The 57,671-nt window shown below is 39.9% G+C and carries 35 protein-coding genes (1 of these 35 running past the window's edge); 16 read left to right on the forward strand and 19 right to left on the reverse strand.

All coding sequences use genetic code 11. The features are described from left to right. Window positions 1-129: 129 nt before the first annotated feature. From ACPZ3T_RS24505 to ACPZ3T_RS24515, 3 genes are all read left to right on the forward strand, one after another. A complete protein-coding gene (locus ACPZ3T_RS24505; RefSeq protein WP_490272044.1) occupies window positions 130-1,548 on the forward strand; it encodes an IS4 family transposase in 1,419 nt (472 codons plus the stop codon). A 245-nt stretch (window positions 1,549-1,793) separates the two neighbouring features. Beyond that, window positions 1,794-1,958 (forward strand): hypothetical protein, encoded by a 165-nt coding sequence (locus tag ACPZ3T_RS24510; protein WP_490272045.1) that lies wholly within the window; start codon window positions 1,794-1,796, stop codon window positions 1,956-1,958. Window positions 1,959-2,193: 235 nt separating this feature from the next. Next, window positions 2,194-4,692: a GUN4 domain-containing protein gene (locus tag ACPZ3T_RS24515; protein WP_490272046.1), complete on the forward strand. Its 2,499-nt coding sequence runs from the start codon at window positions 2,194-2,196 to the stop codon at window positions 4,690-4,692. A gap of 158 nt (window positions 4,693-4,850) precedes the next feature. On the opposite strand, the gene ACPZ3T_RS24520 is transcribed toward ACPZ3T_RS24515, so the two are convergent. The 4 genes from ACPZ3T_RS24520 to ACPZ3T_RS24535 form a co-directional block, all read right to left on the reverse strand. Continuing rightward, entirely contained in the window at window positions 4,851-5,549 is a 699-nt protein-coding gene (locus ACPZ3T_RS24520; RefSeq protein ID WP_490272047.1) for a Uma2 family endonuclease, read from the reverse strand. Between the two features lie 266 nt (window positions 5,550-5,815). Then, entirely contained in the window at window positions 5,816-8,395 is a 2,580-nt protein-coding gene (mutS, locus tag ACPZ3T_RS24525) for a DNA mismatch repair protein MutS (protein ID WP_490277359.1), read from the reverse strand. Between the two features lie 796 nt (window positions 8,396-9,191). Beyond that, a complete protein-coding gene (gene speB / locus ACPZ3T_RS24530) occupies window positions 9,192-10,229 on the reverse strand; it encodes an agmatinase SpeB (protein WP_490272048.1) in 1,038 nt (345 codons plus the stop codon). Window positions 10,230-10,253: 24 nt separating this feature from the next. Then, window positions 10,254-10,397: a hypothetical protein gene (locus tag ACPZ3T_RS24535; RefSeq protein WP_490272049.1), complete on the reverse strand. Its 144-nt coding sequence runs from the start codon at window positions 10,395-10,397 to the stop codon at window positions 10,254-10,256. 288 nt (window positions 10,398-10,685) lie between these two features. Between ACPZ3T_RS24535 and ACPZ3T_RS24540 the strand changes: the two genes are divergently transcribed. From ACPZ3T_RS24540 to ACPZ3T_RS24550, 3 genes are all read left to right on the forward strand, one after another. Beyond that, window positions 10,686-11,348: an alternative oxidase gene (locus ACPZ3T_RS24540; RefSeq protein ID WP_490272050.1), complete on the forward strand. Its 663-nt coding sequence runs from the start codon at window positions 10,686-10,688 to the stop codon at window positions 11,346-11,348. Between the two features lie 576 nt (window positions 11,349-11,924). Continuing rightward, window positions 11,925-13,073, forward strand: coding sequence for a glycoside hydrolase family 10-like protein (locus ACPZ3T_RS24545; RefSeq protein ID WP_490272051.1), 1,149 nt, complete (start codon window positions 11,925-11,927; stop codon window positions 13,071-13,073). A gap of 7 nt (window positions 13,074-13,080) precedes the next feature. Continuing rightward, the gene (locus ACPZ3T_RS24550) at window positions 13,081-13,254 is read left to right on the forward strand and encodes a hypothetical protein (RefSeq protein ID WP_490272052.1); all 174 of its coding nucleotides are present in this window, start codon (window positions 13,081-13,083) and stop codon (window positions 13,252-13,254) included. On the opposite strand, the gene ACPZ3T_RS24555 is transcribed toward ACPZ3T_RS24550, so the two are convergent. The 5 genes from ACPZ3T_RS24555 to ACPZ3T_RS24575 form a co-directional block, all read right to left on the reverse strand. Then, window positions 13,251-13,934: an HAD family hydrolase gene (locus ACPZ3T_RS24555; RefSeq protein WP_490277360.1), complete on the reverse strand. Its 684-nt coding sequence runs from the start codon at window positions 13,932-13,934 to the stop codon at window positions 13,251-13,253. The genes ACPZ3T_RS24550 and ACPZ3T_RS24555 overlap by 4 nt on opposite strands. A 263-nt stretch (window positions 13,935-14,197) precedes the next feature. Next, on the reverse strand, window positions 14,198-16,804 hold the full coding sequence (locus ACPZ3T_RS24560; protein WP_490272053.1) for a CHAT domain-containing protein: 2,607 nt from the start codon (window positions 16,802-16,804) through the stop codon (window positions 14,198-14,200). A 32-nt stretch (window positions 16,805-16,836) separates the two neighbouring features. Then, entirely contained in the window at window positions 16,837-18,219 is a 1,383-nt protein-coding gene (locus tag ACPZ3T_RS24565; protein WP_490272054.1) for a sensor histidine kinase, read from the reverse strand. After that, window positions 18,216-20,987, reverse strand: a complete 2,772-nt coding sequence (locus tag ACPZ3T_RS24570) for a CHASE2 domain-containing protein (RefSeq protein WP_490272055.1) — start codon at window positions 20,985-20,987, stop codon at window positions 18,216-18,218. The genes ACPZ3T_RS24565 and ACPZ3T_RS24570 overlap by 4 nt, the downstream gene beginning before the upstream one ends. A gap of 131 nt (window positions 20,988-21,118) precedes the next feature. Next, window positions 21,119-21,838, reverse strand: coding sequence for a DUF928 domain-containing protein (locus ACPZ3T_RS24575; RefSeq protein ID WP_490272056.1), 720 nt, complete (start codon window positions 21,836-21,838; stop codon window positions 21,119-21,121). Between the two features lie 528 nt (window positions 21,839-22,366). Between ACPZ3T_RS24575 and ACPZ3T_RS24580 the strand changes: the two genes are divergently transcribed. After that, window positions 22,367-23,884: an NF038122 family metalloprotease gene (locus ACPZ3T_RS24580; RefSeq protein ID WP_490272057.1), complete on the forward strand. Its 1,518-nt coding sequence runs from the start codon at window positions 22,367-22,369 to the stop codon at window positions 23,882-23,884. 190 nt (window positions 23,885-24,074) lie between these two features. On the opposite strand, the gene ACPZ3T_RS24585 is transcribed toward ACPZ3T_RS24580, so the two are convergent. After that, window positions 24,075-24,524 carry an Hsp20/alpha crystallin family protein gene (locus ACPZ3T_RS24585; protein ID WP_490272058.1) on the reverse strand — a complete coding sequence of 150 codons (450 nt, stop codon included), beginning with the start codon at window positions 24,522-24,524 and terminating at the stop codon, window positions 24,075-24,077. Between the two features lie 569 nt (window positions 24,525-25,093). On the opposite strand from ACPZ3T_RS24585, the gene ACPZ3T_RS24590 reads away from it, so the two are divergent. Together ACPZ3T_RS24590 and ACPZ3T_RS24595 are read left to right on the forward strand one after the other, a co-directional pair. Continuing rightward, window positions 25,094-25,414, forward strand: a complete 321-nt coding sequence (locus ACPZ3T_RS24590) for a DMT family transporter (protein WP_490272059.1) — start codon at window positions 25,094-25,096, stop codon at window positions 25,412-25,414. Window positions 25,415-26,213: 799 nt separating this feature from the next. Further along, window positions 26,214-31,391 carry an nSTAND1 domain-containing NTPase gene (locus tag ACPZ3T_RS24595; protein WP_490272060.1) on the forward strand — a complete coding sequence of 1,726 codons (5,178 nt, stop codon included), beginning with the start codon at window positions 26,214-26,216 and terminating at the stop codon, window positions 31,389-31,391. Here the strand turns inward: ACPZ3T_RS24595 and ACPZ3T_RS24600 are convergent. Both ACPZ3T_RS24600 and ACPZ3T_RS24605 read right to left on the reverse strand, forming a co-directional pair. After that, window positions 31,357-31,557, reverse strand: coding sequence for a hypothetical protein (locus tag ACPZ3T_RS24600; protein WP_490272061.1), 201 nt, complete (start codon window positions 31,555-31,557; stop codon window positions 31,357-31,359). The genes ACPZ3T_RS24595 and ACPZ3T_RS24600 overlap by 35 nt on opposite strands. After that, entirely contained in the window at window positions 31,550-35,212 is a 3,663-nt protein-coding gene (locus ACPZ3T_RS24605) for an ExeM/NucH family extracellular endonuclease (protein WP_490272062.1), read from the reverse strand. The genes ACPZ3T_RS24600 and ACPZ3T_RS24605 overlap by 8 nt, the downstream gene beginning before the upstream one ends. A 384-nt stretch (window positions 35,213-35,596) precedes the next feature. Here ACPZ3T_RS24605 and ACPZ3T_RS24610 point away from each other — a divergent pair, with 384 nt between their 5' ends. The 4 genes from ACPZ3T_RS24610 to ACPZ3T_RS24625 all read left to right on the forward strand — a co-directional run bounded on the left by ACPZ3T_RS24610 (window position 35,597) and on the right by ACPZ3T_RS24625 (window position 44,069). Beyond that, window positions 35,597-41,035 carry an nSTAND1 domain-containing NTPase gene (locus ACPZ3T_RS24610; protein WP_490272063.1) on the forward strand — a complete coding sequence of 1,813 codons (5,439 nt, stop codon included), beginning with the start codon at window positions 35,597-35,599 and terminating at the stop codon, window positions 41,033-41,035. 213 nt (window positions 41,036-41,248) lie between these two features. Continuing rightward, window positions 41,249-42,004 carry a hypothetical protein gene (locus ACPZ3T_RS24615; RefSeq protein WP_490272064.1) on the forward strand — a complete coding sequence of 252 codons (756 nt, stop codon included), beginning with the start codon at window positions 41,249-41,251 and terminating at the stop codon, window positions 42,002-42,004. Between the two features lie 374 nt (window positions 42,005-42,378). Then, window positions 42,379-43,689: an efflux RND transporter periplasmic adaptor subunit gene (locus tag ACPZ3T_RS24620; protein WP_490272065.1), complete on the forward strand. Its 1,311-nt coding sequence runs from the start codon at window positions 42,379-42,381 to the stop codon at window positions 43,687-43,689. Window positions 43,690-43,895: 206 nt separating this feature from the next. Next, a complete protein-coding gene (locus ACPZ3T_RS24625; protein WP_490272066.1) occupies window positions 43,896-44,069 on the forward strand; it encodes an alpha/beta hydrolase in 174 nt (57 codons plus the stop codon). Here the strand turns inward: ACPZ3T_RS24625 and adhE are convergent. The 6 genes from adhE to ACPZ3T_RS24655 all read right to left on the reverse strand — a co-directional run bounded on the left by adhE (window position 44,024) and on the right by ACPZ3T_RS24655 (window position 53,040). Continuing rightward, window positions 44,024-46,699, reverse strand: coding sequence for a bifunctional acetaldehyde-CoA/alcohol dehydrogenase (gene adhE / locus ACPZ3T_RS24630; protein ID WP_490272067.1), 2,676 nt, complete (start codon window positions 46,697-46,699; stop codon window positions 44,024-44,026). The two genes, ACPZ3T_RS24625 and adhE, sit on opposite strands and share 46 nt — an antisense overlap. A 228-nt stretch (window positions 46,700-46,927) precedes the next feature. Further along, on the reverse strand, window positions 46,928-47,731 hold the full coding sequence (pflA, locus tag ACPZ3T_RS24635; RefSeq protein WP_490272068.1) for a pyruvate formate-lyase-activating protein: 804 nt from the start codon (window positions 47,729-47,731) through the stop codon (window positions 46,928-46,930). Between the two features lie 223 nt (window positions 47,732-47,954). Continuing rightward, window positions 47,955-48,287: a glycine radical domain-containing protein gene (locus tag ACPZ3T_RS24640; RefSeq protein ID WP_490277361.1), complete on the reverse strand. Its 333-nt coding sequence runs from the start codon at window positions 48,285-48,287 to the stop codon at window positions 47,955-47,957. A gap of 42 nt (window positions 48,288-48,329) precedes the next feature. Further along, the gene (gene pflB / locus ACPZ3T_RS24645; protein ID WP_490272069.1) at window positions 48,330-50,252 is read right to left on the reverse strand and encodes a formate C-acetyltransferase; all 1,923 of its coding nucleotides are present in this window, start codon (window positions 50,250-50,252) and stop codon (window positions 48,330-48,332) included. 86 nt (window positions 50,253-50,338) lie between these two features. After that, a complete protein-coding gene (locus tag ACPZ3T_RS24650) occupies window positions 50,339-51,820 on the reverse strand; it encodes a bifunctional metallophosphatase/5'-nucleotidase (protein WP_490272070.1) in 1,482 nt (493 codons plus the stop codon). Window positions 51,821-52,089: 269 nt separating this feature from the next. Continuing rightward, window positions 52,090-53,040 (reverse strand): RpoD/SigA family RNA polymerase sigma factor, encoded by a 951-nt coding sequence (locus tag ACPZ3T_RS24655; protein WP_490272071.1) that lies wholly within the window; start codon window positions 53,038-53,040, stop codon window positions 52,090-52,092. Window positions 53,041-53,311: 271 nt separating this feature from the next. On the opposite strand from ACPZ3T_RS24655, the gene ACPZ3T_RS24660 reads away from it, so the two are divergent. The 3 genes from ACPZ3T_RS24660 (at window position 53,312) to ACPZ3T_RS24670 (ending at window position 56,556) form a co-directional block, all read left to right on the forward strand. Further along, window positions 53,312-53,884 (forward strand): RidA family protein, encoded by a 573-nt coding sequence (locus tag ACPZ3T_RS24660; RefSeq protein WP_490272072.1) that lies wholly within the window; start codon window positions 53,312-53,314, stop codon window positions 53,882-53,884. A gap of 153 nt (window positions 53,885-54,037) precedes the next feature. Continuing rightward, window positions 54,038-54,505: a GNAT family N-acetyltransferase gene (locus ACPZ3T_RS24665; RefSeq protein WP_490272073.1), complete on the forward strand. Its 468-nt coding sequence runs from the start codon at window positions 54,038-54,040 to the stop codon at window positions 54,503-54,505. 191 nt (window positions 54,506-54,696) lie between these two features. Next, a complete protein-coding gene (locus ACPZ3T_RS24670) occupies window positions 54,697-56,556 on the forward strand; it encodes a response regulator (protein ID WP_490272074.1) in 1,860 nt (619 codons plus the stop codon). Between the two features lie 486 nt (window positions 56,557-57,042). On the opposite strand, the gene ACPZ3T_RS24675 is transcribed toward ACPZ3T_RS24670, so the two are convergent. Beyond that, window positions 57,043-57,671, reverse strand: the 3' portion of a protein-coding gene (locus ACPZ3T_RS24675) for a 2OG-Fe(II) oxygenase (protein ID WP_490272075.1). 193 nt of this gene lie beyond the right edge of the window; 629 of the gene's 822 nt are visible here — the last part of the coding sequence; its start codon lies off the right edge, out of view; the stop codon is at window positions 57,043-57,045.

Genomic DNA, 57,671 nt, shown 5'->3' on the forward strand with positions numbered 1-57,671 from the left:
TCTCCCCAACCCCTTCCCTACAAGGCTATCCATTACCCGGATCTTTCTTAACAAAAAGTAAAAATACTTAAAAGAAGGCGAAAGGCTTGATAGGTATAGTTTTGAGAGAGGAGAGACAGGGTGTAAAAAATGGAAAAATGGGCAGCAAGGGAATTGAGGTACTTAGATTTGGGAGATAAACGGCGAAACAAGCGTCTGATAAAGATGGTAGAAGATTTAGCCGCACAACCAACATCGAGTGTACCTCAAGCATGTGGAAGCATAGCAGCGACAACAGCAGCATATGATTTATGGAATTCGGCGTATATACAACCAGCAGATATAAGTAATGGACACGTCAAAAGTGCTATCGAAAGGGCAAAAGAGCAAGAGATAGTATTAGCAATACAAGATACAACAAACCTGGATGTAACAAGTCATCCAGCAACAGAAGGAATCGGATATCTAGACCATAGAAAAAGTTTAGGATTAAAAGTGCATTCAACATTATTATCAAGCAAAAAAGGAGTGCCACTGGGAGTAATAGACCAACAAGTGTGGTCAAGAAATATTGAAGATTTAGGAATAGCAAAAACCCGGAGAAAAAGACAAACAGAAGAAAAAGAAAGCCAACGATGGTTAGAAGGGGTAGAGAGAACGAATAAATTGTTACCAGCAGGCATAAAAATCATAACAGTAGCAGATTCGGAAGCAGATATATTTGATTTATTTAACAAAGAAAGACCAGAAAATAGTCACTTACTAATTCGAGGAACTCACAATAGAAAAGTCAACCATACAGCGAATTATCTGCATGAAGCGATACGGTCAAGTCCAAAACAGGGAGAAGTAGAAGTCACGGTAAAAAGGAATCCACAAAGACCAGAACGGATAGCAAAATTAACAATTAGATACGAAACTATTGAAATAGAAGTACCAAAAAATAAGCTCGGGCGTTCTCAACTAAAACCAGTAAAACTACAGGTAATCTTAGCAGAAGAAAAGAATCCACCACCGGATGTAAAATCAATAAGTTGGTTATTGTTAACGACATGGGAAATTCATAGCCTTGAAGATGCCGTAAAATGTGTTGAATGGTATACATATCGTTGGTTAATCGAGCGTTATCACTATACGTTGAAAAGCGGTTGTCGCATCGAGGAATTACAACTGGAGACAGGAAAACGGCTATCTATGGCATTAGCTACATATTCGATTGTGGCATGGCGATTATTATGGTTAACTTACCAAGCCAGGCACAATCCAGAACAAAGTTGTCAAACGGTTTTCACTACAGTTGAATGGCAACGCCAGTCGCCTCAAGTCGGGAAACCCGCCCACGGCGCTGGCTCATCTTTATGTGTGAGTGTGAACAAGAACCCAATTCCACCAGCCGAGCCACCAACATTAACACAAGCTGTACGGATGATTGCTCGACTTGGTGGTTTTCTGGGTCGTAAAGGTGATGGGGAACCCGGTGTCAAGACTATTTGGCGAGGGTTACGACGATTGCACGATATTGCTGCCACTTGGAAACTAGCCCATCAAATCTCAACGCATACTTTCTGAATTTTGTCTAATCTTTATGGCAACCCCATCTCCTGTAATTCCCTCTATAACTGCTTTTCAGCCTTTATTAAGAAAGATGTGACTAATGGATAGCCTACTAGGGAAGGGGGGAAAATTAAAGCCTCTCTCCTTGTAGGGGAGAGGTTTGGAGAGGGGTTTTCCAGATCCTGTGAAAAGTCAGAAAAACCAATACCGTTCAGTTAAGGCTAAAAATAAAACTAGTGTAGGTTGGGTGAGGAACGTAGGTGCAGCCTTCTAGAAGCGAAACCCAACATCTACAGGCTTTTGTTTGGTTTCGCTATCGCTCTACCCTGCGGGAAACAACCTACGCAATTCGCAATTACATAGACTTGATAACTGTCTTTTTTTGCGGGGATATGGTAGATTTTACTACATTTAAACAAGTATAGGATTCCTACTTGATTTCTGAACAGATACGTAGATACGTAGGGGAGGCACATTGCAGTGTGGATTTTCCTCCTGCAATGTTGCCCTTGTGTTAGCAGCGATAGTACAGCAAATAGTACCAAGGCCTTTGGTGCGTTACGGCTTACGTCTAACACACCCTACATACACTACATATACTTAAATTTTTTCAGAAATCAAATCGGATTCCTATATGTAGTTGAGTTTACTTAAATATTTATGGCGGATATTTCAGAAGAGTCAATTCTTAATGCTAGCGTCAGTGATCAAGCCGCAGCAGAAGATAACCTTGGTTTTAAACCTTATGTAGAAGCCATTGCTGAGTTCTTAATTAACCCTGTAACTGAACCTCCATTAACTATCTCTATAGAGGGGGAATGGGGTAGTGGTAAATCTTCTTTTATGAAGCAATTACAGAAAACTATTGAGGAATTTCAGCACAAAAAACTTGAAAAAGAGTTACAAATAAATTCAGGAAGATGGCAGACACAAGCAGAAACTGTAATTAGAGAAATTAAGGAAGGTTTAAATAATTATATACCAAGTCGCCTTGATTTTTTAAAAGCAATTACTGAATTTATTGCATTAGCTTTTAAAGTAATTTTTTCTCTATTAATTAATATATATAAATGGATAAGTTTAAATTTTCATAAGCTACTACAACCAAAACCTAGAATTATCTGGTTCAATGCTTGGAAACACGATAAAGCAGAAGCTTTATGGGCAGCTTTTGCGCTAGAATTTCTCCGTCAAGTTTCTATATCTCGGCTTGGTTATAATATATTAGATTTTTTAAAAGTTAATATCAACTTGTTCAGGCTGCGCTTTGACTGGCAAAATGGGTTTGAGTTTCTTTCTTTAGCACTTTTAGGTCTTGGCACTATCGTTATATTGGCAGTTGTCGCCGTATACAAGGGAGATGAGTTATTTCAGCCAGGTGGCGAAATTCAGAAAATCTTTGTTCAAGTATTTCAAAAACCATTAAATATTCCTATTAAGCAAATATTTCAACCAACAGTAAATATTCCTCGGTTGGTTTTTAGAGGTGTAGTTACTCTGTTTTCAGTGAGAGGCTTTGTTTCCTTATTACTGAAACTTCTTAATGTTGGTGATCCTAAAAATGAACTGGCTAAATATCTAAAAACACCTAACTATGAAAACCAAGTTGCTTTTATTGAGAAGTTTCACGAAGATTTTAAAAAAATTGTGCAAGCCTACGCTGGGAAAAATAAAGTATATGTTTTTATTGATGATCTAGACCGTTGTGAAGTTCCTAAGTCTGCGGAACTGATGCAGGCTATCAATATGATGATAGCAAATGATCCACAGTTAATTTTTATTCTGGGTATGGATCGAGAAAAAGTAGCGGCGGGGATTGCGGTTAAGTATAAAGATTTAATTCCCTATTTATCAGTTGATGCTGATCATGAAAATATTAACATTTCATGTAGAAAAGGGATGGAATATGGTTATGCTTTTTTGGAAAAGTTTATTCAGATTCCTTTTCAAGTTCCACAACCTGCTCAATCTGAATTTCAGCGTTTTTTAGAAAATATTGCTCGACCAAAAACTAAGACAAAAAGTTTTTGGTATTATTCTTGGTTGAATATTGCTAATTTTAGGCAATACATTGTTCAGTTGATAAATAGACAACCAGAAAACAGAGCCGAACAAGAAACACCAAGACAAAATACCCAAACCACATCAACACGAAAACAAAAAGTATTAACTCGTCGAGAACAATTAAAACTTGCAGTCACGGAAGATTCTCAAAATGTGCGCGATATCATCTTAATGGTTGCACCAGTTCTAGATTATAATCCCCGGCGTTTAAAGCAGTTTATTAATTTGTTTAGGCTAAAAACTTATATAGCTGGTAATACAGGTGGCTTTGATGAATTAAGTTATGAAGGAGAAACTATAAAACCGTTAACATTAGAGCAGCTAGGTAAGTTTACAGCTATTAGTTTAAAGTTTCCTAGATTGATTGTTGATTTAAATATTGACCGTCAGCTACTTAAAAATCTGCAAAATGGTGCGCTCAAAAATCCTGTTGCCTTTAGTCAATATAATAAAAATACACAATATTGGGGTGAACATCAAAAACTAGTTGAACTGCTGCGTTCTCCTGGGGTGTTTCAGCTACCAAATTCGGAGAGTATGGTTATAGAAGATAAATATAGTTTGGCAGAGGTTGATGTAGATAAACTGCTACAAGTTGCCCCTGGAACACAAGATGACCTCAGTTCAGAAAGAGGTATAGACTATACTAAACTGCGGAACTACTTAAGAAACGGACAATGGCAAGAAGCGGACAATGAAACTTATCTGGTAATGCTTCAGGCGGTAGGACGTAATGAAGGCGATTGGTTAAGGAGTGAAGAATTATTAAGTTTTCCTTGTACTGACCTCCATACAATTGACAACCTGTGGGTAAGATATAGCAATGGTCATTTTGGCTTCAGTGTTCAAAAAGAAATTTACTTCAGCGTAGGCGGAAATCCAGACGGTAAGTATTACGAAGAAGCCTGGGAGAAATTTGGCGATCGCGTAGGATGGAGAGTCAAAGAAGGCTGGATATACTATCAAGATGTAGCTTTTGACATATCTTCCCCACGAGGACATCTCCCCGTGGGAGGAAGAGACGTAACCGCGTTTCCCCTTGCAGGGGGACACATCTTCCCTGGAAAATCTCTTCTCTCACATCCAGACTTGTAAACTCTCACATCTAAGGCTTTCCAATAATTCTAAAGATTTATAACAAGCCCCATAAGCACGGTAGAATCAGCATTTTATTTTTCCGATACCTGGCACTGCGGGGTTATAACAGTTCATGAGGTCAAGACATAAAAAATATAGGCGATCGCACTTTACAATCATGTGAGAGAATCAGGATCTACGCCGAGCGATCTTAATCTTTCTCGTAATAGTTGAGCTTGTTGCTGTGCTTGTTGCGCTTGTTGTTGAGCAAGTTGTGCTTGTTCTTCTGGAGTTAAAAGCCTTTGCCCTTCTTGGTTATACCAATACATCCACTCGCGGGGAATACCGAGATAAGTTCCCTGTTCTATACCAATTCCTAAACCTATTTCTGGTAGCCAAACCGGATTTCCATCATGTAATTCATAAACATTGTTGACTAATTTATATACTTCCAATCGTGGCTTGCGGCGACGCAATGGATTGTAAACTACATAATATAAAATCCCTAGTTTTGCATACTCTGCTTTTTTCGTGGAGTATTCACCGCGATATGTTTGGGATACTACCTCCAGCACTAATACTGGTAGTTTCTTTTCTTCCCAAAGCACATAACTGGGACGGAGGTTTTGATCATAAAATCGTTCTACACCCAAACTCAAAAACCCATCCGGTACTATTGCTGGTAAATCTGGGTCATAATAAATACCCATATCTACACCAAAAAACCAATCCATGCGCTCTGGCCATGCCATTGCCAAAAGGGCTTTGAGTAAACCAGGAATCAAATCTTGTAATTCATTATCCACTGGGGTATCGTCTGAGTCTGGTAGTTCTTCTGATGATGGTAAGCAAGCTAATGGATTGTAATTTAGCATGATTGATTTCCCGTTCCTCAGTTTTGAGTACATCACGCCGTGTGTAACTTCTTTTCAAACCTAACCCCCAACCCCTTCCCTACATAGCTTGCTTCTCCGAAGGAGTGGGAAGGGGAGCAAGAATCAAAGTAGAGACGTTGCATGCAACGTCTCTACAGTTGCAGGGGAGAGGTTTGGAGAGGGGTTTATAAGAATAAGTCGCACATCGCGTTACATCTTTATTTTATTTACATGAGAGAATCAGGAGCTACACCAATAGGGAAGTTTCAAACATCCTCTAAATTCTTCAGTCCGATCGCAATTTTACTGTGTTTCTCAATTTGCCCCATGACTTGTTTTGCCCTTTGAATAACTACCGACGGTAAACCTGCTAGTCTTCCGGCTTCGATGCCGTAGGATTTATCCGCGCCTCCTGGTTGGACTTGATGTAAAAATATGATTTGGTCGGGTAATTCTTTGACTGTCACTTGATAATTAGCCACGTTCGGTAACATTCCCGCTAATTCATTTAATTCATGATAGTGAGTTGCAAAAATTGTCCGCGCTTTGATTTCTGTAGCTAAATATTCCGCTACCGCCCAAGCAATAGAAAGACCGTCAAAGGTAGCTGTACCCCGCCCAATTTCATCTAATAATACTAGGGATTTCGCTGTGGCGTGGTTGAGAATATTAGCTGTTTCGTTCATCTCTACCATAAAGGTAGATTGACCTGTAGCTAGATCATCAACTGCACCTACACGGGTGAAAATGCGATCGCATACTCCCAATGTTGCTGATGTAGCTGGTACAAAACTGCCAATTTGCGCCATTAATTGAATTAGTCCCACTTGACGTAGATAGCAACTTTTACCACTGGCGTTCGGCCCTGTCAAAATAATCAGGTCAGGGAGTGGGGTATGATTTTCTGTACTACTTCCTAACGCTGTGGAGTTGGGGACGAAAAAGCCGGCAGGTAAGGACTGTTCTACTACTGGATGACGGCCGGCGATAATTTGGATTTCTCGGCTGGGTATAATTTCGGGACGACAATAACCTTGCTGTACTGCCAACTCTGCTAAACCACACAATACATCAGCAGCCGCTACGGCGCGGGAAAGGTTGCGAATGACTTCGGCTTGTTGTGCTACTTCTTCCCGGAGAACAACGAATACCTCATACTCCAACTGATTTAAATCTTCCCTAGCTGTCAAAATTCTGGCTTCCCGTTCTTTGAGTTCTGGGGTGATATATCTTTCTTCGTTAGTGAGGGTTTGCTTACGGATGTAATTATTGGGTACTTGGTCAGCCTTCGCACGGGAAATACTAATGTAGTAACCAAAGGTTTTATTAAATCCTACCTTGAGTGTGGGGATACCTATTTTGGCTCTTTCCTCTACTTCTAAATTAGCAATCCATTGTTGGTCTGCTTCTACTGTTGCTTTTCTTTCATCTAACTGCGGATTTACCCCAGGACGAATTAAGCCTCCTTCAGTCAAATGTATGGGTGGTGATTCTACAATATGGGCGTGAATCTTTTGGGCTAATTCTGCCAAAATTGGCGGCACTTTTTGCAATGCTTTCAGGAAGGGTGAACTTGCTTCAGCTACTAAGTTGGCTAATTCTGGTAAACGGGAGAGAGAATCAGCCAAAGCTACTAAATCTCTAGCGTTGGCACTGCCGGAACTTGTCCTACCTGTGAGTCGTTCTAAGTCGTAAATCTGCCGTAATAATTGCCGTAAATCCTGACGCAGAGGGGTATTTTCGGTTAGTTCTTGAATGGTATCTTGCCGGGCGCGAATGCCTTTAATATCTAGTAAGGGTTGTAGTAACCATCGCCGCAAAGACCGGCTACCCATTGCGGTGCTAGTTCTATCTAAAGCCCAAAGTAGCGAACCGTGAAATGTGCCATCGCGGACGGTTTGAGTAATTTCTAAATTGCGGCGGGTTTGGTGGTCAACAATTAAATAATCGGTGATGGTGTAGGTTCTGAGTCTTTGTAGGGAAATGCGGTTTTCTTTTTGGGTATCTTCCACATATTCTAATAACCCACCAGCCGCCCGCACTGCCAGGGGTAGGTGGTCACAACCCAAACCTTCGAGCGATCGCACTTTGAATGTCTGCAATAATTTACTTCTAGCTTCACCTTGAGAAAAGGGGACTTGCGATCGCAAACTGTAACAAAATGATGGTGGTAAACATTCTGGTAAATGGGGCGAACTTTCCCCCGGACGCAGCAATGTACCCAAATCTGGTGCGTTTGTTGGGACTAACACCTCTGAAGGCTGTAAGCGCATCAATTCTTGGGTGAGATGCTCTAAATTACTATCTTGGGTAGTGACAAATTCCCCCGTAGAGATATCGGCATAGGCTAAACCCCAATGATTCCCCGCAATTACCACAGCCGCTAAGTAATTATTGCGACTTGATTTTAACATCCCTTCTTCTAATAGCGTCCCAGGGGTGAGGATGCGTGTTACCTCCCGCCGCACCAAACCCACCGCCTCAGACGAGTCTTCCACTTGGTCGCAAATGACTACAGCATAGCCTTTTTCTACCAGTTGGGTTGTGTAGCGTTCCCAAGCGTGGTGAGGTACACCAGTCATAGCCACACGCCCAATTTCACCGCCGTGCTTACTAGTTAAAACTAATTCCAATTCTCGCGCCACCGTCACCGCATCTTGGAAAAAAGTTTCAAAAAAATCTCCCACCCGATACAGCAACAGCGCATGAGGATACTTATCTTTTACCTCAACATAGTGCTGATACATCTTACTTAGCTTACTGCGGTCTACCTTGCCCGTATCGGTATGAGGCGTAGTAGCAGCAGGGGAGTCTGTCGGCTGGATGTGAGAGTCAGAAACGGTCATAGGATAGATGCTAGGATTTACCGAAAATTTGGGTTTGAGGTTCCCCGTCCACTTCGGCAAGCACTTCGACAAGCACTTCGACAGGCTCAGTGTGGCACTCAGTGTACCACTCAGTGCATCGCTTCCAGGACGGCTTTCATGATATAATATTTTTAGCGGTAAAGCGCACACATAAAAAACGAAGTAGGTCAAGCGGACAACTCCTGATCCGGAACCCTGGTAGTAAAAATCCTAAATCTTGTATAAATGTGGGAGTAAAGCAAAAATTGAAGAAATCGTTTCAAACGCGGTCGGGCAGTCCGTGTATGCTTGTGGACGTATCCAAACGGGGAAATTTGAATATTTTATATTCAGGTTTCTAGGGAGGACGGATGAAGCAAGAATCCTCATGCCTTTAGGCTGAGGAGTGTCAAGCACGCCAAAGCCACAAGATCGGATAATAACGTGATGTGGAAATTTAGCAGCGATCGCTCAAGGTTTTTTCATAAAGCACCAGCCCCTACTTTTCTTGAGTAATGAGTAATGAGTAATAAGTAATGAGTAATAGACCTCTTGCATAAATATTCTTTTGTCTCGCGCAAAGGCGCAAAGGCGCAAAGAAAAGCTCGCAAATAGTGACTTTTGCAAGAAGTCTAATGAGTAAATACCCATGACTTATTACTTGTTACTTCAAGAACGCGAAAAATAACTTTTCCCATTGCCAATTTTACTCAGCCAGGAGATGAAAGGTTTGTGCTTGGTATGTTCCCATGCCCAATGCCCAATGCCCAATGCCCCATGCCCTTGTGGCTGTTATTCATTTCTGCGATAAATCCATAAAATTAGCGAGTTTGTAAACAATTCGCGCTCCCACATTACCATCCCATTCCCCATCACCAACTTCGCACACATCAAAACCAATAATTTTTCTGCCACTGTTCACCAATTCTCGGAATAAACAAAAACTTTGCTGTAATTCCAAACCTCCAGGTACAGGAGTACCAGTATTTGGGCAAAGTTTGGGATCTAAACCATCTACATCAAAGCTAATGTGAACATATTGTGGCAAGTGGCTAATAATTTCTTGGCATAATTCTACCCAGGTTGTTCCTGAATATAACTTCTGTTGAATAGCCTGATCATAATATGCCATAATTCGATGATTTGATTGGTTAATAATTTCTACTTCATCATGACAAATATCACGCAAACCCACCTGGACTAATTTAGAAATCTGTGGGATTTTTAGCGCATTAAACATAATGGAAGCATGGGAAAATTCAAATCCTTCATAGGCATCCCGTAAATCTGCGTGTGCGTCAATGTGCAGAATCCCAAAATTAGGATATTTGTCTGCTAATGCTTGGAAATAACCCAAGGGTGAACTATGATCACCACCAATTACAGCAACACGCTTACCCTGATTTATTGCTGCTTGAGACTGTGTAAATAGCCAGTGGTTGACTTGTTGAGAAGCCTGATTAATTTCTGTTAAAACTGGTGTTAAATCTGGTGTATCTGTTAATGCTTTACCTGCTGCTAATCGTTCAATAATTTGTCCTGCTAAGTTACGATAGTAATTATTTTTATCTAAAATATGTTGGGGTATTTCTACTAGAAAAATGCCTTGTTTCCAGCCATCGGGGTTGTCGAAGTCGAATAAATCGAGTTGAATTGAAGCATCAAGAATACGCTGTGGGGCGTTGGCTGTACCTGCACCATAGGAAACAGTAACTTCCCAAGGTACGGCAAAAACAATTAAGTTAGCAGACTCATAATCACAAGGTAAACCCAAAAGATTACCGTTAATTTCCCCTACGCCGCTAGGATTATAGTCCTGAAGTTGATTACTCATAGTAGTAGATGACAGGTGATGATGTTACAGGTTACAGTCTATCGCCTTATCTCCCTTATCTCCCTTATCTCCCTTATCTCCCTTGTCTCCCTTGTCTCCCTTGTCTCCCTTGTCTCCCTTGTCTCTCCGTTCGCGTAGCGTCCCGCAGGGAAGTTCTAACCTCCGCACCCTACGGGAAGCAAGCTACAGACTTCTCTCCTTGTCTCCCTTGTCTTCCTTGTCTCCCTCCCCAAAGTTCTGTAATTTTGAATTTTGTAGGCGTAAGCCTTCCCGAAGGGTATTTTGAATTTTGAATTAATTAGCCCCCAACCCCCAGTCATGTCAACATTTCCCAATACTAAGTATCATTCCTCACAAGTTCCTCAAATTTTCTGGTTATAACTACTTTCACGGTGAAAGCGATAAATCACAGATTTTAGGCTGATTCACCTGATTGATGCTTGATGGAGAATAACTATGATTCGTTTGCTTGTGGGTATTTTAGTTTTTGTTATTAATACAATTTACCGCGATCGCCCTTACCCCCGCTTTTATGTTTTAGAAACCGTAGCACGAGTACCTTATTTTTCTTATCTATCGGTGCTACATCTCTACGAAACTCTAGGTTTATGGCGTAAGGCAGACTGGCTCAAGGTTCACTTTGCTGAATCTTGGAATGAATTACACCACCTGCTAATTATGGAACATTTGGGGGGTGCTAGTTTTTGGGGCGATCGCTTTTTAGCTAGAACAACTGCTTTAATTTATTACTGGATTATTACGGCGTTGTATATTATCGCCCCCGGTGCTGCATACAATTTCATGGAATTGGTCGAAAAGCACGCCTACAATAGCTATGATAAGTTTCTCACTTCTCACGAAACTGAATTGAAAGCCCAACCTGCACCAGAGGTAGCTACACTCTACTATCGTGATGGTGACTTATATATGTTTGACGAGTTCCAAACCGCCCACACTCCCGCCGAACGTCGCCCACAAATTGATAATCTCTATGATGTGTTTGTAGCTATTCGAGATGATGAGATGGAACACGTTAAAACCATGATTGCTTGTCAATTACCCAATGCGGCACTCTCTACCATCAGTCCCCACAGTCTTGAACCTCAAATAGCAGAATGATGGCTTGACACCGTACCACGAAACCCACACATATCTAAAATTCAATACAGCCAAAACACGGAAACATGAAGATTTGTTTCTGTGTTTTGTCGTTTTTGCTCTGCAATAATTTTTTGTGTCTTTATAGCCGAAAATAAATCATATCAAGGGTATGTAAAGCGATCGCTGATAATTTGCTCTCAATTTTTCTCTTTTTTATCAAAAGTTTTTGATATTACATTTACTTTCAGTATTATTGACGTTGTTAATTATGTGATAATCCCGCTCAAAGTCAGGAAATCATGGGTATTAGCTCTAAAAGTCCATCAGGCACTAATTAAGACTGATTGCGTCAACTATACTGACTGTGTTAAGTATACATCAGTTGATCTGATGCGGAAATTCGATACGCCGTACTGAAAAATAATTACTACTCAACTTATCTTTTAGCAACCATCAAAGTATTTCAACTGTATGGCTAGTAAACTCCTTCACCACACCAAATCATTGTGCGTCTGGGTAGCTGACGTATCATTTCAATTGCTCAAATCTATTTCCTTGAGGCAAGGTTGGCCGCACCACAGACTGCTCAAGAGGATGTCTCCGATTCTAGTTTTACTATCATTTGTGACAGTGTTGTTGGTGAGTAACTTCACCCCTGTCATTGCCCAACTTCCACGACAAGAAATTCGTGGAGTCTGGATGACCAACAATGACTTTAACATCCTCAAAGATCGGCGCAAAGTCCAAGAGTCGATGAAAAAACTACGGGAGATGAACTTTAATACGGTTTACCCTGTGGTGTGGAACTCTGGCTACGTCATGTATCCCAGTGCTGTCGCCCAACGAGCCAATATTCAACCCTTTGTGTTTCGAGGCTCAGATGGCCACGATATCTTAGCAGACGTAGTTAATCAAGCCCATCGTCGGGGTTTGTTAGCAACTGCCTGGTTTGAGTTTGGATTTATGGCACCCCCAACTTCAGAATTGGCCTTAAACCATCCACAGTGGCTAACACAAAAACGCAATGGCAGCAAAACCTCTATGAGTGCGGCTGGAGAAGTTGTATGGCTGAATCCTTTCCACCCTGAAGTACAAAAGTTTATTAGTGATCTCGTCTTAGAAGTCGTCAGCAACTACGATATTGATGGCATTCAGTTTGATGATCACATGAGTTTGCCCCATGAATTTGGCTATGATCGATATACAGTTTCTCTCTACACCAAAGAAACTAAAAATCCTCCCCCAGCCAACCCCCAGGATAGAGCATGGGTGAAGTGGCGAGCTGATAAAATTACAGCCTTCATGACTCAACTACACCAAGCTGTCAAAGCCAGAAAAGCCAATGCTATTTTTTCTGTTGCTCCTAATTACTATGATTTCGCTTATAAGTTTCAACTGCAAGATTGGCTAACTTGGTTACGACAAAATCTTGTGGATGAGTTAATTGTGCAAATGTACCGTCCCAACCTGCAAAGTTTTATTGCTAATATATCCCGTCCCGAAATTCAAGAAGCACGACAAAAGATTCCCACTGCGATTGGAATTATGACTGGTTTACGTAATAATCCAGTTTCTATACAACAAATTAAGTCTCAGGTACGAGTTACCCAAGAACGGGGATTAGGGGTAGCTTTCTTCTACTACGGTAGTATGTGGAACTATTCTTCAGAATCCTTTAATGAACGCCAGGCGGGATTTCAAGCTTTATTCCCCTATCCGGCTTTGCGCGCCAGGGTGGAGTGAAAAGTTTTTGAGCAGGGGAGCAGAGGAGCAGGGGAGCAGGGGTGCAGGGGTGCAGGGGAGCAGGGGTGCAGGGGTGCAGAGGAGCAGGGGTGCAGGGGAGCAGGGGAGAAAAACCACCCACTTTCCTGTGAAGCTTCCCTACGGGAGACTACGGGTAGCTTGGTTCTCCGTAGAAAACTAGGGGAATAATCCTCTAGCTCCTAGCCTCTGTTCTAAGACAGTACAAGCTTCAACCAAGGATGGCAAGACTTGGTAAGCCAAACATCTGATTTCTGGGGATGGTTGTTCTATATCGGGAATCATAATTGGGTACATCCCAGCACTAAAAGCTGCTTCTATACCTACACATGAGTCTTCAAACACCAAACACTGTACAGGAACAACATTAATTCTGCGGCTGGCTTCTAAATATATGTCTGGTGCGGGTTTACCTTGAGCAACATCTTCACTAGTGACAATAGTTCTAAAGTAATGCAGAATACCTGCATTAGTTAAACGCCTGATAGTTCTATTTCTGGCTGTTCCTGTTGCTAAGGCAATAACTATACCTAAATTACTTAACTGCCGGAGTAAATCTATTACCCCAGCTTTTAATGGTAAACCTTCTTGTAGTTCCCGGCGATCGCCTATTTCAATTCGTTGTGCTGTCACCGCATCAAAGGGAAAACTATTCCCATATCTTTGTTTGAGAATTTTTTCTCGCCAAGATAAATCACGTCCGACAAACTCATGATAAAAATCATCTTTCATCAGATAGCCATGACTAGCTAAAGCCTGTTTCCAAGCCCAGCGTGCAATGCTTTCTGTATCAAACAGCAACCCATCCATGTCAAAAATTGCAGCTCGGATATCTGGTAGCACACTCAATCCTCTGTTTACACCTTGACAACGCCTAATTATGTCATTATGCCGTTCATGGACAAAAATAACTGTTGCAATCTATTAATCAGGAAGTTTTAACTTAATTATGCACAAGGATCTTTAAGAACTTATTTATGAACATTAAGTAGGGTGCGTTAGGGCTAGATATCATTTGGTAAAATCCGCAAATCCTTACATAGCCGTAACGCACCAATATTATACGGTGCGTTACGCGTTGTTGAACGCACCCTACAATATAATTTCTAAAGCCAATTACCCACCAATACAAATGCTGACCAATAAAAAGGATGTTGTAAATCGGGATTTTGTAAAAAACTGATTTGAGTTTGTCGTAATGCTTCTGCTTTGCTTATACCCGGTTGTCTGAGGTGTTTATAAAATTCCACCATAAACTTAGCAGTAGATTCGTCTTTGACTGCCCAGAGAGTAGCTAGAGTGCTACGCGCACCGGAACGTACTGCTACCCCAGCCAAGCCTAGTATAGCTCGATTGTCTCCTTTGGCTGTTTGACAGGCACTCAGAACCATTAATTCTACAGGTGTAGATTGTGATTCGTTTCTGGCTTGCAGAAATTCACTTAATTGTTTAACATTAATCTTTTCATTCCAACTGAGGATAAAAGTGTCATCAGACTGGCTACTAAATTGACCATGAGTAGCTAAATGTAACACTGAAAATGGTGTTGATTCTATAGCTTGTTTGAGATTAGTGTCGGTAAAATCTTCATTTAAAAGTAGTTTTGAAGAAACTTCTGAAGAAATTTCTGTGACTTCCGATTTAACTGCTGGTAAAGCTTTAAACCCTTGCCGTGATTCACTCAGCGCAGCTGTCATCAATTGCAGATTTTCAGGTTTGAGCGATCGCGCTGGCATTAACTGCATCCCTGGCGATAGTGCTAAACTGTATTTCTCTACCAAATACTGTTTACCGTCATGTAAAACTGCCATTGGGATATTACGCAGAGAACCATCTAAGACAAAAGCCAGGGTTTTGACTCGACTGTTGCTTAACTCAGATTCCAGGGGATGTATTAACAAATCATAAACTTTTTGAGAAACAGATAATCTTTCCTGATTAGAGAAAATGGGATTGAGAGATTGGCGCGTTTGTTTGATGATACTTTCTACTTCCCCTGAAGATAGAACAGTTTTATAGCTAGATAAAGGTCTGCCAGGAATTGATAAAATCACTTCTAAGCGATCGCCTAAAATAATCGGATAGATTACTGCTGCTTGGTTGTCAATCTGATCAATTTGCTCTGGTTTGGCGTTTAAGCAAGCTTCCCGAAAGAAATTATCTAACTCTGCTAGTTGTAATGCTTCAATCGTGTCTCGTGCTAATTTTAAGTTTTGTTGACTCGGTTGGGGCGATCGCAGTAATATATCCACCAATTCCCGATAAATTGGTTCGACACTCTCCTGAAAAGAAAACTGCACATCACGATTAACCGCTACTAAGTCACTACGCAGAGATTTCAGGTTTTTCACAGCACTATCATAAGCTGCGATCGCACCTTGATTATCACCTTGTTTTTTTAGAATCCGCCCAACTTGCCAAGCCGCTTGATAGTTAATATCAGCAGCATTAATTTCTTGAGTAATTTGTAATGCTTGTTGACTGAGTGTTAAAGCGTCAGCTAATTGCTGCTTTTCAAAGTACAATTTTCCTAACTCATTTAAAGCATAAGCTTGAGAACGCAAATCACCCAGCATTTGCGCCTCTCGTACTGCACGAGCTAAAATTTGGGCTGATTCTTGATATGATATTGCCTGATTTCCATCCAGTTTTGACAATTTAGTCAAATTACGGACAAAATTAATTTTTGCATAAATAGAAAGCCGACTAGCAGGCAATTTCTCTAATTGCAACTTAATCTTTGATAATAACGCCGCAGTCTTTTTAGTTTGTCTACTTTCTACATAAAGACTGAGTTGATTTAACTGTGCTTCTACTTGTAATTGAGAATTATTTGTCTGCTCTATAACTTGTTGATAATAATCTAAAGCTGCCTCTATTTGTTGTAAATCTCTAGCGTTATTTCCCAAGTTAAACAAAACATTGCTGATATCTGTAGCAGAATTTAAAGCCTTACTAATCTTTAAACTCTGCTGTAAAATTTCTTGAGATTGTTGTATATCTCCTACTAATTGAAACGCAATGCCTAAACTTTGTAATGCTTTGGCTTTAATGATAGAGTCCGGCTGATTTTGCAACTTTTGCTGCACATTAACTAACAACTGCTGCCCTCGGCGATATAATCCTAAAGCTCGCATTGCTTGGGCTTGGTTAATTTGGCTACCTACCTTTCCTACTTCATCGCCAGCTACTGCATATGCACTTTCCGCCTCTTGCCAAGCTGTTAAAGCTACTTGTGCTTGTCCTCTAGAAAGTTTGAGATTTCCTAGAGTATTGAGAGCTACTGCTAAAATATTGGCGTTTCCTTGCTGCTGGGCTTGCGGATGTTTTAAGATATCTAAACTCTTATTAATAGCAACTTCTGCCTTTTGCCAATCGCCTAAATTTTGATAACCCAAGGAAAGATAACTTAAACTCCAAGCTTCATTGAGGATGTCGCCTTGATTTTTAAAGCCAAGATAGGCAGCTTCCCAAAATTTTACTGCTTCTGTAAAGCGTCCAGCTTCAAACAGATTTCTACCCTCATGTAGTTGATATTGAGGATTTACAGAATCAATAATCTGGTATTGGCGTAAACTTGAGTCTGCTATCAGATTTAATGTTGATATTTCTCCTAACTGCTGGTTATTGTGTGCAAATACCTTAACACCTGTTGTTGTTAAAAATAAAGTTACTCCTGCCAGGGATATAGCATATCTAGTAACATTTAACATATACTCATTTTTGTACATAAATTTTACATCTACTAATAATAATCCTGGTTAGTTATAGAACTGGTGAGTAAGTCACCTCTAACAGTCATATCAGAATTGGTTGGAATTTCAATAGAAAATTCTGTGCCTTCACCTAATACAGAAAAACATCTTAATTTACCATTGTGTTTCTCTTCAATAATTTGGCGGCTAATAGATAAACCCAAACCAGTACCTTTACCTCTGGGTTTAGTGGTAAAAAACTGTTGAAATATCTGGTTTTGAGTTTCTAGTGACATACCCAAACCATTATCTTTGAATGTAACTATTAGTAATGATTTTTCTTGATTCCATAGAGTTTTGATAATGATTTTTGGACTTTTATGGCTTTGAATATCTGCTGATTTTTGAGATGATTCATCAATAGCATCAATAGCATTAGCAATCATATTCATAAAAACTTGATTGACTTGCTCAGGATAACATTCAACTAATGGTAGATTGCCATATTCCTTAATTACTTCTATGTCAGCACGTAGTTTATTACCTTTTAACTTATGCGATAAAATTATTAAAGTGCTGTTGATGCCTTCATGAACATCAAAAAATGCTTTCTGAGATACATCTGAACGGGAAAAACTACGTAAGCTATTGCTAATCTTATTAATTCTTTGTAATCCCGAATCGATTGAAGCAATAATTTTTGGCATATCTATCAATATTTCATCTAATTCTATCAGTTTTGCATTTTTAGTAATATTGACACTAGGATCGGGATAATGTTGATGATAAAGCTGTAAATGCTCAGTTAAAGCATTTATATAATTATGAAGAAATCCTAAATTACCCATCACGAAGTTAAGAGGATTATTAATTTCGTGAGCTACTCCAGCAACTAACTCTCCCAAAGTCGATAACTTTTCACTTTGCACTAACTGTAATTGAGATTGCTGGAGTTGTTCTAAGGTGAGAGATAGTTTTTTTGTACGTTCTTCTACTAATTGATCAAGTTCTTGATTTTTTAGTTCGAGTTCTTTAGTCAAGAAACGTAGTTTTAAATGCACTTGTATTCTTGCTAAAACTTCATCTAAATTAAAAGGTTTAGTTATATAGTCTACACCACCTGTAACTAAGCCTAATACCTTATCAAATTGATCTGTAAGAGCAGTGAGAAAAATAACTGGTATATCTTGAGTAGATGACTTTTTTTTCAGTTCTGTACAGGTTTGAAACCCATCTATTCCTGGCATCATTACATCTAACAAGATTATATCTGGTTGGGCATATTCAGCTTGCTCAATAGCACTTTCGCCATCAGTTGCTATGAGAATTTCCCAGCCTAAAGAAGAAATAGCATCTGATAAAACTTTTAAATTGGTGGGATTATCGTCAACAATTAATATTGTTGCTTTTTCAATTTTATTAAATATTTTCATGATATTGTAGCCTTTAAATTTTTTATTAATTCCCGGATCGGTTTAATTTGAAAATTATCACTTAATTGCCTAAATTCTCTAATAAATCCGATATAATCACCATTTAAATCTGATGCTTCTATTTCATTCAACAGAACTTGTATTCCTTTGATGTTGCCTCTCATGGCTAAATCCAATAGCTTATCAAGTTCCGATTGTGGCGGTGCAACTATCAGTTGAGAATTATTATGTTGAGGAAGTTCATTTTCAGTAAATTTTGTTTGCTTAATATCTTCTTCTGCATAAATCCAATCTAGTTGTAAATAATCCTGCAAATACTTGAGTAGCTCATCCATTTCTACAGGTTTTGGTAAAAATTCATTTCCCCCAATTGCCAAACTTTTATTTTTATCACTCTCAAATACACTCGCAGAAGAAACGAAAATTGGAACTTTGGATGTTTGCGGTAAACTTCTTAAGTTTTGAATCATCTCAAAGCCATCTACAATTGGCATGGCTAAATCAGTAATAATCAACTCAGGCTGATTTTTTACTGCTATATTTAATCCTTCTTGTCCATTACTAGCTTCCCAGCATTCAAAACCAATTGGTCGGAGAAAATTACAAATTATAGAACGATTTTCCCATTTGTCATCTACAATCAGTATTTTGGGCTGTTTGTCTTGAATACCAATAATTTTTTTATGCTGTAAGATGTGAGATGTTTGTAACCAATGATTGATAATGTTTAAATTTACATCTAGCCAAAATTTACTACCAGTTCCTAAAAGGCTATCTACTTCGATTTGACTACCCATTAACTCAGCAATTCTACAGCTAATAGCTAGTCCTAAGCCTGTACCTTCTGCTTGTTTATTTTTATCACCTACTTGCTCAAAAGGTAAAAAAACCTTTGTTAATTGTTCAGGAGTCATTCCTACTCCTGTGTCTTCTACCTGAAATCTAATTTTGTTGAAATTTTCTCCCCCTTCTAATACTTCTATTTTGAATGTGACTCCACCTGTCTCTGTAAACTTAATCGCATTGCCTAGTAAATTAATGATTATTTGTCTTAACCGTTTCTCATCAGCATTAATTGCTTGAGGGAGATTGGGATCTGGGAGATAATCAAACGATATACCTTTTTGTAAGGCACGGATACGACACATTTCTACTACGCCATTGAGGAAGGTAGAAAAATCAAAATCCGTAGTGTGTAGTTCTAGTTTTCGCGCTTCGATTTTAGACAAGTCTAAAATATCGTTGATGAGGGTGAGTAGGTGAGAGCCACACTGATGAATAATTTTAATGCCTTCTAATGTTTTTGGTGCTATGCTTTCAGAACGTTCAAGGATTTGTGCGTATCCTAAAATGCCATTCAGGGGTGTCCGCAGTTCGTGACTCATGTTTGCTAAAAATTCACTTTTAGCTTGGTTGGCGACATCAGCCGCTATTTTGGCAGTTTCTAACTCTTGGGTGCGATCGCGCACTTTTTCCTCTAAGGTGCGAGAATAATCTTGCAGTTGTTGGTTAGCTTTTTCTAATTGTGTTTGTTTATACAGATTAGTCGTAACAATTGTAGCCAGAAAAATTGTTAATATGGGCGAAAATATCGGCATCCACCAACCTGCTATAAACACAGCATAGCTAATCCCTAAGCTGATGCCTGTACCAGATAAAATCACTAAAATTGGCAAACTAAGAAGTAAGTATTTGCTCTTAGATTTGATTTGTAATCCTTGCCAAGTAATACCAGAAGTCACAAACGAGCAGCACAAAATCCATGTCCATTCTGCTTGTTCAGACCAAACTCCTAGTAATGGTCTACCATCAACAGCAGCACTTAACATTTGGCTAACTAAATTAGCATGAACTACTACCCCAGCCATGCGTTTATCTTCATCCTGTAGATTGCGACTGTAACCAACGTTGACAAAATCATTAATACTCTTAGCTGTAGTCCCAATTAACACAATGCGATCGCGCACTAATTCTGATGATATAGAATCACTAAGGATATCTCGCATTTTCACTGTGTCAAACTTATCTTGAAAACCTCGATAATTCAAGATAATTTGGTATCCACCCACATCTGCACCTTGATAAATAAATTCTTCCCCCCTCAAAGGTGTAAATACTGCTTTTCCTAACCGCAAAGAGGTGCTATTTTCGTCTAAAGCCTGCAAAGAAATACCTTGAGTTTCCAGATACATTAAACTTAAGCGTGGTGCTAATCCTAAAAATATTTTTCCCTCACTATCACCAGCAGATAACAAACCACGCCTAACTTTTCCATCTGTGTCTAAAAGCATATCAGCTAATGCAATTTGATCTAATTCAGATAATATCGGTGATGGAGCAACTTGATCCCCCGCTAATTTTTTGACTCCAATCAAGTTAGGTGTAGATTTGATTACTTTTATCCACTCTTGATGACCTGGTTCTACAGGTAAATCTCGATAAATATCCAAACCTATAGCTGCTGGTTTATGTGCTTTTAGTTTGATAATTAGCCTCGCTAAAATAGCGTCAGTAATAGGCCATTTACCAACTTGAGTAATGTCTTGTTCATCAATAGTGACAATTAAAATTCTTTTGTCTGGTGGTTCAGCAGGACGGAGAGCAAAAAACTGCTCCATAGCGTTCCATTCTAACAGTTGAAATAACCCTGTCATCCCTCCAGTCATCACACATATTGCTACAGCAGGTGCTGTGATGAATATACTGCGCCAATCCTGGAAACACACCCTGTATATATAGTTAACAATTGCTTTTATAGATGACTTCATCAAAGCTGTATTGAAGATAGAAAATTTGGCGATGCAAATAAAACCAATAGTAATTTATAGAAAAAAGCAAGATTGGCAATTGCTCAAGGCTTTTACCTGATCTTGCTCTTATTTGGTCGAGTTTTCCTTAATTAGTTAGCAAGAGGTACTTCTGCGATCGCATTTAAATCAACAGACTTTAACATTTCTTGCCAAGAAATAGCCACAGTAGAATTATTAGGTTGTCTTCTCTTTAACTCAGCTAGAGTAGCCAAGGAATCATACCAAATACCCATATTAGCGAGTTGAGATGCTACCTCTAAACTAGACTGACTATTGAAACTGCGCTCAGACTCCACTCGACGAATCCATCCACTTACCCAAGGACTATCAGGCTCTAATTCTTCAGTGCAAATCATCACTAAAGACCATTGATAATTCTTGCCTATTTTTAGTGCTGCAACTGAACTGGGAAGTTGAATTTCGATCACACCAGACTTCTCAGGTAAGGCTAAAGTTGTCTGGTAAGATTGCTGTCCTTGTTCATCTCGCAAAGCAAAAAATGCTTTTTTCGCCTTTGTTTGCGGAACATAAACCAATATTGGTGGACGCTCTGCTAATGTTAAACCAATATTAGTTTTTGGTAACAATGGTGTCACTGAGGCTTCCGTACTTGCAGACATATCAGCACCGCAAGTAGAAGCATCACGAGATGCTCCCCCAGTTGAGGTCTTTGGTGCTTGGGTTTTTGGTGGTCTGAAAGTCACCTGCGCTGTACTAGGTTGTATGTAAAACTGAATCGAGGCTAAGGAAATTAAAATTGTCATTAACCACAATTTCACCCTTAAGATATCTTGGTACTTCATATTCATAAACAATTTATATCTTGACACTTTCTCCAATAGCAATCTCCTAAATATATCTGTCTTTAGACACTAGTTAATTACTATGTATTTTGATAGATTCGTTCATTTATTGCATCAGGAAAATTACTGTTTATATATTTTTTATATTTCTGGCAACTGTGAGAATACGATAATTAAATCAACTATTTTAAAACTTTATTAATTATTCATAATTTTATTTAAAAAATTCAAAAAGAGCAGGTATTTTTCTGCAAAAGAATACCAAAAAATACTGAATATTATTCTTAAATACAAATTATTAAGATAAATGGAAGATTTTTATTTTTTAATTGCACGATTGAACTTTAACAGAAGGCTTTAACGTAAATTATCTTTTTTAAAATTTTATTGAAGAGTTCTACATAAAGAAAATATTGTGTTTTACATATATTTAACTTCCGAGAGTCAAAAATATTTTTATATTGGCAGTTAATATCATTTTTTGGAATATTTATTCAGCCTTCATACAACGAATCACTATTAAAGATAACTAATATGTCTCTAAATCATTTGAAAACTCTGCCTTTGTTGGGATTACTCACACCCCTAACCTTAGCGGCTTCAATAGTTGTAAGTAACACTTCAGCCCAAGCCTTGCAATTTAATTTCACCTATGCGCCTGGTACAACCCTAGACCAAATGCTTGGTTATGAGATGGCTGGTAGATATTGGTCAAATTATTTGGCTGATGATGTTACCGTCAATATCTTTATTGAGCCGACCAATATGTTACCTAAAAACGTGATTGGTGGCGCAATACCAGGTGTGACTTCCCAAAACTTCAGCACTGTTTATCAAAAGCTACAAACAGATACCACCTCATCTAGCGATCGCACAGCTTTAAATACTGTATATAACCAATGTAAGACCAGCTTTACCTTGACCAATGGATCATGGCAGAATCAATGCACAGGATATAAATCTTTAACCAATACCTACACATATGGACTAGCTAGCTTAGACATTCTGTCCGATGTCAAAAACGTCAATCTTACCCGTGCTAATGCCAAAGCTTTAGGAATTATTAGTGGTAATGATCCTGGTTATGATGGTTATATTCTTGTGAGTAACTTAGGCAATATTAACAAGCCTCTGTCATGGAATTATTTTTCGGATACCAACACCAGTAATAATATTCCCACTGCTACTTTAGACTTTTTTAGTGTGGCGGTACATGAACTGACTCACACTCTCGGCTTTATCAGTGGTATGGACTCACCTGAATACGCAGATTTATTGACAAAAAAGTTATGGTTCACCAATGATGATATGTCTAAATATGGCTACTTGATGGATATGTTTCGTTTATCTCAGGATAGCCGCTTTTGGAATAGGCCTGATATATCCGTTGGTGTAAATACGATGTTATCTATTGATGGTGGTATGACCAAATTAGGTGATATGTCTTCTGGCAGTACCAAATTGCGGGGAGATGGTAGTCAAGGCAGTCACTGGAAAAAAGATGCCACCTATGATGGCATTATGGAATCTAGTCTAGGTGCAGGTGGTACAAGAAAACTCGTAACCAATAATGATTTGACTGTTCTAGATGTCCTGGGTTGGAATTTACAACAGAACAATCAAGACTTACTCAGTATCTTCAATAGTGCCAAATCTGGACTCGCCGCTAAGATGGGAATCACTACCAGTTGGATGGATACCAATACAACTCAAGCCGCTTCACTTCTCACACCACAATATATTGATGCTAATAACAATGGCTACGATGATCGCGGTGAATCCTTAAACAAGATGATCAATAGTAGTGGTACTTATAATTGGGGTTGGAATGGTTATTGGTGGGGTTGGAACGGTTATTGGTGGGGTTGGAATGGTTACTGGCAAAACACCGCCAATTTAACCACCGATGGCTTTTGGCAAAATTTTGCTTGGGAAACATTAGATGAGTCTTCTGAATCCCAATCTGTATCCGAACCTACAAATATTTTTGGATTATTAGGAATGGCTGTACTTGGCATTGCGGCACGACTCAAGCGTCGTTGTGAAAATTAACTGGAAGATTTCTATTGTGCGTTTTTGGGGAAGTATAGCTTCCAGAAAGTGATGCACTGTTAATAGTGAACAATGAAAAGTGTTGGTTAAAATCACGCTTGATTGAATAAAAAATAAAAATCCCAGTATTAAAGATACCGGGATTTTTTATCAAAATGGCTTCAAATTTGTCAAATTTCAACAGCTATAATTAGCCAACTGAATCTAGATTAATTTTAACAACTTTGTTCTTTTCTTCTTCGGCTTTAGGCAGGGTTAAATTTAAGATGCCATCTTTGTAGTCTGCCTTGACGTTGGTATTTTGAATACGGGTAGGTAAAGGAATTACACGTTGGAATTTACCATAGTGAAATTCACTTTTTATTTTGCCTTTTTCTTCAGTCTTAGTTTGAGATTTGCGTTCGCCGCTAACATATACAGCTTTATCGGTGACTTGCAAATCTATATCTTTTGCTTCCATGCCTGGAAGTTCTAGTTTCAAGTAGACTGCATCGTCTGTTTCTTGCAATTCAGCCGCAGGAACTCTGGCTACGGTTCTATCTAAAATGGTTGTGTTTAACATATCGTCTTCAAAAATATGATTGAGTTGTTGTTGAATGGTGTTCAATTCTTGTAAAGGATTCCAATGAATAAGTGCCATATGTTTAACTCCTCTGAGAATTATAGTTGGGAATCAATTGAAGGTTTATTTGTTTGATTTGTTCTCATCTTATTCAGAAAATACTTTGGTGTAAATTCGGTTTTTATCACCTCACAAATGATAATTACCGAACTGTCTATTAGAGTTCGGTAAACCAGTTTTTTCTAGTTCGGTAAACCGTAAATTACTCCGAATTGATTATTGAAATTACCTACTTAGGTAGGGAACGGGGAACAGGGTAAGAAGGAATAAAAGAGTACTGATTTGTTTTAAAAATCAAATATGATTCTTATAAGTAATGGGATTTACTCATTACTCATTACTCATTACTCATTACTTATTACTCATTACTCATTACTCATTACTTATTACTCATTACTCATTACTCATTACTCATTTAATGGTGTAACTCTGGAGTAGTTGCAGTTTGAGCAATATGCTTTAAGGACTAAAGTCCTTACTACTAACCTCATAAATTGGTTGTTGCTTAAATAGCAGAATTACTCAAAGGATTCTTCCTAGAATGCTAGGGAAGTGAAAAATATTATTGTCAAGATTTGAGCATAAATATGTTAATCAATTGGTTTTACTTACTGGCAGCAATTTTGTTTGAGGTTTTAGGCACAACCTGCATGAAATTGTCAGAAGGCTTTAAAAATTTAATTCCTTCTATCTTGATATTTGTGTTTTATGGTTGTGGTTTTACTTTCTCTACTCTTTCCCTAGAAAAACTGGATGTTGGTGTAGCTTATTCGATTTGGTCAGGGTTAGGAACTATGTTAATTGCTACTATTGGCATTATCTGGTTTCGAGAGTCTATGTCATTGATGAAGTTTATATCTATTGCTTTAATTATTATGGGTGTGATTGGTATAAATTCGAGTAAATAAATGAGTAATGAGTAATGAGTAATGAGTAATGAGTAATGAGTAATGAGTAATGAGTAATGAGTAATGAGTAATGAGTAATGAGTAATGAGTAATGAGTAATGAGTATAAATCGGATGACTTATTATTCATTACTTAAAGGTAATTGGAATCGGGGATTTAAACCCTAACTCAACTAATACTACGTGTAGACGTAGGGGTCTTAAACTCTTGAATTTACGATAAAAATACCTCATTCATGTGCAGATGAATGAGGTAGACATCAGAGGAAATCAACAAGGGTTTACATTAAGAACAGAACATAGTCAAGCAATAGCTACCATCAAAGCAGCAGACTGAATTAAGTTCGACTGCTTTTTTTTATTTGCAGCCGTGATGCGCTGCGCTCAGTTAAAGGTGCGATCGCTTGAATGTCAACACTATACCAGAGTTAATTTTATCTGTGTTGCCACTTTGACTAAATTCTTTGTATATATAAACTTGTTATTATCTCATACATAGGTCTGAATAATGGGCAAATAGAAAAATAACTACACATTTTTTTGAATAAAAATAGAAAAAACTATCTATAGTGAGATTTGCAAATATGGCTAACTGCCATCTTTGCAAAAGTTGTTAATAATAAAACTGTCATAAAATAACAGAATTAAGCCAGCTTGGCATGATCACTACACAACTACATAAAACAATATGTCAGTATAGTAATAAAATCCTGTGTTCCCTGCTTCCAAGAGCGTAATCAGGGTTTCAGGGTGTAGTAGAAGATAACAAATAACAATTAATCACTAATCTTAAATTTACAATGTCTCCACTCGGTATTGCTACAAGTCATCTAACTCATACTCTAGAAACAGGAGCAGCGAAACTTTGGTTGTTGCTAGTAGGAGTCAACCAATACCAAGATGAGAGACTTCCCTCATTGCGCTACTCAGCTGTTGACTGCCAAGGGTTAGCAGAGGCTTTAGTTGATGCGACTCACGCTTTTCCTCACAAAAAGGAATGGGTACATCATGATTTTGTCTCTCAACAGCCCCTATTATCTAAAGTACGTGACAGTTTAGACGAAATTACGCAAACAGCCCAACCACAAGACACAATTTTATTTTATTTTTCCGGTCACGGAATGCTAGAACCGAATTGCCAGCAGGCGATTTTGTGTCTAGCAGATACCCAAACCGATGACTTGCTTAATACTGGTTTACCATTACAAGAACTTTTGCAACTGTTAGGTAATAGTCAAGCCGAGACTCAATTAGTCTGGCTGGATGCTTGTCATAGTGGTAGCCTGACTTTTAGAGGTGCAAGAAGTGACACCGTACAAACCGCTTTACCCAACCCCACACCCCAGATAGTAGATTTACTGCGGCAAAGGGCAAAACAAAGTAAAGGATTTTACGCCTTACTTTCCTGTGATACTAATCAACAATCTTGGGAATTTCCTGAATTGGGACATGGGGTATTTACTTATTATTTAATGCGGGGTTTGCGGGGTGAGGCGGCGGATACTCAAGGTTTAATTGATGCAGATGGACTGTATCGTTATGTGTATCATCAAACAAAACAATATATTGAACAAACTAACCAACAATTACGGTTAATTAATCAACAAAATCGTACTAGGGGAGAGAGCAAGGTTTATTCTGAATATCCTTTACAAACTCCCAAGCGTATTGTTGAAGGTGTTGGTGAGGTAATTATAGGTGTCAAACCTGCCTTGATGGCATCAGCTTACGCCCGACAAGCGTTAGTTATAGAAGGATTAGCAACAAATCAGAATACTTTGGGATTAAGTAAACTGTTGCAGGCTGTGGGTGGTTTTGATGTCGAGTATTGGCCAAAAAACAATAGTAGTGAAGATTTACAAACTATAATTCAACGTTGTTTACAAACTAGAGAATCAGCACCCCAAAATCAACCGCAGACTTTCAGCACTGTTTTGTTATATTTGCGGGGACATTTAGAAGCAACGGAGGCAGGAGAACCTATACTTGTATTGGGAGAAAATACCCGCCTGAGTCGTTCTTGGTTAAGGCAACAACTACGACGTTCTCCCTATACTCAACAAATTATTATTTTAGATACTCCCTTAGTAGTTGAAACTGAGTCACCCATACAAGAATGGGTAGAAGACTTACAATTGGGATTTGAGCAAGGACAATGTATAGTTGCTGCGGCTTCATCTCCAGATAACCCGGAACAATTTGCCCAAGCTTTACACTCTACTTTGGCAGCAGCCCAACAGCAACCGAGTTTATCAGCTGCTACCTGGATTAGCCAATTACAGAAAATCTCTAGTGAAACTGCTTTATCTTTGCAGATTTGGCTATCTGGTACTCAAGGGGTGATTGAAATTATCCCCACCCGTACAGGGAATAGGAGTAATCCGCTACCAGTTAATATTGATTTGGGGATTTGTCCTTACCGTGGTTTACAAGCATTTGGGGAAGAAGATGCTCAGTATTTCTACGGTAGAGAAATTCTGACACAACAAATAATTGCTGAGTTAGAGAGAAAATCATTTATTGCTGTGGTGGGGGCTTCTGGAAGTGGAAAATCCTCTTTAGTGCAGGCGGGTGTGATAGCGCAATTGCGCCGAGGTAAACAATTACTAAATAGTCAAAACTGGTGGATAAAAAGCTTTCGTCCTGGTACACATCCTCTAGAGGCTTTATCATGGCGGATGGTGGATAGTGGCACTCAAAGAGAAAAAGCCTACCAGCAAATGCAGTTAGAGGCAATGCTGTATCAAGGAGTAGAAGGATTAGTGCATTGGGTGAATCACCGTCCTGAACCAATGGTAGTTTTAGTAGTAGATCAGTTTGAAGAATTATTTACCCTGGCGGCTAGTGAAGATAGACAAAGATTTTGGGAAATTCTCTTGGGAACACTGGCGAGAGTGTCGGAAAAATTTAAATTAATTATTACCTTACGGGCAGATTTTATTGCTCCTTGTTTGGAAGTCGGAAAATTAGCGCAGTTATTACAACAGTCGAGTATTTTACTACCGCCTAGTTTAACGAAAGAAGAATATCGGCGGATTATTACTCATCCGGCGGAACAGGTGGGTTTAAGCGTAGAACCAGAGTTAGTGGAAGTATTATTACAGGAGTTAAATTACTCTCCTGGTTATTTACCGTTATTGGAATTTGTCCTAGAACAGTTGTGGGAATGCCGAGAACATGGTGTGATGACTTTACAGGCATATCAGCAACATTTGGGGGGAATTAAAGGTGCGTTAGAAAAGAAAGCCCAAGCAGTTTACGAAAGTTTAGATTCAGAAGCGCAAGAATGTGCTAAGTGGATTTTTTTAGCATTGACACAGTTGGGGGAAGGTACAGAAGATACGAGGCGACGGGTAGGGAAATCAGAGTTAATTGTGAATAAATATCCCGTGGCTTTGGTGGAGAGAACATTGCAGATATTAACGGCTGCTAAGTTGATAGTTGTGATGGGGAGTGGGGAGTGGGGAGTGGAGGTAGGGGGACAAGGGAGACAAGGGGGACAAGGGAGACAAGGGGGACAAGGGGGGGGTTATGCTTTTTCTGTTGAGTCGCCAGTGTCTACTCCTGGGGTGACTATTGAGGTAGCCCATGAAATTATTATTCGCCATTGGTCAACATTACGCTGGTGGTTGGAGGAAAATCGCAGTAGATTGCGATCGCATCGTCAAATTGAACAAGCTGCTATTCTCTGGAAGGAACATGACCGTCAACCAGATTTTTTACTGCAAGGGGTGCGGTTAGCACAAGCAGAAGAAATATATATTAATTACACTGATGAGTTATCTTTAGATGTACAGAATTTTATTGCGGCTGGGTTACAAGCTAGACGTAAACAGCAGCAAAGGGAACAAAACCGACTCCGACAAGCACAAAGGGCTGTAGCTATTATCAGCACTCTGGGATTAACTGCTTTTGGTTTAGCGGTTTTTGCTTACCAACAAACCCAAAATGCTCAATTACAAGAAATTCAAGCTTTAAATTCCCTCTCGGAAAACTATTTACTTTCCCATAGGCAGTTAGAAGCTTTATTAACTAGTGTGCAAGCAGGGAAAGAAGTCCAAAAAATTAACCTCGGACTTCCCCCAGATGTCCGCAATAAAACTGCAACTATTCTCCAACAAGCTGTCTACAGTACCCAGGAGCGTAACCGTTTGAGTCATAATTCTTGGGTAACAAGTGTCAGTTTCTCTCCAGATGGGGAAGTTTTGGCTTCTGGGAGTGCTGATAACACTATCCATTTATGGCGCAATGATGGTAAGTTACTCAATACTCTCACAGATCATACTGATGCAGTCAATAGTGTAGTTTTTTCTCCAAATGGGGAAACTTTGGCTTCTGCTAGTGCCGACAGTACAATTAAACTCTGGAATCGTAGCGGTAAATTGCTCACCACCCTTAAAGGCCATACTCGCGCGGTGAGTAGTATTAGTTTTTCCCCAGATAGTAAAATTCTGGTTTCTGGTAGTGCTGACAATACCTTAAAAGTTTGGACTCGTGAGGGTAATTTACTTTTCAGCCTCACTGGGCATACTGGGGGGGTAAATTCTGTGGCTTTTTCTCCACAAGGTGATATTTTTACCTCCGCCAGCGATGACGGCACAGTTAAATTGTGGAGTGTTGATGGTCGTTTGTTGACGACTATACCAGCGCACACCAAAGAAATACGGAGTGTTAGTTTTAGTCCTGACGGTAAAACTATTGCTACTGCTAGTGCAGATCATACCGTGAAACTGTGGACGCGTGACGGGACTTTACTCAGAACTTTAGAAGGACATAAAGAAGGAGTGTGGCGAGTAATTTTCTCTCCCGATGGGCAAATGATTGCTACTGCTAGTGCTGATAAGACTATTATTCTATGGTCACGGGATGGGAATGTGTTGGGAACTTTTTTAGGGCATAATCATGAAGTTAACAGTCTCAGTTTTCACCCAGATAGTAAGATTTTAGCTTCCGCTAGTGATGACAACACCGTCAGACTGTGGAATGTCAACAGAATTTTACCCAAAACTTTTTATGGGCATAAAGGCAGCGTCAATCATGTGAGTTTCATCAATAACGGTGAGACGGTGATTTCCTTGAGTGGCGACAATACTATGAAGCTGTGGAATTTAGAGGGACAGTTAATTAAAACCTTAGTTTCTCCTCTTGCTGATGTGACTAGTGTCAGCTTCAGTAGCGATCGCAATATAGTTGCTTTAGCTAGCACAAGTCAAGGTATCCAAATTCGTAACCAAGATGGGGCTTTACTCCGTACCCTGGAAAACCACAATCATTGGATAACGAGTATGAGTTTTAGTCCTGATAATAAAATCCTGGCTACTGGTAGTGCAGATAAAACCATTAAACTTTGGAGTTTAGATGGTCGCCTACTCAATACTTTATCAGGACATAATGGTTGGGTGACAGATGTAAAATTTACTCCAGATGGCAAAAATATCATCTCCGCTAGTGCAGATAAAACCATCAAAATCTGGGGTTTAGATGGTAAGCTGCTGAGAACTCTGCAAGGGCATAGCGCAAGTATTTGGAGTGTGAACATTTCCCCTGATACTCAAACAATTGCCTCGGCAAGTCAGGATGAAACGGTAAAACTGTGGAACTTTAATGGAGATTTATTAAAAACCTTACAGGGGCATAATGATTTAGTGTTTAATGTGAATTTTTCCCCTGATGGTAAAACTGTCGCCTCTGCTAGCGATGACGGCACGATTAAATTATGGAATGTGAACAACGGCACTTTATTAGCTAACTTCCAAGGACATCAAGGAGGTGTGAGGAGTGTTAACTTTAGTCCCAACGGTAAATTGTTAGTTTCCGGTGGACAGGATGCGACAGTGAAGTTGTGGAATTTAGAAGGCATAGAACTGCAAACCTTGGTACTTGATCAATTACTCAATCAAGCCTGCGATCGCTTAACTGATTATCTCACCACTAGCCCCCAGATTACCAAGGAAGATTATGATCTGTGTTTTGAATAATTCGTAATTGGGCATTGGGCATTGGGCATTGGGCATTGGGCATTGGGCATTGGGCATTGGGCATTGGGCATTGGGATAAATATTTCTTCCTTGTCTCCCTTGTCTTCCTTGTCTTCCTTGTCTCCCCTGCTCCCCTGCCCCCTGCTCCCTGCCTTTTATCAAGCAACCACACTTACATTAGTGTGTGAGATTCGTGCTTGGTTAGCTAATAAAGCTATCTGAATTTGGGCTATGTTGCCGATGCCATCTTCATCAAAGAACAGTTGACCTGTAGTATTGTTGTAGATCAAGCGATCGCTTGCTGTTGTGGCATTACTACCAAGGCGGAATAGTCCAGGATCGAGTGTACCTAAAGCTTGGCTGAGTCCAAATTCTGATTTGGAGATTAAAATTGTATCTTGGCGAACTCTCAAATCAGTAATAATATCAAACTCTCCAGTTCTAGTATCACTCAAATAAAAGCGATCGCGCCCACTACCACCAGTGAATAAATCATATCCCTGACCACCAACTAGCAAGTCATCGCCGTTACCACCGAGTAAGATATTATTACCATCACCACCATAGAGGCGATCGTTACCGTTACCCCCTAAGAGAATATCATTGCCATTGTCACCGTAGAGGCTATCATCACCATTGCCTCCATTCACCACATCATTACCGTCGCCACCATAGATGATGTCACTACCATTACGACCTAGTAAAAGATCATTTCCAGCCAAACCCCGGATGAGATCATCGCCATTAGTGCCTCTGAGGATATCATTATCTGGAGTACCAATAATACCGCCACTGGCATTGATAGTTACACTCACAGATGCTGTTGCACTGCCACCTTTACCATCACTGATGCTATAGGTGAAACTATCGCTACCAACGTAGTCAGTGTTGGGGGTATAGATAATAAAATCATCAGCAAAGTCGCTGGGTGTACCATTGTCGTTGACAACAGCAGTACCGTTGACAGGGTTAGATAATAAACTCAGTTGCAGGGCATCACCATTGACATCACTGTCATTAGTCAGGACGTTAATGTTAACGGCAGTGTTTTCATCAGTTGTGGCTGTATCATTCACAGCTACGGGTGCGGTATTTAAGTTTAACCCTACAATTATCGGGTCATGGTCTGAGGAACGAAAGGCATTAGGACTATATAAGCTCGTTTGTTGTCCTACTGACTTAAAGTTGGTGTTGTAGTCTAAAACATTCGGTTCATCTGCATTAATATACCACTTGACAGCATTACTTACTTGTGCAGCTAGGGAGGAATTAGCTAAAGCATGGTCTAAAGCACCCCACTGACCATCAAACACATAGGAATATGTGGTATTGGGTAGGAGGTTATTATATCCAGCATTTTCTAAGGTTTTGATGGGATCTTCCTGGGCGTAGGCGTTGAGGTCGCCGAGAATGAGATAATCTGTATCAGTAGTGCCAGTGGGGTTGGTTGCTAACCATGCGGCTAAATCTTGAGAGGCACGAGTCCGTGTCCCATTAGATAAACCTTGGCCATCTCCAGCATCAGCATCACCGACACCTCCAGAACTCGAACCCTTAGATTTAAAGTGATTAATGACGGCGGTGAATTGTTCGCCTGTGGAATTTTGTTGGAAAGTTTGGGCTAGGGGTTTACGATTATTGTTATCAAAAGCACCTTGACCAAAACCATCGGCGACTGTAGCGGCTGCACCTACGGGGGTGACACTATTTGGTTTATAAATGAAACCAACAGCGATCGCATCCGTACCTAATTGAGATAGTCCAGGATTAATAAAAGCATAAGTACCTGCACCAGCAACAGCATTGAGTCCGTTGACTAAATCTTGAATGGCACTATTTGCACCGTAGCCATCATTCTCAATTTCAATTAAACCGACAACATCGGCATTTAATCCCAGAATAGCAGCAATTGTCTTTTGACGCTGCCGGTTAAACTCAGTCAGATTGTCTGCGCCCCGTTGTTCAGGACTATTGAAGCCGCTACCAGTACCATCACCGTTAAAGTAGTTGAGAACGTTAAAGCTAGCAACTTTGAGTGTACCACCTACATCTGGTGTAGTTTCTGGACGAGGATTAGCGGGTGTAAAGTCTACGCCGGTTGAAGTTTGCACCCGATACCCTTCAAAACGTTGGTCTAAAACTCCCGTGATACTAGAGATGGTATCACCACCACGTAATGTATTAGTAGCACTTAAAGGTTGACCACCACGACCAAAAAGAATTGGGTCAGGGTTTTGAGTACCTCTACCATCATCTAGAATAATCCGCCGTTTGGCAATTTCATCTAAATAAGCAGCGTAACCGGCAACACTGGGGTCATTGAATTGGGTATACTGTTCTAGTCTGCCATCTGTACCGGGTTGGTTACTATCTCCAGTAGTTGAGAGTACAACTTGACCAAAACGGCCGAGTTGAAAATGTTCAGTAACAGTTAAATCTCCACTAGCCCCACTGATATTAACTAACATTCCTTCATAGCGTTCCAAGTCTGCCACAGCAGTTACAGGTAACTGGATGTTAGTTACTGTTGGGAGAGTATCTGCACCCAAATTAATAACCCTACTGACTTGAGACAGTTGGGTAAGACTGCTAGTATTACCACCACTACTGCTGGTAAATTCGCTCACAGTGCCAGTCACTCGGACTTTATCGCCCACATTACCAGCAAATTGTCCTGTGGGGTCGAAAACAAAGATACCTTCGGAAGTTGCCGCGTCATTATCAGCATCAGCGTCTTCTTCCTGCACAAAGAAACCATTTAACCCAGAACCACCGGGGAAAGCCGCAACCACAACGCCTTCAATGGTGCGAATACCCCCAAAACCAGGGTTAAAAGCTGCACCATTGCCTTGAATTTCATGAATTTTGGTAATAGAGAGGGCAACATCATTGTCAGTAATGGTAGCGGTGACTGAGCCGATGTTAATACCGTTGTAATTGCTATCACTACTAGTAACACTGTGGCTGATAACACTGGTGTGTGTGCCTTCTACTAGTAAATCATCAACTGCGATCGCTGTCACCGTTTGGGGTATATTCCAGTTAGCCGGGGTGAAAGTAAGACTAGTAGTGTCGGTTGTAGTTTGGGAATCAGGGGTGATTGTAATGATTACATCTGCGGTAGGCTGAGTATTGAGTACAATCGTGTAGGTATCCGTTGTACCTCCTTCGGTGAGGTTGGTGCTACCACCAGACTCAATTAAACTCACACCAGGTAAGACAGTAGTAGCAACCTGTAAGTTATCAATTCCTAACCCGTGATCATTACCAGCATCATTGACATCACTCCAGCGTAGCCAAATTTCTGCCCCAGGAGCAAGAGAAAAGCCAGTAATATTACCTGAAACACTAACACGGTTGCTGTTATCGTTACCATTTAATGCCCCTGCTGTGCTGGTAGCAATGGGACTGGTAAAATCTAGGGCATCAACATCAGTCCAAGTTCCTGAATTAATGCTGGTAGCACCAATTTGATAAGCAAAGTCTAGTGTGTGTGGTGTTGTGTTACCACCATTACGCCATTGTTCACCAATGTAGCTGATAGATAAAGATGTCAGAGTAGTGCCGGTATCATTCACAAACCGCGCACCGTAGAAAATAGTCCCAGTCGAACCCGAAGCGACTGAACCTAAAGCTCTATCTGAGTCACTAGCTGCACCAAAACTGTAAAGACTACCAGTGTTATTAGAACCTGTACCGGCATTAATGAGGGTGCGGCTACTGTACCAATTGGGAATAGTTTGGTTATCCGTCCAAGTTGTGTTAGCTGTGCTGAGGCTATCAAAGTCTTGGAAGTATGGATTACTTAGGGAAATTGCCATAATGATTAATATGTGAGCAAAATGGTGAAAAATCTCAAAAATCGACACAAATAACATTTGTGTAAATAAACACCGAAAATTTACTTGCTCAATATTAAGAAAAGCCTAAAAAACGGTAAAATTACTGAATATTTCCCCATAATTTTTTAGTAGCAAATGGGGAAAATCTCAGTAGGGTGTGTTAGGCGTAAGCCGTAACGCACCAAAGAGTATAAAAGCTAGTAAAATTACTCTAATTGAGTTCGTAGTCAGGACTTTAGTCCTGAAAGAAGGGCTAAAGCCCTGACTACAAACTTTTGTGATTGCATAAAAATACAATGGCAACCCTAACAAATTAATGAAGACAAGGTATCTTAATTTAGAGTTGATTTTTCCTTAACTAAAATGCCACGCGCCGTTGCTACCAGTAGTTCTCATCAAACCAAGAAAACAATCACTCCGAAACTGTGGTTGCTACTGGTGGGAGTGAACCAATACCAGGATACACAACTGCCATCTCTGCGTTATTCGGCAGTTGATTGTCAGGTATTAGCAGAAGCTTTGACTGGCGCAACTCAAGAGCAATTTTCGCAAAAAGAACTTAATATTTACCATGATTTTGCAACAGAGTTACCACTGTTAACTCATATTCGCACCCGCTTGCAGCAAATTACTGCCTCTGCTCAACCTAGCGACACAATTTTATTTTATTTTTCTGGTCATGGAATGTTACAGCCAAAGACACAACAAGCATTTTTATGTTTGGCTGATACTCAAAAAGATAATTTAGAAACTACAGGTTTAGCGGTTAAGGAATTATTAGAGTTATTAAGTAATAGTGGTGTGCAGAATCAGATAGTTTGGCTCGATGCTTGTCATAGTGGGGGTATGAGTTTAAGGGGGTTAAATCCTACACCACAATTATTAGCAGTTTTACAGCAACGCGCCGCTAAAAGTAAAGGTTTTTATGCTTTACTTTCTTGTGATACAGACCAGCTATCATGGGAGTTTCCCGAACTAGGACATGGGGTATTTACATATTATTTAATGCGGGGTTTAAAAGGAGATGCGGCTGATAATCAAGGGGTGATTTCGGCTGATGGTTTATATCGCTATGTTTATCACCAAACACTGCAATATATAGATAAAACTAACCAACAGCTAAGATTAATTAACCAACAAAAACGAGGTAAAGGAGATACGGAACTTTATAGTGAATATCCCCTGCAAACACCGAAACGTATTGTGGAAGGTATAGGGGAATTAATCATTGGAAAAATTCCAGCGATCGCTCAATCAACTCCCCCTAGAAAAGCCTTAGTAATTGAGGGGCTAATCGGATCACAAACAGCACTAGAATTTAGTAAAATCTTGGGAACTGCCGGAGCTTTTGAATTAGAATATTTACCCCGGACTGGTAATACAACAACTCAAGATATCCGCCAAACTATCAAAGAATGTTTACGTGCTAGCAATCAACCACAAACATATCAAACACAAGAACAAATTACCGCTTTATTATATCTGCGGGGACGAGTAGAAGAAACCCCCACCGGTGAAGCAGCATTAGTATTATTAGATGATATTTGGTTGAGTCGTGCTTGGCTCAGACAACAGTTACACCGTTCGACAGTAACCCAACAAATTATCATCCTAGATTGTCCAGTCGGGACGCATACTATATCATTACCGGAATGGATAGAAGATTTACAATTAAACTCTGCTACCGGACAATGTATTATTGCTGGCACTAGTCCCAAAAGTAACCCACAATTCTTTGCTCAAGGACTCATAGAAACTCTCAAAACAGCTTCTTTATCTAATGGTTTATCAGTGGCAGCTTGGATTACCCAATTACAAATTCATTTAGCTACACAACCACAAATTACCCCCTCTTTACCTCTGCAAATTTGGCTATCAGGTACACAAGGCGTAATTGAAATTATCCCCGCGACCACTGGCACACGCAACCCCCAAAAATCCGCAACTTTAGATTTAAAAATTTGTCCCTATCGCGGTTTAAAAGCCTTTAGTGAAGAAGATGCTCAATATTTTTACGGTAGAGAATCTTTAACTCAACAGTTAATTGCTCACATTGCCCATAACTCATTTTTAGCAGTAGTCGGTGCATCTGGTAGCGGTAAATCCTCCGTTGTTCAAGCCGGACTAATTTCTCAACTCCGCTTAGGAAAACAATTACCTGATAGTGATTCCTGGTTAATTAAAACCATTCGTCCTGGTGCGCGTCCGTTGGAAGTGTTGGCGCGAGGGTTGGGGGAGCAGGGGAGCAGGGGGGCAGGGGAGCAGGGGAGCAGGGGGGCAGGGGAGCAGGGGAGCAGGGGAGCAGGGGAGCAGGGGGGCAGGGGAGCAGGGGAGCAGGGGAGCAGGGGGGACAAGGGGGACAAGGTAGACGAGGGAGACAAGGGGGACAAGGGGGACAAGGGGGACAAGGGGGACAAGGGGGACGAGGGGGACAAGGGAGCAATTCCCCATTCCCCATTCCCGATGCCCAATTCCCCAGTCCTAGAAGCCATGCTTTACCAAGGGGTGGAAGGGTTTGTGTATTGGTTGCGGAGTCGTCCAGAACCAATGGTAGTGTTAGTAGTTGACCAGTTTGAAGAATTATTCACCCTTGCGCCTAGTGAAGATAGACGGCGATTTTTAGAATTGGTGCTGGGAGCTATAGAGTACGCCTCTGATAAGTTTAAGTTGGTGGTGACGGTGCGAGCCGATTTTATTGCGGCTTGTTTGGAAGTACCTGCACTAGCTAATTTATTACAACAATCTAGTATATTAGTGCCGCCGAATTTAAGTGATGATGACTATCGCCGTGTGATTATTAACCCAGCCGAACAGGTGGGTTTAAAGGTTGAGTCGGGACTGGTGGAAATTTTGCTTCAGGAGTTAAACCACTCGGCGGGAGATTTACCCCTGTTGGAATTTGTCTTAGAACAGTTATGGGAATACCGGCAAGCTGGGGAGTTAACGCTGACAGCTTATCAGCAACAAATTGGCGGTATTAAAGGCGCGTTGGAACGTAAGGCACAGGAAGTTTACGAAAATTTAGATTCCCCAGGGCAAGAATGTGCTAGATGGATTTTTCTGTCGTTGACGCAGTTAGGGGAAGGCACGGAAGACACGAGAAGACGGGTATTGAAATCTGAGTTGGTAGTGAAGAAATATCCTGATGAGTTAGTAGAAAGAACTCTCTCGGTGTTGACGGCGGCGAAGTTGGTGGTTGTGGGTTTGGAGGAGGAGGGACTGGAGGGACAAGGGGGACGAGGGGGACGAGGGGGACAAGGGGGACAAGGGGGACAAGGGGGACAAGGGGGACAAGGGGGACAAGGGGGAATTTCTACATTATCTACTCTCACTCCTAACTCCCAACTCCCAAGTCCGTCTGTGACTATTGAAGTAGCGCATGAAATTCTCATTCGCCATTGGTCAACTTTGCGCTGGTGGTTGGAGGAAAATCGTAGTAGACTGCGATCGCAACGTCAAATTGAGCAAGCGGCTACTCTGTGGAAACAAAATCATCAGCAATCAGATTTTTTATTACAGGGTGTGCGTCTGGGGGAAGCTGAAGAAATTTATGTGAAATATACAGATGAGTTATCTGTTGATGTGCAAAATTTTATTGCTGCTTGTTTAGAGGCTCGTCAACAACAACAATTAGCACAGAAAAAGCGTCTCCGACAAGCACAAAAGGCTGTAGCTATTATTAGTGTTTTGGGAATTGCTGCTAGTGGTTTCGGTGGTTTGGCTTATGTGCAGAAACGTGCGGCGCAGTTACGGGAAGTTGCGGCTTTAAATGCTGCTTCTGAGGCGTTTTTGTTATCCCATCAACAATTAGAAAGTGTGATGGCTAGTGTTAAAGCTGGACGAGAACTCAAACAAGTTTTTGCACCAGCTAAAGATATGCAAGTGACAACCGCAGCAATTTTGCAACAAGCTCTCACTAATACTCAAGAAATTAATCGGTTTCCTGGTCATAATCAACAAGTCAATTCTATCATTTTTCATCCTAGTGGTAAAGTTTTAGTTTCCGCTAGTGATGACCGCACTATCAAAATTTGGTCGCCGGAGGGGCGATTAATTGAGAGTATTATAAATCAACACAGATTAACTGCGATCGCCTTTAGTCCCAATGGCAAATATCTCACTGCTGCTAGTGCTGACTATACTATAAAAATATATGCTTTTAATTTCAGTTGTTTAAACAGCAATCATCATCAATCTAGCCCAAGCTGTCTAACATTAATCAAAAGTATTCCGGCACATCAAGATATAGTTACTGCTGTAATTTTTAGTCCCGATAGTACAAAAATCGCTACTTCTAGCTTTGATAATACTATCAAGTTATGGCAAATCGACGGTAAATTAATTAATAGTTGGAATGCTCATAATGGCTGGATAAATTCTATCGCTTTTAGTCCAGATGGTAAAATCATCGCCTCTGGTGGTGAAGATAATTTATTAAAAATTTGGCGCGCAGATAACGGCACATTAATTAAAACTATCCCCGGACACACAGCTAGTATTACCCATGTAAATTTTAGTCATGATGGCAAATATTTAGCTTCTGCTAGTCGTGACAAAACTATTAAACTGTGGAATCAACAAGGGGAATTAATTCAAACTTTAGCAGCACACAATGACCAAGTTAATCACATTGCTTTTCACCCAAATAATCATATTTTAGTTTCTGCTAGTGCGGATAAAACTATTAAACTCTGGGGATTAGATGGGCAATTACTCAAAACTATCTCAGGACACGGTGAGCAAGTTAAGGATGTTAGCTTTAGTCCCGATGGTAAATATTTGGCTTCCGCTAGTCGAGATAAATCTATTAAAATTTGGCAAGTAAATCTAGAGGAAACACCAAAATTAAGCCATATAAAAGATGTAAAATTTACTCCAGATGGTAAAATGTTCGTTGCCGGGGGATGGGACGGTAAAGTTACGATTTGGGAAAGCAAACAAAATATTAATGCGTCACCAGTAATTACATTTTCAGTCCATGAAGATATAATTCAAGCTGTTAGTATTAGTCCTGATGGTAAAACCTTAGCAACGGCTAGTGCTGATAAAACTATTAAAGTTTGGCATCTGCAAACACAAACTTTAATCCAAACACTTAAAGGACATCAAGATAGAGTTACAAGTATTGCTTTTAGTCCAGATAATCAGTTAATTGCTAGTGGTAGTGCGGATAAAACTATCAAAATTTGGCAATTATCAACAGGTCAATTATTGAGAACAATCACAGCACATACTGATGAAGTCACGAGTATTAATTTTAATCCTGATGGGCAATTATTAGCGTCTGGAAGTGCTGACAATAGAGTAAAATTATGGCAAGTTACTGACGGTAAATTAGTAAAAGATTTACAAGGGCATGGTTTAGCGATCGCCTCTGTAAAATTCAGCCCTGATGGTAAAATATTAGCCTCCGCTAGTTGGGATAATACCATTAATCTTTGGCAAATCCCCAATGGGGAATTAATTCAAACCCTCACGGGACATACAGACGGTGTAACTAGTCTCGATTTTATCCCAAATAGTCAAATTCTCGCCTCTGGTAGTGCTGATAATACCATCAAATTCTGGGATATAACAAACGCTAAATTACTCACAACCCTGGTAGGAAATGGGGGTAAAGTCAATAGTGTTAGTTTTAGTCCCGATGGTAAAGTCTTGGTGAGTGGTGAAGAAACTGGGGTGATGCTGTGGAATTTAGATTTAGATGATTTGATGCAGCAAGGATGCACCCGTATAAGTAATTATCTTCACTATAACAAGAATATTACGCCAGGCGATCGCGCCATTTGTCAGCCACGATGATAATTCGTAGGGTGCATTAGATTTATCAGTTAATAGTAGAAAAATGTAATTCTAATTATTTAATATTAATTGTATAAAATTCTACAAATATTGAGTTAATTCAGGTTTTGCAAGTATCAAAGGGTTGATGCTTATATTTGGTAATTCCTCGCATAATGAGCGGGTAAATATTTCATGCTCACTTAGCAATTATTTACCTCTAGGAATAAAATAATGTTCACTAATATTATCCTGAAATCAATCATTGTTGCCAGTGGTGCAGTGCTTAGTATTTCTACAAATTTAACACCTGCAAACGCTCTAATTCGTAATACTGGATTTGAAGATAATTTCAATAGTTGGTTAACAACAAATACGACTGAAGATGAGAAGAATCGCATTTTGGTTGTTCCCTCCACAGATTTAGGTAATAGTCCAGCACAAGGTAATGCTGCTGTGATGATCTCTAAAGGAACATCACCTAATTCTTTGCAAATTTTTTTGGGTTTAACAGATAACTTCTTACAAGATAATCAGGTGCGTGGAGGTTCTGCTATCAAACAAACATTCACAGTTAACGCTGGAGATATATTAAGTTTTGACTGGAACTTTCTGAGTAATGATTTAACAGAAAATGACTTTGCTTTTGTCAAGATAGGAGATACGGTAAAACTATTGAGCAGTGCTTTAGAATCTAACTTAAAACCCATCTCCTTTAATTTACCTTCTTCTTTTGGTAATGAAGAAACATTCCCTTTTCAACAAGAAACTACCTGGGATAAATTTTCACATATTTTTAATGCTACAGGAGAAACTAACTTGGCATTTGGGGTATTTAATGTAGGTAATAATGGTGAACCGCGATTATCAGGCTTATTGCTTGATAATATTACAATTGCTTCCGTTCCTGAACCAGCCTCTCTTTTGAGTTTGTTAATATTTGGTACTTTTACTGCTGGTTTATATCAACTGGAACGTAAAAAGCAGTAGTTAAAAATCGAAAATTTGTTAGCTATGATGATAGTGTAATTTATTACACTGTAAAAATTTGCTGAATTACTGAAGGCATCAAGCATCATTGATGCTTTTTTTTCTGCTGTTAATCATGAACAATTAAATTAGTTTTTTCGAGCCAAAATATTCTTTCTCCGCTATTAAATCAAAAATCAGAAAAAGCGATCGCTTGAGTGTACACTATCTTTGATCATGAGCCTTAAGACAGATTAGAGAATAGCCATAAGACAGTATATTTGGGTGAGATAGCACAAAATGGGTTAAAAATCCTCATGCTAAATAGGTAAAATCAATCACAATTCTTTGCAGATCAATTTTCGTTAACTTGTTTTGTAGGTTTGCTGTCAGCTATGTCATCCCCTGAATCTCAAACTGATTTTCCCGACAATCTTCCCCAACCATCCTATGAGTCATCCTCAGTAAATTGGCGGAAACTGCGGTTATTGATAGCAGCTATACTGTTGTTAGTCGGTGGAATAGCCGCAGCCTGGAGATTATTAAGTCCAATTAATCAAGCACCAGCAGCCAATAGCCAATCATCAGGGGTAAGAGTCAAAGTATCGCCAGTACAAGTAGGCATAATTGAAGACAGTACAGACTTTGTAGCCAGCTTAGAATCCCGGCTCTCAATCAAGCTGCAACCGAGAAGCCAAGGGCAAGTTACTCAAATATACGTCAAATCAGGAGATGCGATCGCCGCCGGTTCTCCTGTCATGCAAATCGACCCCAGGCAGCAACCAACTGCATTTCTGGGTAACGATGCCGCCATGAATGTAGTCAAAGTCCAGCTAGCAAACGCTTACACCACCCTCAGATCCTTAGAGACAGAAAGATTATCTAAACTAGCTGATTTACGTTTAAATCAGCAGGAATATGAAAGATATGCCAGTTTAGCCAACGAAGGGGCAGTATCTCGACAAAGCAAAGAGCAAGCAGCCAATCGAGTCTCTATAGCTACGGCTAGTCTTAAAGCCTTAGAATCAAGGATTCAAGCTCAAAAAGCCACCATCGCCCAAGCCCAAGCAACTTGGCAGCAAGCTCAGACAAATACTGCTCAACAACAGCCACTACAAAGCTACAGAATTACTGCTCCTCTTTCTGGTACAGTGGGCAATATTTCCGTAAAATTAGGCGATTTTGTCACCACATCCACACAATTAACTACCATCAGTCAAAACCAACCCTTAGAAGTTAATATCTCCGTTCCCCTAGAACGCGCCTCCCAACTACGCAAGGGAATGCCAGTAGAGATTATGAACCCCCAAGGGCAAGTTTTAGGTACAAGTCGGGTATTTTTCATTGCTCCTAACGCTACCAACGACACCCAAACCATCCTGATTAAAGCCATATACCCTAACTCTAATCATCAACTGAGAGCCGACCAACTCATCAGAGCCAGAGTCATTTGGAGTCAGCGTCCAGGGGTATTAATTCCTACTACAGCCGTATCACGCATAGCCGGTAACACCTTTGTCTATGTCGCCCAAACAGAAACATCAGCAGCAGGCTCTCAATTAGTCGCCCGTCAAAAACGAGTGCAATTAGGCGATATCCGCCGCAATCATTACCAAGTCCTCTCAGGATTACAACCACAGGATAAAATCATCGTTTCCGGCTTGCTAAATCTTCAAGATGGGGTATTGATTGTTCCTGATTCTTAGGGAAGGTAGGGGGCAGGGGAGCAGGGGAGCAGGGGGGCAGGGGTAGACAAGGGGGACAAGGTAGACAAGGTAGACAAGGGGCAATACAGTTCAGTTAAGAAAATAGTTTGTAGTGAGGACTTTAGTCCTCATCTAAGGACTGAAGTCCTTACTACGAACTCTTCCTTACTTCACAAACCCCAGATTTTAGCCCTAACTGAACCGTATTGAGACAAGGGGGACAAGGAAGACAAGCTAGAGATTTTATTGCCCCATGCCCCATGCCCAATTACGAATTACGAATTACGAATTACGAATTACGAATTACGAATTACGAATTACGAATTACGAATTATCAACAACTAACCTTTTCTGAAAACATTGCTGCATCACCGTTATGATACAGTGCTGCATTGAGGCGACAACCTTGATAAGCTAAGACATATAACTCTTTCAAGTCGTTCATCAGGGGATAACGTGGGTTTGCTCCTGTGCATTGATCGTCAAATGCTTGTTCTGCCATTTCTTCTACCTTGGCATAAAACTCTTTGTCTTCGTCTCCTAAAGCTTGTTTAATTGTCGCAGGAATATCAATTTCTCGTTTGAGATTTTCAATTGCTGCAATTAATAATTCTACTTTTTCATCGGCGTTGTTCCCACCTAAGTGCAGGTGATCAGCTATTAAAGCATATCTGTCTTTGGCGTTGGGATATCTGTACTGAGGGAAAATTGCTTGTTTGAAGGGAACATCAGTGGCGTTGTAGCGGATGACGTGGGAAATCATCAAGGCGTTGGCGAGTCCGTGGGGAACGTGGAAGGTTGCACCGAGTTTGTGCGCCATTGAGTGACATATCCCTAAGAAGGCATTGGCAAAGGCCATGCCTGCAATTGTGGCAGCATAATGAACTTTTTCCCGTGCTTTCGGGTCATTGACACCATTTTTGTAAGCACTGGGTAAATATTTAAACAATAACCTAATTGCTTGTAGTGCTAAACCATCGGTAAATTCACTTGCCATTACGGATACGTAGGATTCTAAGGCATGAGTTAAAGCATCAATCCCACCGTATGCTGTGAGTTTTTTGGGCATATTTGAAGTTAGTTCCGGGTCTGCGATCGCAATATTCGGAGTTAGGGCATAATCTGCTAAGGGGTATTTCACTCCTACTCTGTCATCTGTCACCACAGCAAAGGGTGTGACTTCTGAACCTGTTCCCGAAGTGGTGGGAATGGCTACCATGATGGCTTTTTGTCCTAAAGGTGGTAATTCATAAACCCGCTTGCGAATATCCATAAACCGCATCGCCAAGCCTTCAAATTCCACATCGGGATGTTCATACATCAACCACATGACTTTGGCTGCATCCATTGGCGAACCACCACCAATGGCAATAATCACATCTGGTTGATAGTTTCTGAGTAAAGCTAATCCTTTATTGACATTGGATAATGTGGGATCAGGTTCAACGTCGTGAAATACGTCATGTTTTACGCCAATTTCGTCTAAGACTTGGGTAACTTTATCGACGATTCCTAAATCAAATAATGGTTTATCTGTAACAATAAAAGCCCGTTCTTTACCTATTAAATCTCGTAACGCTACAGGCAAACACCCATATTTGAAATATATTTTGGGTGGGACGCGAAACCATAACATATTTTGGCGACGTTGCGAAACCGTTTTAATATTAACTAGGTGATGAGGTGTCACATTATCAGAAACAGTATTACCTCCCCAAGTTCCACAACCTAATGTTAAAGATGGGTCAAGTTTAAAGTTGTATAAATCACCAATCGCGCCTTGAGAAGATGGGGTATTAATCAAAACACGCCCAGTTTTCATCTTATTCTCAAAGTAAGCAATATCATCAAGATTGGCAGGATTTGTATACAATACTGATGTATGTCCTAGTCCTCCAAATTCCACTAATTTTTCAGCTTGATCTACAGCTTCATGGAAACTAGAGGCGCGATACATCGCCAAAATGGGGGATAATTTCTCATAAGCAAAAGGTTCAGTTTCTCCTACTGTTTCCACTTCGCCAATTAAGACTTTATAGATTTTTGGTGTTTGAGTAGAATCGTCATTATTTGGTAGTGAAATTCCAGCCAACTTAGCTAAATTCGCCACTGATTGTCCCACAATCGCCGCATTTAATCTGCCCTCTTTTAAAATTACACTACCCAGCTTTTGTTTTTCCTCAGCATTGAGAAAATAAGCACCACGACTGATAAATTCTTGTTTGACTTTATCGTAAATATCATCAACCACAACAACAGATTGTTCCGAAGCGCAAATCATGCCATTGTCAAAGGTTTTACTTAATAAAATCGAACTGACAGCAGTTTGAATATGTGCGCTACTATCAATAACGGCTGGAGTATTACCAGCACCAACACCTAATGAGGGATTACCAGAAGAATAAGCAGCACGCACCATTCCCGGCCCGCCAGTCGCTAAAATTAATTTAATTTCTGGATGCTGCATTAAAGCCTTAGATAACTCTACAGTTGGCTCATCAATCCAACCAATAATATCTGCTGGCGCACCTGCGGCTATTGCAGCTTTGAGGATAATTTTTGCTGCTTCTACAGTGCATTTTTTCGATTTAGGATGGGGTGAGAAAATAATGGCGTTGCGCGTTTTTAATGCAATTAACGCTTTAAAAATTGTTGTAGCGGTGGGATTAGTTACCGGGACAATTCCGGCAACAATTCCTACAGGTTCAGAGATTTTTTGAATCCCAAATGTATGGTCTTCTTCGATAATTCCGCAGGTTTTTTCATGTTTATATTTATTGTAGATAAATTCCGAAGCAAAGTGATTTTTAATCACCTTATCTTCTATGATTCCCATACCTGTTTCTGTAACTGCCAATTTCGCTAAGGGAATCCGTTCTGCATTCGCTGCTAATGCTGCTTTTTTAAAGATAATATCAACTTGTTCTTGAGAGTAATTTGCATATTTTGCTTGTGCAAGTTTTACTCGTTGTACAAGTAATTCTAATTCTTCAATATTGGTCACTTGCATATTTTTATCCTTATGTAAGTAGTAACGCAACAAAAACTTTGGGGAAGGTGCTGATTGTAATTGGTTATGACTGCTTTTGTTTGATGTAAGTAAGTCGGCGAGAAAAAAAACTACATTAAGTGATGTAAAATTTAATTGAATTAGCTTGTAGTAAGGGCTTTAGCCCTTAAGAGAGGACTAAAGTCCCTACTACAAACCTTGAATTATTCACGCCGTTCTACTTATTGTTTAAATCGCAAATATTTCTCGACTACGAAAGATATCTAACGCTGTTTGTATTTGTTCTGGAGTTGGTGGGGGAGTATCTCTCAACAGATATTCAAATCCTAATTCTTGCCATTTATATTCGCCCATTTTATGAAATGGCAAAACTTCTACTCTTTCAACATTATTGAATGGGGCAATAAAATCAGCGATACCAGCAATATTATCTGGGTTATCTGTAAGACCTGGAACTAGAACAAATCTAATCCAAGTAGGTTGATTAATTGCATGGAGATATTTAGCAAAAGCCAGTGATGGTTCGATATTGCAACCTGTAACTTTAGTGTAAGTCGCTGGGTGAAATGATTTAATATCCAGTAAGACTAAATCTACAAATTCCACTACAGATTTAGCAGAAGCTAAGTTACAAAAGCCAGAAGTATTTAACGCTGTATGAATACCTAATTCTCGACAACGTTGAAAAATTTCTCGGACAAATCCAGGTTGCATTAGTGGTTCTCCACCACTGATGGTGACACCTCCACCAGAAGATTTCATATAAGAGGTGTACTTCTGAATTTCTTGTACTAGTTCATCAACGCTGACTTGTTTACCATTTTCCAGGTAGCGAGAATCAACGTTGCTGCAATACAAGCAACGTAGTGGACAACCAGAGGTGAAAATTAAAAATCGAATACCAGGCCCGTCAACTGTTCCACAACTTTCTACTGAGTGTATATAACCAGAAGTAATTTTTTCTGGAATTATGTGATGATTTTCTAGTGTGTCATGTGCGATTGGCAAAGTTGGGCATTTAAGATTGTGCATGAATGTTACCTAATTTGACATCACCCATCAACCTGGCTTTTGTCTTTCACTATGATTTATAGATAATAAATGTGAGGAACTTGTGGGGATACAATGCTTTATGTAATTAATTTCAAAAATTAAATTTGCTGAGGGATGATCCCTGTTAGATGTTGATCTAAATAAATCATGAAAGACGCGATTTATCGCGTCTCTACAAGTGGGGTTTGGGATGATCTAAAATTTAAAATCGTTCGTGGAATGTCCGCTTGATTACGTCTAGTTGTTGTTCTCGCGTTAATTTAATAAAGTTGACGGCGTAACCGGAAACTCTAATGGTTAGCTGGGGATATAACTCTGGATGTTCCATTGCATCAACTAACATTTCCCGCTTCAAGACGTTAACATTAATTTGATGTCCGCCATCATGGAAATAACCATCCAACATTCCGACAAGGTTGTTGATTTGGTCAACTTCTAATTTACCTAAAGCGGATGGTACAACTGAGAAGGTGTTAGAAATCCCATCTTGTGCGTATTCGTAGGGAATTTTTGCTACTGATTCTAACGAAGCGATCGCGCCTTTACTATAGTAAAGGCGCGATCCGCTTCGTTAGAATCAGTAGCAAAAATTCCCTACGAATACCGCACAAGATTCGGTACCTTTCTTACCGTAGACAACGTTTGATGTAATAGTTAATACTGATTGTGTAGCTGTGGCTTGGCGATAAGTGGGATGTTGACGCAGTTCGTTCATAAATTTAGTTACTAAATCGACTGCGATTTCATCAACTCGATTGTCGTTGTTACCATATTTGGGAAAATCGCCGCTAATTTCATAATCAATGGCTAATCCGGCTTCGTTACGTAGAACTTTGACTTTTGCATATTTAATTGCTGATAACGCATCTGTGACTACCGATAAACCTGCAATCCCGCAAGCCATTGTGCGGAAAATATCACGGTCATGTAATGCCATTTCAATGCGTTCGTAGCAGTATTTATCGTGCATATAATGGATGACGTTGAGAGTGTTGATATAGGCTTTCGCTAACCACGCCATCATGATTTCTAGCTGATCCCACACCTGTTGATAATCTAGGTATTCATCGGTGATAGGTGCAATTGGGGTTGCAACTTGTTCGCCAGATTTTTCATCTTTACCGCCGTTAATCGCATACAGCAAGCACTTAGCTAGATTGACTCGCGCACCAAAAAACTGCATTTGCTTACCGATTCGCATAGCGGAAACGCAACAGGCGATCGCATAATCATCTCCCCAGTATCCACGCATCAAATCGTCGTTTTCATACTGGATAGAGCTAGTATTAATTGAAACTTTCGCACAAAACCGTTTAAAGTTCTCTGGTAAGCTTTCCGACCACAACACGGTTAAATTTGGCTCTGGTGCTGCGCCTAAATTATACAAAGTGTTCAGAATACGGAAACTATTTTTAGTAACTAAAGGTCTACCATCTTCACCCACACCACCAACACATTCTGTCACCCAAGTGGGATCACCAGAAAAAAGTTGATTGTAATCGGGTGTCCGCAAAAATCTGACCATGCGTAATTTCATCACAAAATGGTCAATGAGTTCTTGCAATTCCGACTCGGTGATTTTTCCTTGTTGTAAGTCCCGTTCAAAGTAGATATCCAAAAATGTAGAAACTCGTCCCAAGGACATCGCCGCACCGTTTTGTTCTTTGACGGCTGCCAGATAGCCAAAATATAGCCACTGCACAGCTTCTTTTGCTGTCGCTGCGGGTTGACTAATATCACACCCATAATTTGCAGCCATTGTCTTGAGTTCAAACAGTGCTTTAATTTGCTCGGAAATTTCTTCCCGTAGGCGAATTGTCTCTTCGTCGATGACATCTAATTCTAAAGATATGAGTTGTGCTTTTTTGTCTTCAATCAGAGCATCAACACCATACAACGCCACTCGCCGATAATCCCCAATAATTCTGCCGCGTCCGTAAGCATCTGGTAAGCCGGTGATAATCCCATAGTGCCGACATAAACGCATTTCACGGGTATAGGCATCAAATACCCCATCATTATGGGTTTTGCGGTATTTGGTAAATATCTCTGCGGTTTGGGGATCGATTTCGTAACCGTAAGCTTTTAAGGAATCTTTGACAACCCGAATCCCCCCTAACGGCATGATGGCACGTTTTAAGGGTTTGTCAGTTTGCAATCCTACTATTTGTTCTAGTTCGCGGTTGATATAACCCGGTTGATGGGAGGTAATTGTGGAAACAACTTTTGTATCTGTATCGAGAATACCTTGTTCGCGCTCAAGTGCCATTAAGTCTTGGACTTGCTTCCAGAGTGCTTGAGTTGTTGCAGTTGCACCTGTTAGAAAAGAGTTATCACCAGTGTAAAGGGTGTAATTTTTTTGGATGAAGTCACGGACGTTGATTTCTTCTATCCATTTGCCAGTGTTGAAGCCTTGCCATTGTGCTAACATCTGAGATTCTCCCCAGTTGATGAAGCTGATGATGGACTGCGGTATCTTGCTTGGGATAACGTAGCACATTTGACTTTGATGTTAACCCAGCTTTTAGTTTGTCAATCCTTGTGGATACGGCAAGATATGCAATTGAGAAGGGTTTTGAGCAAAAATTAAAGTTTTTTTAATTGGTCAATCATCACAAAACGAATATCCCGTTTTTCACCAATGAGTTTAATTCCTGGTTGTTGAAGATTTAAAAAGTTTAATCCTATTTCTTTACCACTGATTAAGAAATCATTAATAGCAATCCTGTAAGTTCGTTTGCGGTCAAGAGGTTGGCCTTGAATCAACCAAATTTTAGAATTTGCGATTTGACTAACTTTAGCTGTTTGCAAATAACCACCAGTACCTTGATTAGCTTGTCCTTGATCTAATACTCTTTGCAACAACTCACCAGTGATTTCTACTGCTACAACTTTACCGCCAAAAGGTAGTATGCGAATCACATCATATTGGTTAATAGTACCTGGGGGAATTACATCATCAATCCGAATTGAACCGCTATTAAAAATCGCTAAATCTGCGTTAGGTACTTCCTGTAACATAGCCTCGGCAATTAACTGCGTTAGTTTTGTAGGTTGGTTACGGACGCTAGATTCTAAACCATCTAAAGCAAATGTTAATTCTGCAATTTTTTGCTTTGGCTCAAAACCATTGGCACGAAATGCTTGATAACCTCGTTCTAGCCATTGTTTGATGATGTTTGCAGTTTTTGGTTCGTCAGGAATTTGATCAGTAATTGGTATTAAGCGGGAGTTAATTTCGAGATTTCTTTTGATAGTATCGTAACTCAATTGATGCACGTAAACTGTACGGGCATTAGCATCGGCTTTAAAAATTGGTGTAAAATCCCGACCCCGCCATTGCTGGATATTTTCATGCTCATGACCACCAAGAATAATGTCGATTTCTGGTACAGTTTCGGCTAGTTTGCGGTCATCTTGAATAGATAAATGGGTGAGCGCAACTATGATGTCAACTTTTCCCTTGAGTGCTTTGACTTGCTGTTGGGCTGCTGCTATGGGATCAATATAACTGACGTACTCAGGCTGATTACTATTGAGGGTGACACCAATTAATCCTACCCTGACTAAAGCTCCGCGATCGCCTTTGACATTGAATACTATCGAGCGAGGAACACCTATAAAGGGTTTACCTGTATTATCTGAGACATTACTTGACACCCAACGAAACCGAGATTCTTTTAGTCTTTGATAAAAGAGGTTTTTTGGTAAGTCAAATTCATGATTGCCAAAAGTTCCATAGTCCAACCCCATAGCGTTCATCACCGCTACTATTTGCTGGCCAGCTAAAGGTATACCGTTAATTTTGGCTGTTCCTAAAGCCGAAGGACTTAAAACGTCTCCAGCTAATACAGTGTAGGTGCGGGGGTTGGTTTGATAAAGTTGCTGTCGGAGGGTAGCCACACGAGCTAAACCCCCACGAGTTCCCCCCTCCACTGGCGTAATTTCGTAGACATCATTCAGTTGTAACAAGTTAATATTCACGATTTCTGCAAATGCAGGCAAAGGTAAAGTTAGTGTCGCTAATACTAGTAAAGTTACACCCCACCCTTGATAAATAAGTTTCATATTTCGCTGCCAATACTCTCATTTTACGGGATTGATTTTATACCAGTTTTCTCAAATCCGTCCACAAATTCCCACAATTTAAGCCCTGAAATATTTTGCAATTTCAGGGCTGAGGTTATATTTGAATTGCTCTTATACCATTTCTTGATGTAGCTTGCCTGGCGTAGCCATAGATGCACTTTATTCTGTACTGTAGAGACGTTGGGTGCAACGTCTCTACATCATTTATTTGGCGCAACTTTATAGAGAATTGCTCTTAAAGATTCACCTTAAGAAAAAAGATACTGTCCTATAGATGGTTGTTGACGGCGCAAGGTTGTAATTGCTTGCTGCTGGATTTGCCTGACTCGTTCTCGACTGACATTCAGCTTTTCCCCAATTTGGGCTAAACTGCGTTCTTGATTATCTAAGAGTCCAAAGCGCAAAATTAAGACTTCGCGCTGTACAGGTTTGAGTGATGCTAATAAATCACTTAAATCTTGGCGTAACATTTCTTGGGTAATCTGTTCATTCGGTGAAGTCCCTTCATCCGCTAGCAATTCACTCAGTTCTGTATCTTGATTATCTCCCACCTTTAAATCTAGAGAAATGGTGCTACTAGCAGCAGAGAGATATTCTCGAACTTGTTTAGGTTCTAAGTCCAATTTCTCGGCAATTTCGGCTACAGTGGCACGACGACCGAGTGTCTGAAACAATTCTCGCTGGACTTTTTTAATTTGATTGAGTTTTTCATTCACATGAATCGGTAGCCTGACTGTTCGGGATTTTTCTGCGATCGCTCTTGTAATTGCTTGACTAATCCACCAATATATGTATGTAGATAATTTATAACCTCGGTTGGGATCAAATTTTTCTATACCTCTTTGTAAACCAATTGCTCCTTCTTGCACCAAATCCAAAAATTCCAAATTCTGACGCTGATATTTTTTCGCAACCGAAACTACAAGTCTCAAGTTGGCTGTCACCATCTTTTGTTTAGCTCGTTGACCAATCTGAAGTATTTGATTGATTTCTGTTTCGCTTTTATTTACAAACTGCGCTAATTCTGCTAGGGTTGGTTCTCGTTGCAATTCTTCACTAAGCTGCTGCTTGTGCTGCTCAATGGCAATCATTTGTTGTACTTGCCTGCCATAAGTTATTTCTTGGTCTGATGTTAATAAAGGGAACTGACCAATTTCTTGCAAATAAACGCGAACCATATCAGAACTCAGGCTAGACATACAACTTTAACTACTCTCCATAACCAGACGAACTTAAAAGTATAAATCAAATAGCCCTATATATGTTCTAAAAATTCGTAATCTCATCAGTTAACAAGACCGATGGAATATTTTTGAATTGCAAGTCTCCTAGCAGTGGCATATATTAATTTTATGAATCTTGCGTAAACATACATAATAAAAGTGTTTTTACTAGTGTTTTTTTATTCAAATTGCTCAGATAATAAAATTAAGCATTGGCTAAAATAAACCACTCATATAGGGACTTGTAATGAACCAACGCATCACTACCACTGTCAATTCATTAGTATCAAAATTCTCAAGACGAAATGCTCTTTTATGGCTTGGGGGCGGTGGGATAGCTACAAGCTTAGTAGTAGCAGGGCAAGATCAAGCAAATGCTCAAAATAACAAAGATGTGGAGTTGATAAATCCCCCAAATCTCTACGACGCAACCCGAAATGGTTATAGTCATATTGCTGTAACACCACCAAGAACAAGAACCGTCTATATTTCTGGTCAATTTGGCTCAGACTTACAAGGTAATCTTGTTTCTAGTGAATTTGAGCCACAGTTAATACAGGCTTTTCAAAACCTCCGCTTCGCCTTAAATGCTGTTGGTGCAAAACCAGAAGATGTACTCAAAACTACTGTTTTAATAGTTGATCATACTCAAGAAAAATTGATCCCGTTAGGACGTGAAATTACCAATTTGTGGGGTTTTAAACCTCCCGCAAATACCCTGATACCCGTTCCTAGACTGGCATTAGATGGTATGTTGTTTGAGATTGATGCTTATGCAGTAATTCCAGAACAACCTAACCGTAGACTGTTCCCCAGATAAATTTTTCTGAAAAAATACATCAATGTTGACTGTTAACTGTTAAGTGTTGACAGTCATCATGAGTTGCGCTGCCATCCACGAAACTTGGCAGCGCATTTAGTATTTATGGCAATATCAGGAATATTTAATTTCCCAGATCAACAAACATAAACCATGATTCGACCGACCACACCCGATGACACAAACGCACTCATCACCATAGCTGAAGCGATTGGCTTCCAGTCCAACGAACTTGAGCTTCTCAGCAAAATGCTAGCTGATTACTTCAGTGACGACAGCAACACTGATCATTTCTGGCTCACCGACGATGACAATGAGCCGGTTGGGGTTGCATATTGCCAAGCGGAACAAATGACTAATCAAACCTGGAATCTCCAACTTATCGCCATTCGACCTGATCGGCAAGGACAAGGACGGGGTACAAAACTGCTGCGTTACGTTGAACAAACATTAAGTGTGCGCGGTGGGCGTATGCTGCTGGTGGAAACATCAGGGTTGCCAAGTTTCCAACGCACACGGGCGTTCTACGCAAAGTGCGGCTATGAGGAGGAAGCGCGCATCCGTGACTTCTACACGCTGGGCGACGATAAAATTGTGTTCCGCAAAGTATTAAATCATTGACACTCCTCAGCCGTCATGTTGAGGATTCTTGCTTCATCCGTCCTCCCTAGAAACCTGAATATAAAATATTCAAATTTCCCCAGTAATTGCTCCCCTGCTCTCTTGTTGATAGCTAGTTGACTTATGCTAACTTTAATTAGTTAAATACATTAAATTTAAGTAATATTTTATACTAAAAGTCCGAATATAACATGAAAATTCTCTTGATAGAAGATGATGAAAATACAATTTCTTTACTTTTAGAAGCACTTTCAACTTTTAACTACCAAATAGAAATAGCCAAAGATGGACAAACTGGCCTGGAGTTAGCAAAAGCATTTAATTATGACTTGCTAATTTTAGATGTGATGCTGCCTATACTAGATGGAATTAAAGTCTGTCGCCAACTCCGAAGGGACAAGTATCAAAGCCCCATTCTCATGCTGACTAGCAAGGAAGACACCAGTATGCGGGTTATTGGTTTAGAAGCTGGCGCAGACGACTATATTGTCAAGCCTTTTGATATATCAGAACTCATTGCCCGTATTCGGGCATTACTGCGGCGTAGCAGAGCTATTTTAACAACAGTTTTAACCTGGGAAAATTTACGACTAGATACCAATACTAAAGAAGTCAGTTATGCACACAAGCGTTTGCACCTAACTCCTAAAGAGTATGGTTTACTAGAAACTTTTCTGCAAAATCCCCACAGAATATTTAGTAGAAGTGTATTGCTAGACAGAATTTGGGCATCTGGGGAATTTCCCGGAGAAGAAGCTGTGACAACCCAAATTAAAGGTTTACGTCAGAAACTCAAAGCCATAGGCATGACTGTAGATTTAATTGAAACAGTTTATGGTTTAGGTTATCGGCTCAAACAAGAAGAACAATCGACAGCCCAAACTCCCACAAATTCCAATTGTGATTTAGTCGAACAACATCAAGCCAAAAGTAATATCATGGCGATGATAGCAGAGATGCGGGAAGAATTGCACGAAACCTTGAGAGAAAAATTTACGATATTAGAATTGGCCATTGTTCAATTAGCAAATGTCAACCCACAAGACGACATCATTCAACAAGCCCAGCGAGAAGCTCACCGTTTAGCCGGCTCTTTGGGGTGCTATGGTTACTCCGAAAGTTCAAAAATAGCACGGAATATTGAACATTTGTTAGAACAACAAACTGTGTCACCCCAAGATAAATCTGTACAGATGGCAAAGTTTGTCAAGTTACTCAAACAAACATTGCAGCAACAACCATTTTCACCTGTCAACCCTCAGCTTTCTCAGATAACATCACCCCGACTACTAATTATTGACGATGATACGGTTTTAACTGAACGACTGCAACTAGAAGCAGGAGTTTGGGATTTTCAAGTAGATGTAGCTGCAAACCCCAAAATAGCCAGAACTCTACTAGCCTTCAATTCCCCAGATGTCGTTTTATTAGATTTATCCTTTGCCGATGACAATGAGAGTGGTTTAACCTTCCTTGCCGAACTGACTCGAAATCAACCTGAAATTCCTATATTAGTTTTTACGAGCAACAACCAATTATCTAACCGCATAGAGGCTGCCCGTTTAGGAGCGCATAGCTTCCTACACAAAACCATGTCTGCAAGTGAAGTATTGGGTGCTGCCAACACAGCACTCCATCAAAGTACTATTAATAACACTAAAATTCTGATTGTAGATGATGATATAACAACATTGAATCAGGTTAGTAGTATACTATCACCTTGGGGGCTACAAGTAACAACATTATCAAACCCTCGAAAATTCTGGGAGGTATTGGAATCGACTAGACCTGAACTATTGATTTTAGATATCGAAATGCCCTATTTTAATGGGATAGAAGTATGCCAAGCAGTACGTAATGACCATGTGTGGAGTCCATTGCCTGTGCTGTTCCTTTCCGCTCACGAGGATATAGAAATCTTGTATAAAGTTTATGCAGTGGGAGGTGATGACTACATCAGAAAGCCAATTGTAGAACCAGAATTGATCTCTCGTGTGTTAAATCGACTAGAACGATCATTGCTCAGACAGAAATTAGGACATCAACATTAGAGACTAGAATTATCATTTTCCACAAATTGCCCTAAATTCAAATTTTATAAGCACTTTGTTACATTTTTTTATGAGCTACCTGTAGTGATGCAGCACTTTCCGGTGTAATGATGTACACTATTGGCGGGCAATATGCCCACTCCACAAGAGTTTTGTTATTATAATTTGTACGTCATAGCAATGAAATCTGCTATATGTTATAGCGTTCGAGTCAAAAAGTTTTAGGTTTATTAATTAATGGTGTGATTGAGAAAAATGAGTTTAGCGGTGATTTCTCAATTGCTAAACAATACTTAGCCGGAGAAGAGAGGACACAAGAAAGGGCAATCAGAGTGTAATTTACTCTTTTGAAGAAGTAGCATCTTTATTAAGACTCATATGTGATTTTTGAAACAACTTAGCACAGGTCTACCTAATTTTTTCATGTTCCCCCAACCCCTACCTACACAAGTAATTTCAGGAATCTAATTGGATTGCTAACATACTCTACTTTCTATAAAAATGAGGTTTTTTAATTCCGTGCTTAAAGACTTTACGCACTACATTGCGTAACATAGCATCTCCTTGCAACACAATATCTCGCAGTTGTTGTTCTGGACGGCCTCGGAAAGAAGTAACATGATAATACTTCTCTGGTGTAGCTGGTTTTGGCGAGAAGTAATAATTTGATATGCAACAACGCCGACCATGATGATTAATAGGACTAACGGAATGCAAGGAAGTTCTATTTGTCACCATAATCACGAGTCGGTTAAATTTGCTATGGATGGTTCTACAAGATTGCTTTAAACCTTTATCCCACAGTTCCAAATTACCGCCATAATTTTCTTGCCAATCGGGAGTAACATAATAGAGTAAATTTAAGACTCGATAATTCTTGATATCTTTGTCATGAGAATTATCCAGATGAGGATTTAAAAAGCACCCATATTCCATCAGGCTAAAACCAGCAGCATAAAGATACTTATCTGCCATTAGCTTTTCAAATCCTGTGATCTCTGCAATCAAGTTTACTACTCTAGTATCCTGAAAGGCATAAATGATCTCTTCTAAAATGGGATTATATTTATTTAACTGTATACCTACGTATTTATGCTCTCTGATATCTTTTAACT

This window comes from Aliinostoc maniaoense, assembly GCF_058172895.1.

What these genes read in the sequence shown, in the direction of transcription:
- ACPZ3T_RS24505 (WP_490272044.1), top strand. Translation starts at nt 130, where the DNA reads ATGGAAAAATGGGCAGCAAGGGAATTGAGGTACTTAGATTTGGGAGAT.
- ACPZ3T_RS24515 (WP_490272046.1), top strand. Translation starts at nt 2,194, where the DNA reads ATGGCGGATATTTCAGAAGAGTCAATTCTTAATGCTAGCGTCAGTGAT.
- ACPZ3T_RS24520 (WP_490272047.1), bottom strand. Translation starts at nt 5,549, where the DNA reads ATGCTAAATTACAATCCATTAGCTTGCTTACCATCATCAGAAGAACTA.
- mutS (WP_490277359.1), bottom strand. Translation starts at nt 8,395, where the DNA reads ATGACCGTTTCTGACTCTCACATCCAGCCGACAGACTCCCCTGCTGCT.
- speB (WP_490272048.1), bottom strand. Translation starts at nt 10,229, where the DNA reads ATGAGTAATCAACTTCAGGACTATAATCCTAGCGGCGTAGGGGAAATT.
- ACPZ3T_RS24540 (WP_490272050.1), top strand. Translation starts at nt 10,686, where the DNA reads ATGATTCGTTTGCTTGTGGGTATTTTAGTTTTTGTTATTAATACAATT.
- ACPZ3T_RS24545 (WP_490272051.1), top strand. Translation starts at nt 11,925, where the DNA reads ATGTCTCCGATTCTAGTTTTACTATCATTTGTGACAGTGTTGTTGGTG.
- ACPZ3T_RS24560 (WP_490272053.1), bottom strand. Translation starts at nt 16,804, where the DNA reads ATGTTAAATGTTACTAGATATGCTATATCCCTGGCAGGAGTAACTTTA.
- ACPZ3T_RS24565 (WP_490272054.1), bottom strand. Translation starts at nt 18,219, where the DNA reads ATGAAAATATTTAATAAAATTGAAAAAGCAACAATATTAATTGTTGAC.
- ACPZ3T_RS24570 (WP_490272055.1), bottom strand. Translation starts at nt 20,987, where the DNA reads ATGAAGTCATCTATAAAAGCAATTGTTAACTATATATACAGGGTGTGT.
- ACPZ3T_RS24575 (WP_490272056.1), bottom strand. Translation starts at nt 21,838, where the DNA reads ATGAATATGAAGTACCAAGATATCTTAAGGGTGAAATTGTGGTTAATG.
- ACPZ3T_RS24580 (WP_490272057.1), top strand. Translation starts at nt 22,367, where the DNA reads ATGTCTCTAAATCATTTGAAAACTCTGCCTTTGTTGGGATTACTCACA.
- ACPZ3T_RS24585 (WP_490272058.1), bottom strand. Translation starts at nt 24,524, where the DNA reads ATGGCACTTATTCATTGGAATCCTTTACAAGAATTGAACACCATTCAA.
- ACPZ3T_RS24590 (WP_490272059.1), top strand. Translation starts at nt 25,094, where the DNA reads ATGTTAATCAATTGGTTTTACTTACTGGCAGCAATTTTGTTTGAGGTT.
- ACPZ3T_RS24595 (WP_490272060.1), top strand. Translation starts at nt 26,214, where the DNA reads ATGTCTCCACTCGGTATTGCTACAAGTCATCTAACTCATACTCTAGAA.
- ACPZ3T_RS24605 (WP_490272062.1), bottom strand. Translation starts at nt 35,212, where the DNA reads ATGGCAATTTCCCTAAGTAATCCATACTTCCAAGACTTTGATAGCCTC.
- ACPZ3T_RS24610 (WP_490272063.1), top strand. Translation starts at nt 35,597, where the DNA reads ATGCCACGCGCCGTTGCTACCAGTAGTTCTCATCAAACCAAGAAAACA.
- ACPZ3T_RS24615 (WP_490272064.1), top strand. Translation starts at nt 41,249, where the DNA reads ATGTTCACTAATATTATCCTGAAATCAATCATTGTTGCCAGTGGTGCA.
- ACPZ3T_RS24620 (WP_490272065.1), top strand. Translation starts at nt 42,379, where the DNA reads ATGTCATCCCCTGAATCTCAAACTGATTTTCCCGACAATCTTCCCCAA.
- adhE (WP_490272067.1), bottom strand. Translation starts at nt 46,699, where the DNA reads ATGCAAGTGACCAATATTGAAGAATTAGAATTACTTGTACAACGAGTA.
- pflA (WP_490272068.1), bottom strand. Translation starts at nt 47,731, where the DNA reads ATGCACAATCTTAAATGCCCAACTTTGCCAATCGCACATGACACACTA.
- pflB (WP_490272069.1), bottom strand. Translation starts at nt 50,252, where the DNA reads ATGTGCTACGTTATCCCAAGCAAGATACCGCAGTCCATCATCAGCTTC.
- ACPZ3T_RS24650 (WP_490272070.1), bottom strand. Translation starts at nt 51,820, where the DNA reads ATGAAACTTATTTATCAAGGGTGGGGTGTAACTTTACTAGTATTAGCG.
- ACPZ3T_RS24655 (WP_490272071.1), bottom strand. Translation starts at nt 53,040, where the DNA reads ATGTCTAGCCTGAGTTCTGATATGGTTCGCGTTTATTTGCAAGAAATT.
- ACPZ3T_RS24660 (WP_490272072.1), top strand. Translation starts at nt 53,312, where the DNA reads ATGAACCAACGCATCACTACCACTGTCAATTCATTAGTATCAAAATTC.
- ACPZ3T_RS24665 (WP_490272073.1), top strand. Translation starts at nt 54,038, where the DNA reads ATGATTCGACCGACCACACCCGATGACACAAACGCACTCATCACCATA.
- ACPZ3T_RS24670 (WP_490272074.1), top strand. Translation starts at nt 54,697, where the DNA reads ATGAAAATTCTCTTGATAGAAGATGATGAAAATACAATTTCTTTACTT.